This is a genomic window from Siphonobacter sp. SORGH_AS_0500, assembly GCF_002838835.1.
Classification (GTDB): domain Bacteria; phylum Bacteroidota; class Bacteroidia; order Cytophagales; family Spirosomataceae; genus Siphonobacter.
In genome coordinates this window covers 115,344-173,014 of sequence record NZ_NHPP01000005.1, presented here as the reverse complement: position 1 = coordinate 173,014, position 57,671 = coordinate 115,344, and the positions used below count along the sequence as shown (strand labels likewise).

The following is a 57,671-nucleotide window of genomic DNA, read 5'->3' as shown; positions in this document are numbered from 1 at the left end:
TACGAAGACGTTTGGAAATCAGACCTTATACGGTTTAGGCGTACCCGCGGCCAATGGAAATGCTGCCATTCCTGGCTTCGACCGGACCGCTCAACGCTTTAACTACCGGGTAAATACGGCGGGTGTGGTCAATCCCTCCGGTAATCCTTACCAGATTCAATTGGGAGCCCGTTACAGTTTCTAGGCATTTCTACTTTCGATAGAAAAAACCCGGTAACCTCAACGTTACCGGGTTTTGCTGTTCAGGGTCTACGCTTTGGGTAACTTTACGAAAAACTGGGTGCCCTGATTCTCAATACTGTTAAACCAGATTTGTCCTCCGTGAGCCATTACGATTTGTCGGCAAATGGCGAGGCCTAAGCCAAAAGGCTGCTCCCCTGAGGTGCCCGCTCGTTTGGCGGTGGTGAAGAACTCGAAAATATGCTTCTGTAAAGATTCAGGAATGCCAATACCCCGATCCTGCACGGAAATGATAACGTCATGCGGGAGCTCCTCAACCGTTATGTGAATGGTTTCACCCACGTCACTAAACTTAATGGCATTTCCCAGCAAGTTCCCGATCACCCGAAATACTTTTTCCCGGTCAGCCCGAATGGTTACCTCCGGTGTGTTCAGGGAAATGATCTGCTGTTTATCGTCTGCTTTATGACGCAGCATATTAACGCTGGAACTTAATAGCTCACGAAGCTGAACCTCTTCTTTCTGAATATCCTGATTCGCGTTGACGTTCACCTGTAACAATTGGCTAATCAGGCTGGTGGCATTCATGGAGGCGGTCTGAATCAGGTTAAGTAATTCAAGTTGCTCTTCGGTGTAATGTCCATCATACAGTAAGAGCTGAGTGGCGGAATGTACGGCTCCAATAGGGTTTCGAAGATCGTGTGCCACAATTTTCATCATCTGCTGGTTCTGCTGCTGACTTTCTTCCAGGGCTTTCACGGTATCTATCATTACCGTATTTTGCCGGGCAATTTCTTCATTAAGTAAGGTTAGCTCAGCAACGTTACGCTGGGCATTTTTCCAGTTTCGGTAGACTAAAAAAGCAATACTCAGAATCGTTAAGGTAACCAGAAGGATGATGGCGAGCGATAATTCCTGTAATCGATCCCGTTGTTTGTTCAGAGCAAGCTCATAATCCCGCTCGGTCTGGGCCATGCTTTGGCTGATGTCTAGTCTTAATCCTTTGCGTTCCTCCCGCTCATTTTCATCGCTGTAACCGATATAACTCATCAGATGGTGAGCGGCGGTCTCGTAATTTTTCTGTTCATACTGATACCGACCGCTAATTTTCTGATATTCAAAACTGACCTCACGGCTGGGGTAACGCGACAGTGACTCCGCTAGTTTTTGAAGTTCCTTATGAACCTTGGGGTAGGCTTTATTTTTAAGGTACAGTTCAATTAAACTAAGCTGTGACAATTGAGCGTTCTCAATGTCTGAACCTAGCCTGTAATTAGTATCAATGCAGGCTATAAACATTGTTTCGGCTCGGCTGTAATCTTTTTTAGCCATATAGGCATCTGCCTGATTACTCATCACCACTACCTTGGCCAGCGACATGAACTGCTGCTGGTTGGGGTAATTTTTTTCTTCCTGCTGGATATATGCCAACGCCCGGTCATAGTAATAGAGAGCACTGTCCAGATCACCCAACTGGCGATAACTCAAACCGATATTATCCAGACTGCCCTGTTTCTCTACAAAGGTTAACTCAAAACCTGCATCCGGCTGGCAATTCTGTAATTCCTCGAATTCCTTTTTGTAGTACTCAATCGCCTGATGGTACTTTTTGTCCCCATAGGAAACCATAGCGATACGCCTGGAATATTTACTCAACTCACAGGTTTCACCCGCTTCAATCAATACCAGTTTTCCCTCAAAATAGTACGGATACACTTCCGAATACCGTCGTTGCTGAAGTAAGTCATCACCTTTAAAAAGTAAAGCGTCGGCATAGTCTCTGGGGTATTTTTTCTGAACGTCAGGTGATTTAAATAAAGAAAGCAGCTCATCCGTAGCTTTTCTAGCCTGTTTGGAATAGTTAGAATCTTTTTGATACAGTTGACGTAAAATTTTCAGATGTTTGATTCGATCTCCTGCACCTGGCTGGGGTAGCGTTTGCATTAATGAATCAAGCAAATGAATGGAATAGGGCACGCCTTTTTGACGGGCCAGACTATCTACCTGATCAAACCAGGCCTGCCACTGTTTCGGGTGATCCACCCGATCCGTAGAGGTCCATTGGCAACTGAAAAAGATAAGTGCAGGCAAACAAATCAGGCAAATACTAAGATAATGTCGCAAGGCAGAAAGGGCATACCACCTTTGATTATCAATGTTCATTAGATATTTTCACGTAAGTACCGAGTTTATAAAGGAGAGCTATTCAACACAAGTATGGGAAATCTTTCACTGTTTTTTACCTAAAATAAGCGTTAAACAACACGGTTTGTCAAATGATAGCCTATATAAATAAATATTTAAACTTATTATAAGTATAAACTATGTAAACCTCATTCTGTTTTTAGAGTACTATCAACATTAATCAAATAAAAACCCCCATGAAGATCTACGTTCTTCATGGGGGTTTTTAGTAGTATAATTTATAGAGATTACTTCAGGTGAGCACGCAGCATCCAGGCGATTTTTTCGTGGGTTTCCATCACGCCCGTTACCCAGTCGGAGGTACCTGCGTCTTTATGAGCTTCATCGAATTCCTTGATGTTACCCCGGATGAATTCGATAATGCTTTCATGATCCGCCAGCAATTTCGCGATCAGGCTACGACTATCGTTACCACCTCCATCTTTTTCGGTGAGGTGGGTAAGGTCGAGGAAGTTTTTCAGCGTACCGGGAGCATAATGTCCTAATTGACGAATACGCTCAGCTACCTCATCTACGATTTCGGCAGACTGTTTATATAATTCTTCGAAATATAAATGCACAGAATGGAAGTCTATGCCTTCCAGATTCCAGTGAGCATTCAGGGTTTTAGTATAAAGGACAAATTCGTCAGCTAATAATTTGTCAAGCTGATGGGCAACGACAGCACGATTTTCAGCAGAAATACCAAGGATGTTTTCCATAACTATTATGAGTAATTGAAGATTTGATAAGAACCAGTGTTAGGTTACATCATTAATCACAAAATAACCATGCTAGAACCTACTAGGTAATGTCATTTTTTATAATTCGTACTAAGATTTAATCTGCATTAATTTAAACAAGTCGAGTAGTTAAAAACAACATTCGAACCGCAAATCAGGAGAGATGAGGATTCTTACTTGACTCTGGAGGACAGGCTTAAAGGTGTAAAGGCAGGTGAGAACCTGCCTTATCGTAGCAACGAGATAGAAACTCGCACTATTGTTTCAGTAGTTATGGGCTACTTAGTAGGGTGGGGGGCGATGAGTTGAATCTGTACATAGCCGCCACCATCTAGCTTATGCCTTTCTTGAATCCATTGGCATCTCCCGCCGGATCGAACTCATAGATGAACGCTTCGGCGTTAATCGGAGCGATAGAGGTATAATATTTGCCGTTATAAACCAACGGCGACCGCACCATACCTACCGGACTCAGGGGGGAGTTCATAAGGGTAACTTTCTGATTTTTTAAATCAAGCTTCACCACCTGAGCAATGTTTTTGTATCGATCACGAATGGAAGTCATCATTTCCTCAAATTGCACGGTTCCGAAAGCGATGCCATTGCTCACGTAATTAAGACCCATCAGGCAGGCTTGCTTGCCCAGCGGAGTTGTTACATCGAAAAAGTAATCCTTATCAAAATCAGATTCCCCTTTTTTAATACGAACGATTCCTGATTTTCCACCCAGACCCGTCCAGAATTTCCCTGCACTCACCACAAAATAATGGTTGCCGTCTTCGTCTTTATCCAACGTGGATAGGTAATCATACCCAATTCCACCAGCAGTAGCTTTGGTTTGAATAACCTTCATGTTGTTCATGGAAGGATAGTCATAAACCAGTGCCCGAACGCCATCCACGACGAAAGATTTGCCCGCGTTATCGTAGAAGTAACCACCGAGAATGAACTTACCATTGTCAACGTAACCTTTACCGGGGAAAAACTCTACCCCTGGTTTACTAGCATCGAAAGGGACCTGAAGGGTGCCCTTGCTGGTTACTCTGAAGTCGGCGATATTGATCAGTGCCCAGCCGATTTTTCCGTTGTTTCCCGAGTCCATGGCACCCAGTACCAGCAAGGTGTTATCGTCTACAATGTTGAGCGACTGGAAGTAGTTGGGGACAATACCATCAGTTAACAGATAGGCTTTTTGCTGAATGCTGCCATCTTTACCCATTTCGTACTGAATGAATTTCTTTTCGGGAAGATTCATCAGATACACATATTGCTTATGCCAGAGATAGCGGGAACCATTGGCCTCCAGGCCTTTGCCTTTAAAGGACAGCGACCCTTCCATCAGCGAAGGCGTGGCGGCTACGTATTGCAAATCCTGAGTCCAGCTAGCAATGGTAAAATGCTGAGGGCCCTCGGCGGTAACATTTTCTTCTTTTTTACAGGAAAAGAGATAAACGGCCAGGCCTACCGAAAGCAGTAAGACGGATAGAAACGAGGTTTTTCGAAAACGGGTGATCATGGATTTTTGAATTATTGAAACTTACTTACTGATGAAATATCTGATTTTGAGGCTAATAAACCGGCCCGGCTTTTGGAGTAGATAATTGTCGTATACCTGTCGATCACCCAGATTCCGGCAATCAAGACCCAGCGTATACCGTCGGCTGGGCGTGGTATAATTCACTCCGGCATCCTGAACAAATTGCGTGGGAATTACCTTTTTGGTAGCCCTGGCACCCAGACTGGGCCACCCTAAAAAGTATTGAGGTACGTAATGGGTACTCACGTAAACCGATAGCGAAGAGCCTTTCTGGAGAAAATCCCGTTTGGTAATCTCCGCTTCGGCATTGGCCAGCAGATAAGGGGTGTTTCGAAGCCGATCATTATAGACGATGTTGCGGGCTCCGGTAGAGGTGTATTTCAGTTTGTTCCGCAGATCCTGATACGTGACGTTAGCCGTTAATGATAGCCATTGGTTGTATCTATATCGAGCTTCTGTTTCAATCCCCGCACTCTGAATGCGATTGAGGTTTTCGTAACGAGCGGTGCCAAAAAGATCAGCTTCTCCCAGCCAGATTAAATCGCGGGTAAATCGGTAAAACAAGCCTGTGGACCAGTCTAGCTGGTGTAACTTCCATCGATACTGTTTCTGTAAAGAAGTGTTGACATTGAAACTGCGTTCAGGCTTGAGGTTAACGGCATTCAAAATGGTGTTACCATCTCCCAGTAATTCTGCGGCTTCGGGTAGGCGAGTGGCATTTTCAGTGGAAGCCTTTAGTAAGGTGGTAGGGGTAAGAAAAGTGCGGGCGGCCAGGCCAAAGCTCCAGGTCTGGTTATGCTGGTAATTAGCGATGAGTTGTTTCTGGCTGGAACCTTGGTAATCATAAAGATTTGTACGGGCAGAATAGTGATAATGCTTCGCAAAAAGGGTCAGACTTTTGTCGGCTTTCGTTGAAGTAAGCTCATACGACAAAGCGGAGATTTGCTTGTTCAAATGCTGAGGCTCGCGAAAAGGAATAGTCCATTCTGCCGTAGCCAGAGCATCCATACCGGTGCGTCGAGTAGATTGTCCGGTATAATTGAAACGAAGTGTATGATGGGCTGCCAGTGAATAAGTAGCATTGAGGGTAACCAGAGCCGTGCGATCATTGAAGGTATATCGGGACTTTTGTGAACGAATGCCTCCGAGTTCTCCATTTACATTCGAAGCAATTACCTTTCCCAGCCAGTTATACTTCTGGGAACTGGTATCAATGGTCATGCCGGTAAGCCGATTAAAAAGGGCGGAAGCTTTAACGGAAAGACCCTGGGTTAGAAAATTTTTCTTGGCGAAAGTCAACCCAGGCATCAGGAAAGATTCTTTATACCGAACCTTACCGTAGACAAATGCCATCGTACGACCCGTCTGAATGCCTTTTTCCAGATTGGAACCCGTAAGGCTTAACAGAAGCTGATCGGCCCATTTAACCTGAGTAAACCCTACTTCGAACCGAGCGTTGATGGATTGAAAATCGTCATTGAATCGCCTTAATTTCCCAACATTGGGTAAGGGCCGACCGTCATCGCCTGCGATTTCGATGGTCGGTCCCCAGACTTTGTAGGTATTGGCTGAAGACGAGTACGAAGCCTGACCGACCCAGGTAAAACCACTTGAAGGATGACGATAACGGCCATTTAGGGCAGCCTGATGGGTGCGAAAGGAACCTATACTATACGAGGCATCCAGGTATTGATTGACATCCTGCCGACGGATGATATTCACTGCCCCACCTAAAGCATCACTCCCCAATTCGATAGGGGTAACGCCTTTGTAGACTTCGATCCGATCAACTAGGTTAATGGGAAGGTTATTAATCCGGTAAGAAGATCCGAAGCTTTCCATGGGTATCCCATCCAGGAAAAACTTAACCGCCTTACCCGAAAGTCCATGAATGGAATAGGTAAAATCCGAACCCGTGCCGCCCGTTTCCCGAACCTGAAGCCCCATGGTTTGATCCAACAGGCGATTCATTGCAATGGTGCGGTTTTGAACACGAACGGCATCGATGGCCTCCACCGAAAAGCCTTGCTGCACCACGCGTTTCATTTCTGACTTACCACTAACGGTTACGTTCTTTAAGTCCTGAGCCTGCTCGCTGAGTATAAGTTGAAGCGTATCCGTTCTTGGAAATTTGAGTACCTGCTGATAAGCTCGATACCCCACACCAGAAGCGTGAAGGGTGTACGTTCCTGATGGAATAGAAGGGAAAGAAAACAAACCCTGATCATCCGTTCGGGTACTTCGCTGAAGTTCCTGAAGACGAATATGAAGACCAGATAAGGGCTGTCCCGATGCCGATTGAACCCGCCCCCAAATCATTCGGGGTTGGCTGGATTGCGTCCATCCCAAAGAAGATAAGGACAAAAGAATCCCAATCAGCAAGAATTTTTTAACTTGCATTGCTTTACTAGTTGCCAAACGGTAAAAGCTAACCCTGTTTTACGGGGTTACCCGGTCGTGTAGCTCGAACTACACGACCTTTTTTATAAATGAAAACGGTCAATCAGTCGTAAACTAAACGGACGGGGAATTTCATCATTGAGTTCGTCCGTCGTGGCCGTAATCAGGTTAAATACATTGTCTGTCATGGCGAGGAAAGTCTGTCCTTTTCTTAGATAAAATTCCTGCCGATGGGTACTAGCTTCCTGTTCCAGCCAGAAGTGACGAGCCTTGCTCACCTCGGATTCCGCTGTGATGGAAACGGCTCCGCTAAATTCAATCAGAGGAGAGTCCTGAAAAATACTTTCCCGAATTTCACAGCGACTGCCGGGTTCTACGACAACCTTCAATCCTTCCAGTTGGATCGTCTGAGCGGTCAACTGCTGATTGTGAATGATGACCGCATTACTTTCAATAAAACCCACATATCCCATCAGAATCAAGATACTCGCCGCGATTACTGCTTTTGTAAAGGCACCTAACGATTGATAAGCAGGGGTAAATAGCGTCAGACGAGGGGGATTATCGAAGATTTTTGCCAAAGTCGTTTCCGAATTTCGGTTTCTTCTGTAGCAGAACGAATGTATGATTCCGGTACATCGACAAAGGCATGTTCTTCCCGAAGCCAGTCTTCAACGGCCTGCTGTTCAGCAAAGGTTGCCAACCCTTGATAGTATCTTTTCAGCAAATCGGGAGTTACGTGCATACGTGCCTTTTTTGAATAGTTGCACGAGACGAAGATTCCCCCCTATGGAAAAGAAAATATTTTTAATCATCAGCATGCTTACTTGTGGAGGTAATCGGCGAGCTGCTTGCGAAGAAAGTGTAACGCTCGGGTCAGGTAATTTTCAATTGTTTTTTCAGAAAGAGAAAGCTCTGCTGCAATCTGGCGATTACTAAGGCCCTGGTTCCGGCTTAACTCAAAAACCCGACGCGACTGGTGGGGCAACTGAACGGTCAACTCCTCCAGTCGGCGACTAAGTTCATTAGATAGTACCTGATTTTCGGTGGTCATGTCTTCGGCGGGTAACGTCTGAAGGAGCTGGTTTTGGTGTTTTTGGCGAAGGGCTTCCTGGCGGTAATGCTCCGCAATTTTCAGTTTTACGCACCGGAAAAGGTAATGTTCCAGAGGACCATTAATGATTAAGGTATCCTTTCGTTCCCAAAGAGATTTAAAAATATCCTGAACAATCTCCTCTGCCTGATCTGAATTCTGAGTGTAGTAACGGGCCAGATCGTACATCTTTTTCCAATAGCGATTATAAATCTGCTCAAACTGGCAGATGTCGCTAAAGCATACGGATGGATGGATGGAGTTCGCCAAGAGGAATGAATTTTCGTCAAAGCTAGATACTATTTAGAAAGATTACAAATAGTGAGATTATTATTATAGAATCGACGGAAAGCAGGCATGGGAATGAATGGCTTACTGGAGCCATTTAGCAGGTGTTCGCGTTAGGAAAACTACACAGCCCAGCCATCCACTTATGCTGTAACTATTACTAAGAAATGCAGAGGTAATACCCATTAGTCCGCGTTTCCAACGCAGATTCGTGATAAAAGCATTTATAACACTGAGCGTCGCAGACGCTTTTCTCAGGTATCTGCGACATAGTAGCCTACAAAAAGTAATAGTGATTACTCTCCCGCCCTGTCATCCAGAGCGAAGCGAAGGACCTTATTCTCGTTGCGACCTTAGGTTGGTTTTAGGGCAGCACCTCTGGAGCGATATTCCAGCATTGCCCTATTCTCCAGCAGGTCTCTTACTTCAGTCGAGAGGCCAGAAGGAAAGGTTCGTTTAAAACCCAAACCTATCATTCAGAGTGAAACCTAGAGACTTAAGGGTCTTCCCGTTCTCAATCGGTGATCGTTTTAAATAAAATGAGGGAAGGGCCAATCCTGTTACAGGATCAACCCTTCCCTTATTACTCAATACTGAGGTTAAACCTCATTCGAAAGACCCCATTAATAGCCTTTACTGTTTACGTTCAGATCCCACTGATCGGTCCATCGGATGACAGGCTGATCGTTTTCAAAGGATATGGGTAACCATAGGTATCGACTGTCTTTTAAATCCTGCGGATTCCATCGGTCAGCCATGAATAGAAAAGCGTCGGGTTTGCCATGAATCGGTTGTACATACGTAGACTGCCCACCGAACGTCGTCTTTGCGGAAGGTCCCTGCATCGGATCGCCCACTAGTTTCCAGGGACCATAGATGGAAGAGGCTTCGTGGACGCTTGCTGCATTCGGTGCCCATCCGGTGCATCCGCTGGTGATGAGGTAATACCGATTATTTCGCTTGAAAATAGCCGGAGCTTCCCGGTGTGCACTGAACAACAGAGAATCCTGCGTAGTGGCACCCAGATAGTCGTCGGTTAGTTTTACCACTCGCAAATCATAGTTATCCTGCGAAGAATACATATGATAAGCCGAACCATCCTCATCCACGAACAGCGTCATATCCCTCGACATGTTTCCATTGGGACGGAAACTGGATAGGAATCGGTACGGCCCCGTAGGTTTTTCACTAACGGCAACACCGGCCCGGGCGGCATCGTATCCCTTTCCAGCCAGTTCCAGGTGAAACCACATGACGTACTGCTTCGTTTTAGGGTTATAAATGACCTTGGGTCTTTCCATGAGGCAACCCACGGTAATATCACTCGAAGGATCGGTAGACTGACTCAAAGCTAATCCTTCGTTTTTCCAGTGGGAAAGGTCTTTCGATGAATAGACATTTACCCCTTCTGATGCCGTTTTCCCGCGTTTTTCACCAAACCAGTAATAAGTGCCTTTGGAAAACAGCAGTCCACCGCCGTGAGCGTTGATGACTTCTCCACGATTGTCAAGCCAACGCTCGCCTGGTTTGATCACCAACTGCTTGGTTTGGGCCTGAGCCCTTCCCAGAAGGGTAAGTCCAAGCATCATCGTTAGTGCGAGTAATCTGTTGTGTACCATAGAAATTACAAGTGTTTAGGATACGAGTAAAGGTGCACGGCTTTCGTTTTGAATCCCTGCTGATCCTGTACATAGTTAACTACTACGCCAACCGTTACTTTAGTGGTGGCGGTTAGTTTGAACGTAACCCTCGGTTTATCGAATGTAGCAAATAAGACGGATGTACTGGTTGCGATGTCGGCATAGTCGGGCAAGGTGCTGGCATTAGGAGCTACGACTACGTACGATACATCTTTCGTTCCCTGCCAAACCCAGGGGGAGGGGTCAAAAGCATAGGTCCCGGCGGGTAATGTGATGGTCTGGTAAAGTTTTCCATTTTTGATAAGCGGAGAACCCCAACCTGATTCCATATCCATGGTTGGTCCATCACCATCCTTAGAAAAGCCACCTACGCCGTTATGGCTCAGGGCTCCGCTGCTGGCTACCCAATCGGCCAGCGTACCCCAACGTCCTCCCGGATCCATGGCTGAGGTAACAAACGGATTACCTGGGTTTTTGATGTACTTGCTGGTAACTTCCACTGCTGGTCCAATTACCAAAGCATCTACATCCACAAGCACAATGGTTTTACTGGCAGTTGCACTCAGTCCGAACGGTGTAGGATTCGCCAGACCAACGGCCAGAGCCAATATTTTACCCGAATAATTTGCCTTTTTCAACTCATTGATATTCAGCGTCAGGTAAAAAGTCTTGGAAACACTGTCCCCAGCAACCCGAATGCTCTTCGGTAAGGTGTACATGGAGGCAGGCATGAGAATCGTATTGGCATCCAGCGTTTTGTTGGTAATGAGTTGCTGGATGGTATCCGTGTCTACCTTCAAGTCAACCGAGTAGCTGGTACGGTTGATTCCCGAAAGACTGACACCGAGAATAACATTGAGTTTCTGCTGCTCCGTATTCAGGGTATAATTGAAGGTAGATGAATCCGTTCCAACCGGAACTACATAATTGATGTTGACTCCGCCGGATTGATTTACTGCCTGAGGCATGTAAATTTTTGAAATCCCATAGTCATAGAGGTTCTCTTTTTCACAGGAGCTGATCATGCCCACCAGAAATAAAAGCACCCCGAGGCGAATGAAGGATAGTAGTTTCATACGTTATTCGATGAATGGCTCCAGGCGTATTACCAGCCCGGATTTTGATTCAAGACACCACTAGATTTATTGATCTCGACTTGAGGAATGGGGTACAGATACATTTTGCTGGCATCGAATACCCGGTTTTCAACGACGATAGTATTATACGTAAAGGTTCCGCCCGTTTTACTTACCGCCACCCCTTTAACAGGGCTATTGAGAACCGAACCAGCCTGTTTCCAGCGAAGCAGATCCCAGTAACGATGATTTTCAAAGGCTAATTCCACCTGACGCTCCCGGCGAACAGCGGAACGAAAATCTGAAGTGCTGGTAACCGTTACATCAGGCATACCTACTCCTGAACGACTCCGCACCTGATTGAGAGCCTGGCGGGCCGTTAAGGTATATCCGTTGGTATTGTCCGGGCCGTAGGCTTCATTCATGGCTTCCGCGTACATGAGCAGCACATCTGCATACCTGAAGACAGGCCAGTTGTGAACAACGGTCTGGCCTTGTACCAAATTCAGACCATCGGCCAGAAACTTCTTGAGGTAGTAGCCCGTGCGACTCGCGTTGGTTTTTCGCATATCGTCGGTTCCCCCGGCTGACTGGTCAATGGTTCGGCCATTCCAGCTACTATTGTTCGTAACGACGGTAAGTGCCAGGCGGGGATCGCGATTGGCATACGGATTGAGAGAGTCAGGCTTGCCTTTGTATTCGTAGGCGTTCACCAGGTCCTGCGTAGGTGTAATGCCACTAGCACCCCCAGCGGTAGCAATCGGATAATTCTTCCGCTCCAGATCGCTATTGGCGGGGTAACGAATCGCCCAGATGGTTTCTTTACTGGTCAGGGTGTTATTTCTCAGGAAATAATCCCGGTAGCTATTATCCAGACCATACTGACCCGCTCCAGCGGCAAAAACCAGCACATCATTGGCCGCTGCTGCCGCTGCTTTCCACTTGGATACGTCACCCGACGAATTGTGCAGTGGGCTAGCCGCGTACAGTAACGTACGAGCTTTGAGAGCCAGGGCCATGCCTTTGCTAACCCGTCCATCATTGTTGGTGAAAGAAGACGTTTTCCAGTTAACCTGCAAGCTGTCTTTGTAGCGATCCAGGTCATTGACAATGAATGAAACTACTTCGTCATAACTAGCTCTGGGCAGGTTCATATTATCCTGCAAACCCAGCGTACGCGTCACCAGAGGAACGCCACCGTAGCGTTTGATTAGCTCAGCGTAATACCAGGCTCTGAGCACCCGTGCTTCAGCCCGGTACCAGCCGATGTTCAGGACATCGTTCTGGTAATTGGTTTTGCCATTCACCGAAATGGTATCACGGTTGATCGCTAGGCGAGCTTTGTAGTCTGCGGAGTTTTCCAGGAAAAAGTTTGCGGCCCGAATACCGGAGTAATAACTAGAATAGTAATTATCCGGATTGGATAAGGCATTCCAACTGCCATTATTAAAGAGCAAAGCAAGCGAACTTCCCGGAGAGGTTTGTACGGCCTCATCAGAAACTGGAGCAAACAAATTGTTATCGAGAATGGCAAACTCATTCCGCAAATAAGTATACGGAGCGTTGGCGTAGGAGAACAGTGTCGAATAGTTAGACGAAAGTGTCTCCTGAGTTTGGGATGTATCGATTCGGGTATCCAGAAATTCTTTCTGGCAACCGACGAGTAGCCCCAGTACCCCTATGGAGAAAAGGATAGATAAGGTTTTCATGCGTTCCTTAGAAACTTAAAGTGATGCCAGTATTGTACGTTTTCAGACCTGCGTAGCCAGAGATGGTTTCTGGGTCGATGTTATAGTGCTTGCTCAAGTAAGACCACGTAAAAGGATTCGTGGCATTGACATAGATCCGCACGTTTTCCAGATGAATTTTATGCAACAACTGGCTGGGCAGTGTATAACCAATTTCAATATTTCTTACCCGTAGGAAACTACCGTTTTTCATCCAGAAAGTTGAATTCAAATAGTTATTCATATTGGCTTTGGTTGTAAATCTGGGATAGGTAGCCGTAGCTCTGGTATCGATACCTTGATCCGGGTAATAAGCCCAGGCCTGTCCGGCAGAAGGATATACATTGGTATTGTCAACAAATGCAACGGCCTGATCTGTATTCAACAGATTTACACTCCGATGAGCTGCACCCTGTAACAAGACGGAAAAATCGAAACTCTTGTATGAAAGTCCAGCGTCGAATGCGTACGTCCATTCGGGTAAGGAAGTATACTTCATGGGTGAGACATCATTCAGATCTACTTTTCCGTTCCCGTCAGTGTCCTTATACCGTATATCACCGGGTTGTACACTACCAAAGGTTGGCTGGGCAATTCCCGATTTAAGGGTTCCATCCGCATTGAAATCAGTTACATCGTAAAATCCAACCGCTTGCAGTCCCAGCGTCGTCTGAATTCGCTGACCCGTCAGTCGGCTGAATGCATTCACTGGAGCAACTTCACCCATTTGCTTGACCTGGTTATGGGCATACAGGGTCATGGCGTTCAAATGATACTTTACATCACCTACCTTATCTGTAAAGTTCAGGGCGAGCTCAAAGCCTTTGTTGGAAACGATTCCTAGGTTACGATAGGGTGGGTTGGCTCCAAACACACCTGGTAAGGTATAATCTACTGTCACAATACCTGTTCGCTTATTGAAGAAGCCATCTGCCGTAAGCGAAAGCTTATTCCACAACTGAAGGTCTACCCCTACGTTATAACCCGTATTACGTTCAGCACGGATCTCAGGATTGGCCGCATAGGATGGAGCAATTCCGCTATTGCCATTCAGACCATTATTACCCGTATAGTAGGTGCCGCTTCCCGTAAAGTATTGCTGGTACAGGTATCGGCCCTGATTAGACTGATCGAAGCCTGATTGGCCTGCTGATGCCCGAACCTTAAGAAAGGTAATGGCCTTATTCTGAGCCAGAAAATCTTCTTTAGATACTACCCAGCCTAATGAAAGGGCGGGATAGAACGCCCAGCGATTTCCCGGAGCATAATTATCTGAACCACTGTATCCGGCAGATAACGCAAGTAAATACTTATCATCATACGAATACTGGAATTGACCACCCAGGTTTTGGTAATGATAAAAAATGTTATTACCGGTATTCAGTCCACTCGCATTGATATTCCAATCCAGCATGTAATCACTGAGGAAATAATTGAGATCTGCCGACAAGGCATGTTTTCCTACGGAACGCTTGTACGCGGCGTTTAGCGTTATCTGTTGCCAGTTGTACTGGTTCGTGGGAGACGAGCCAATCGACGCGATATCCGTAGCCTTATCGGTTGTAGTATTCACGCCATTATTAAACCGGGCATAAGAAGCGGTCCGACCGAGGGTATTCCGCGTCCAGGTGTTGAAAGAAATGGCCTGCCCAATGGATAAACCTGGGGTAATGAAGTCCAGATTTTCCTTCAGGTTAAAGTTTGCCTGTAAGGTACGATCGTGCGTTGCAATGCGGCCCAGGGCTAACAGAGAGGCTACGGGGTTATCGGGAAACAGAGACGTTCCTGACCAGTTTTGGGTATTACCATCCCTCACCTGATAAATGTTGGAAGGATACGATGCCAGATTCCGCCACAACTTCGGACCATTATAGTTGGGATATTGACGATCTTCGATACGTCCACCCAAGTCAACTCTTGCTTCAAAGATCTTGAAGAATTTAAAATCAAGATTGGTTCGAAGGTTAAATCGCTGAATCTGAGCATTAGAAGTAGTCGCCGACGTAGGTACATTGTACAGGCCCGTTTGCTTCATGTAGTCGAGTATGACGGCATACTTAGAAACCTGATCCCCACCGGTAAACGACAGATTGGCATTTTGGTACCGACCATACTTCTTCAACGTTTCCGCATACCAGTCTACCGAAGGGGCTGTCCCGTTCTGATAAGCCTGAAGTTGGGCATCGGTATACTTGGGTGACCACACGAACGTATTATTATTCAGGGCATAGTTGTCATTGCTTATGGCCTGATTATAAAGACGAGCGTAATCGTAGGATCCGTACGGCTTGTTGATCCGCAAAGCCTGCTGCAAACCAGTAACAAGGTTGAACTGAATCTGAGGTTTGCTAATCGTTCCCCGCTTGGTCACAATCCACAGAACCCCATTCGCTCCTTTCATACCAAAGGCAGCCAGCGAAGCGGGATCTTTCAATACCGTGATGCTTTCAATTTCGCTGGGAGACAGGTACTGGAAATAAGAGGAGGTAGTAATGAATCCGTCTACGCAGATAACCAGATCAGAATTATCATAGGTACCCAGTCCGCGAATGTTAAGAGTCGCAGCATCATACCCTGGCTCGCCAGAGTTCTGGCGTACAATTAAACCCTGTAAGCGACCATAGAGGGCATTAGTCACATTAGGCACGGGAGTCTTGGCAATCGTTGTTCCAGAAATGGAAGAAGAGACTAACGGCCCTGTGGATGAGGTAAGAAATGGATTAGACTGGCTCATGCCCGGAGCAAAGAGCGGTGTTGCCTTAAGACTATCTAATTGCTGTGAGTTTGCGTTTAAACATGTACTCCCAAGCACTAATGCGAATAGCCAGGCGGTCCGTTTATTGACGTATAGGTGGTTTTTCATCTAGAGTAAATACGTTAATCAGGCCTAATACCCTGGATTTTGAACAATGATGGCTTTGTTAACCTCCGTTTGAGGGAAGGGATTCAGATACTGGCGGGGAGCCCAGAAACCCTGGTATTCGATTTTGCTTTGGTAATTGGTATTGCCCGTCATCTTGGCACCGTTTCCATTATTGAAAGCAAAGGTTCGGATGGAGCCACCAATGATACCTGATCCGATGTTTTCGAGTTTCCAGTGTTTAATATCCTGAAGACGGTAATTTTCCGCGAAGAATTCTGCCGCCCATTCGCGTTGGATGATCTTCCGTAAAGCGGCCTGATTGGTTACCGTAACGGCGGGTAAACCGGCACGCTGGTGAACTTTATTGAGTCGTTCCAGAGCTTTCGCGGTCTGGCCTGATTCGTTATAGGCTTCAGCCGCACTTAAATACAGGGAAGCAACCCGGAAAATAGGAAACTCAAACCAGCCTCTGGAACCAGCCTTGTAATAAAACTTGGTTGATCGGGCACAACCTGTCATTTCCCATTGGAAGGTATTCTGATTGCTCCAGGAGTTATCGCCAGGATTGTTCCAGGCATCCATTTGCCAGGGTTGAAAACAGGCTTTAAAACGGGCTTCCATTTCCTTCATTTTGCTCAGGTAGTCTGAGAAAGGTAAGGGATCGCTGCCTAGCGTTGGCCAGCTCTGGTCGGTTCCATCCTGCTTGTAATAGGCTTCCAATTGGGTAGTCATCAAGGCGTTTCCATAAGCCTGCCAGTTGTGCAGGTTGTAGAACGTATTCATTTGCCAGCTTTCGTTCGACTTATAGGCCAGAATTACTTCCGCATTGCCGGGGGTAGAAGTAGCGGTGCCATAGTCATCCAGGGGATTACCTGTATTAAGAAGACGGAAGCCACCGTTGTTTTCAGCCTCTGCCAGGGCAGCTTCGGCAGCCTGAGCAGCGGTTGTCCAGCGTGAAGGGTCATTATTACCCAGGCAAATCAATGCGTTGTTTACGCCGAAATCCAGATAAGGCGTTCCGGTATTGAACAAAGGTCTTGCTGCGTACATTAAGGCTTTGGCTTTGATCGATAGAGCCGCCGCTTTTGTCATTCGGCCCGAAAAGGTGTCTGGCCACTTGGCGGGCAACACCGCCGCTGCCTGATCACACCAGGAGACAACAGAATCGAGCACGGCTTTGACAGAACTCCGGGGAACGGCCAGATCTTCAGCGGCCTGGAAACTTCTGGAAACTAATGGTACACCACCCCAAATGGTTAACATTTGGCCGTAGCGGTACGCCAAGAGGGCCTTCATTTCGGCTTTTACCACTGCTTTATCCGCCGCAGACATATCCCGAACCTTATCGATGTTTTCTTTGACGAGACAAGCCTGGCGAATGGTCGTATAGTTGTAATTAAAGCCATCCATATCCTGACTGCTGCCATTGGCATTCATCCCGGTGATGATGATTCCCTGTGAAATGGTCCAGCCAAAACCGTAGTTAAGACCTCCCGTCAGGTTTTCGTGAATCATGGAATTCCAGAAACCCTGATAAGGTAAGCCCTGAGAAAGGTTCTTCTGGTAGGCTTCTGCAATAGCCGACTGTGCCTTAACGGTCGTGGAAAAGACGGAGTCAACCGTGGTAGCACTTGAAATAGGTAGCTGCAGAAAGTCGTCCTGACAGGCACTAAAAAGCAAGCCAAACAGGGCTAATACGATGATATTGAGTTTCATATGCTTCTGAAATGAACTTAGAATTGGATACTTGCTCCGATATTGAAAGTGCGAGTCAACGGGTAGAGGTATCCCATGGAGTTTTTGCCCGTATCAGCCTGTTCGGGATCAATTCCATTGATGAGGTGGGAACCCCACGTAAAGAGGTTGTTGCCATTTACATACAAGCGTACCCCCTGCAAATGCGTGGCTTTCAGGAAAGAGTTATTCTGCTGGAACGTATAGCCGACTTCAAGGTTTTTCAAGCGAGTGAAATCATTTGACTTGAGCCAGAAATCACTCAACTGGTTGTTATTAGACTGACCGCCACTGAAAGAGATAGTAGGGTAATAAATGGGCTGTCCTGCGGCATATTTTTCAGGAGTCCAGCGTCCATCATAGGCATATTGCATCACTGCACCTACGTTTTTGGCGAAAGGCGTGCTGAGGATATACCCATACTGAGGGAAAGACCCCTGTTTTGTACCAATGAACAGAGCGTTGATATCAAAACCTTTGTAGGAAAGACCTACGGAAAAGTTATACGCTACCCGTGGCAGGTTAGAATAGCCGATGGGCACCAGATCCTGATTGTTGAGGATACCATCGCCGTTAATGTCACGGAATTTGATATCTCCCAGTTTTGCCTGATTACCGCCAAACGTATTGTAGGGACGATTGCTGAGTTCTTCCTGCGTGTTGTAGAAGCCATCCGTCCGCAGCCCTTTATACTGGCCGATGGAATACCCAGTCGAGTTCATCCAGGGGTAAGGGTAGGGAGCTTCCGCCCGATAGTCAATTCGGTTACGAGCATAGGAGAAGGTTCCTCTGACAAAGTACTGAACGGCTCCTACTTTATCGTTCCATTCGCCGAAGAGTTCATAGCCGCGGTTACTAACCCGTCCTACGTTAGCCGGAGGTACGTTCCAGTCAGGCACACCGTAGGTACCGGGAATCGTTCCCAGGGATACCAGAATGTTGTTCCGATTTTCCCAGAATAAGGCCGTGTTTACGGTCAGACGATCCTTCAGGAACCGGAATTCAGCAGCCAAGTTCGTTTTCCGGGCACGTTCCCAGGTAATGGCCGGATTTCCTAAGGCCGTTTCCTGAGCCCCGCTGAAGTAGGGGTTGGCACTGGACCCATCGCTTCTGCCGAAGTAATAACCCCGACCGTTGTAAGCCCAGGTGTTAGGCAGGTATAAGTAACGACGGCCACCTAACTGGTCGTTACCTACTTCTCCGTACGAACCCCGGAATTTTACCCAGGTAACTAGATCGTTTTTAGGGAAAAACGATTCGTTGGACAGAATCCAACCGGGCGAAACGGAGGGGAAGTAACCGAATCGTCTACCTGGAGCAAACTGCTCACTACCATTGAAGCCCATATTAAACTCAAACAGGTAGCGTTCTTTGAAATTATACGTAACCCGTCCGACCAGACCCATCAGACCAGAAGGGGTGTTGTAACCTTGTCCATTGGCCGTAAACCGCTGAGCGTTTCCAAGGATCAAACCCGTAACCGTATGATCTCCAAAACTGTGATTGTAATCAATCGCCGCTTCCAGATACAGTTTATTCCAGGACCCATTACCCACGTTATCCGCCGTAGATGTAGGACTGATCTGTCCACCGATGAAAATTAGATTGGCTGGATCCGATGGGTTTCGCATGGCACTGAACTGCGGGACGCTAACCGTTTTGGCAAATCCTTTCGTGTAGCTATCATCATACGCAACGGATACCCGCGAACTCAGACCTGGCGTAATGTAACCCATCGTATGTTTGACTACGAAGTTACTGGTCAGGGTGGTGGTATACATGGTACGGGTTCCCGCCGTAAGGAGTTGAGTAAGAGGCGTATATCCTCCCCCTCCCTTACTGCCAACGGGATTGGTTGGATCGCCGGGTAATCCTACGAAGCCCGTTACCAAACGTCCGTCTACGATACCCGGACCAGAGAAGGGGCTGTTTTCCAGAATACTCTGAATGATGTTCTGATAGCGGTTTCCAAAGTCTCCAGAAGAGTTACCCGCTCCGGGTACTTTGGCAATGGAAGTCTGACCGGCCATGTTGAACGATACCTGGAAATTCTTGAAGACGTCTATATCGACATTAGACCGGAAGTTGTACCGATTGAAATAAGGGTTGGTATTCGATCCTCCGTATTTTGTGTTGTTCAGAATACCTGCCTGCTGGAAATTCCCCAGCGAGACGAAGTACTTTACCCGGTTGGTGCCGCCCGATACGTTCAGGTTATACTGTTGCTGCCGACCTACGCCGCCGAATTGCTCCTTGTAATAGTTATTGCTCGTGTAGTACAGAGCCGGACTATTCAGCAGAGCTTGTTTCTGGTCAGCCGTGAGGTTCATGGCATTTACCTCGGCGGGGGTATAATCCCGGTTATTCTGAAACTTCCAGAGTTCGTCGTTCGAGAACAGAAGCTGGTTGTAACTGTTATCACCCGAAGCCTGAGCATTTCGAACGGCTTCGTTGCGAAGCAATCCAAACTCATAAGAATTGAGCGTTTCGAATAGGGAAGAGGCTCTGGTAAAGGCCTGATTCGTTGAGAAACTAAATTGAGGACGATTGGCCCGACCACGTTTAGTAGTAACGATGATTACCCCGTTTGCCCCCCTAATCCCGAATACAGCCGTAGCAGAAGCATCCTTGAGCACACTGATGTTATCAATTTCGTTGGGATCCATGGCGTTCAGTACCGTATACGGCTGTTCGGTAGGCTGTTGAATCCCGTCGATTACGATGAGTGGATCGGATCCGTTTAGTGTAGATATCCCCCGAATCCGAATGGTCGTGGCATTTTGTCCAGGCTCACCACTATTCTGGATACCGCTAATACCAGCCGCCCGTCCAATCAACATGTTGGTAATGTTGGCTACTGGAGTTTGCAGCAGGGCTTTGCTATCGACAACGCTGATTTCGCCCGTCACGGTCGGAAGTTTCTGCTGACCGAAACCGACAACGACGACTTCATTCAGTGCTTTATGATCAGACTCCAGTTGAATGGTAAGATTGGTCTTGTTGCCAATGGCTACCGCCTGCGATTGAAAACCAATGTAGGAAATGACCAGAACCGGATCTTTAACGTTATCGGGTATACGTAAACTAAACCGACCGTTGCCGTCAGTTGTAGTACCCAGATTCGCCATCCCTTTTACAGAGATGGTTGCCCCGGCCAATGCGGTCCCTTTTTCGTCTTGTACCGTACCGGAGATGATAGTGACGACCTGCGAGGGTGATAGGGGCGGAGCAGGATTTTCATAGGCATGTAAAGGCAGGTGCATTGCCGAAACCTGCCGGTTTCCAGGCAATGCACCTGACAAAAGCGTTACTCCGGTAAAAAGTAGCCCTTTTAGTGGTAAACGTTTTTGAAACATAATTCTCATTGTTTCGGACCTTGATTCTTGAGTGAACGGCCTAGGGGGGAATAAAAAAAATTGGAATAGTTCAAAAGTAGAGGAGTGAGGGCAGAGCAGGGGCGTTTTTTTCGTCAAAAAGAAGGTCCGATTTAGTCAATAGTCCCTATACTGACCAAGTACCATTTCTTTTTTCTGCTGAAAGGTTTTAAACCACTGCTTTTACCCTCAAATTTCATGATTCTGTGCATTAGGGTAATATAATCTAATTCTAAACAGGGTTGAGGCGGCGTATCTTTTACTTAATTCGCTGTCTGCTTCGACTTGAGGTTTTTGAGTATAAAAACACAGATTTACGCCTGTAGCTTTAGGAGACTACCTAAAATTAAACGTGTTCTGGTTGGATCTATCAGGGCTTTTGCTTACCCATCTGGACTATCACTTAAGGATAGTGTCTTTACTGTGTTTGCCCAGCGATAGCCTACCCTATTAACGTCCTGTGCCTGGAGTAGCAAGAATGGAAGTCTATCAGTAAGACTGCACTGGCTAAATAGAAATCTGCTGATTGACGGAAATGAGGATTCAGCAACAAGGGAGACTCAACGTGATGTAGTATGTTTCTAAAAGTATAAAGATGGAAAGGAAATATAGCCTAAACTTTGGAAGGCCTTATGTACCGTTGGAACTAATGAAGGGATTATTTTTTTGAAGCTTAATAATGAAGCCAGCGAGCATACGGATCACTTATCTACTATCATACATTTAAAAATTATGACTCTGTCACTTGAAGTACTTAACGAAGTCATTCGTAACCGTCGCAGTATTTTTCCTCCGAGCTATACCAGCGAAGAAATTTCCATTCAGGAAATTGAAATGATTCTGGAAAACGCCAATTACGCTCCAACGCACCGATTGACTGAACCCTGGCGATTTACTATTTTCAGAGGTAATGGACTCTATAAACTAGCGGATTTTTTAGGGGAAACCTATCGTAGTCAGACGACGCCTGAAAGTTTTTCGGAAGCGAAATACGAGGGTACTCGCCAGAAAGCGTTGCGTTCAGCTGCTGTGATTGCCATCAATATGGAGTTACATCCCGAAAAAGTACCGGAATGGGAAGAGCTGGCTGCCGTAGCTTGTGCCGTTCAAAACATGTGGCTGACCGCTTCGGCCATGAGAATTGGTTCATACTGGAGCACACCCGGAAATCTGGATAAGCTCGGGGCCTTTTTGGAACTCAAGCCTAATGAAAAATGCGTAGGGCTATTTTACATGGGACGATTTGATGGAATCACGAAACCTGCCGTTCGAAAACCCATTATCGATAAACTGACCTGGATTGAAGATTAACAATTTTCTGAGCGGGTGTTTTTTATGGTAGACCTGCTCAGTAAATGTATTAACCTGCAAGAAAGGCTCTAAAGTTTACAATCGTCGGACCTTCATGCGACTTACGAAACCTTTACCGATAGAATCTGGCAGCAAGGGTTAGTGTCTAACTTCCCAAAAGTTTTAAATTTTTGGGAAGTTAGATAAAGGTACGTAAGCCCTTCGTTTTGCTTGAACTAGTAGATTCCACAAAAGTATCAGGCCTCCATTGATCGTTGCCAGTCAGAATACGTTCAGGTGTATACGTCTTTGCTTCTTCAGCCGTCAGCGTTTTTGCCCATTTAACGCGGTTCGTTACTTCCGTGCCCCGACTTTCATACTCGGCGTATAAAACGGTTTTCTCATTTTCCGCATTCTCCCAATTGTTCCAACCTTCGGGTACGATGTGTGCACCCATTTTCGTGCGAATGAAAACCGTCTTTGCCCAGGGTCTCCAGGGTCGGCCCAGATATACTTTTTTCGCCGCTGGATCGGAGATTAATTCGCAGTCCAGAAATACAAATCCATAGGTTTGATAAGCTGGCGTCGCAGCGGCAGTGATGTATGAATCTGAGAGGCTTTTAATACGGCAGGTTTGAAAAACGGCAATTGATTTGCCAAAAATGAAGTCAGTAGTGCCTTCGATGTAGCAATTCTGGTAATACTGTCGACTGCCTTCACGAGCCGCGTATAGCGTATCCTGATTACCCATTAAAATACAATTTCTGCAAACAAAGCGGTCGCCTTCGACGTGTAAGGCAACCGCCTGACCGACGCGTCCGGCAGTATTTCGAATCGTCAGGTTCTCCAGAATAATGTCGGGAGCGTCCACAAGAACAGTGTAAGAAGTATACGTGCTGAACTTAGCGTTGCCCGTTGCGTCTTTACCCTTTGGATAATCTTTTCCCGAAAAATCATCGCCCGTAATAATCACTCCTTCTCTACTTTCTCCCTTGATGTGAATAGTAGGTTTCCAGGATGGAATGACCAGCTTTTCTGGGTAAATGCCGTTTTTTACCAGCAAAGTAACCCGTACCTGCATATGATCTCGGAAGGAGTTCACGCCTTCCTGAATCGTTTTGAAATCGCCGCTGCCGTCCTGAGCTATGGTGTAGGTGATGGCCTGGATGGGACTTTTTTGCTGAGCTGCCAGACTCAGCGTTACCAGCATGAAATAACCAAAGAGCAAAATTCTTTTCATCGTAAGTAGTAGGGAACGGATAAATCCGCTCGCCGGATTTAAGTGAGTCGATTCTGTTTTTCGGGTTTGTATAAGTGCTCTTTCCTAGATCTGACACCCAACACGAAGGTGACCAATGCTTCTGAAGGCTTCGAGCCCTCAGATGGGTAACGGAGAGGTAACCAAAGGAAAGGGCACATCAATGCACAGTATTAGGTTCAGTGATAGGAAGACCTGTTTTTCCACTACGAACCTTACTCCCAGCAAATATTAGTTTGATTGATTTTCAGAGGCAACCGAAGAAATGGCTCAGGACTTTAGGGGTATTGGCTCGCCTTGGACTTATAGGTGATTGAATAATAAGGTGTCATGGATAGTCTTAAAAGTTTTAGACTGGTCTTTAGAGGTTGTCTGACAAGGACATTTTCAATAAAAAGGAAGAGAGTAAGTAGGCTTTCGTACGGATGCAAACACCGTTGGAGGCGTTCGTTTACACCCCGATCTGTCATCCAGAGCGGAGCGAAGAACCTTATGATCTTTGGCGGCTTTACTTGGTTGCTCCCCCGGATTTCATCCGGGGCTACCTATATTAAACCCCGCTGGGGTTGTTGTTCACATAGTCTTACGAAAGATAACCCCGGAGGGGTTAAACACGAGTAGCCCCGGTCTGGATGGACCCGGATGAAATCCGGGGACACTGCGGGAGGGATATCGAAATACAAATTAAGGTAGAGACGCGACTTTATCGCGTCTTGCTGGGGAATGGGAGTATATGGAATGTAGCCTTTATTGCCTCTTACCCCAGACGCGATAAAGTCGCGTCTCTACTAAAAGAGGATGTTACTTTAAAACGCTCTTCGTTCAACTATTAGCCCTCGTTTCCAAGCCGGATTGGAAAGAAGAGCGTCTATAACACTGAACGTCGCAGACGCTTTTCTCAGGCATCCGCGACACAGTCGCGGACGAGCATAGCCTAAAGGTTGAAATTCTGAAAGCAGTTAATGATTCATTTCTTCAAAACCAACGGTAACCCTGAAACCATGAAGATAGCTTCTGACGCTTTCTCCGCTACGTATTGATTCGCCCAGCCTTGTAAATCAGTGAACTGGCGACCTAGAGCCGTTTCGGCGTGTAAGCCCATCCCAATTTCATTGGATATGATGATCAGCGTTGCAGGAATTTGTAACAGAGCATCAATCTCAGCTTTGAAAGCAGCTAAGGTTGATTCAAGGTTGCTGTCATGGTCCATGAATAAATTGGTTAACCATAAGGTAACGCAATCAATTACCACGACCCGATGAGCCAGGGGCAGTCCGGCAAGATTTTTCTCGGCTTCCAGACTGGTCCATTCAGGACCGCGTTCCTGCTGGTGTCGCTGGACCCGTTCGGCAAATTCCTCATCCCAAATTTTAGCCGTGGCTACGTAAACGGGATTTTCTGACCAAGCCTTAGCCCGCAACTGGGCGTAACGGCTCTTGCCGCTGCGGGCTCCTCCCGAGATATAAAGGATCATTCGGCAGATTTAAAACGTTTGTAAAGGAATAGTTGCCATTTCTCCTCGGCCACTCCCGCCTGATCCATCTCGGCCCGGGCCAGAGTAAAAAACAGATCGGACAAACGATTAATATAGGCTGGAATGGCCTCGTGAACCTCATCCGTTTTAATCAGGGAAACCAGTCGACGTTCGCCCCGACGCATTTGCGTACGAATCATGTGGCATAGGGCCGACACTTCATTCCCGCCGGGTAACAGGAAGTAATCCGAAGGAGAAGTCATCGCAGCCTCCAGTTCATCAATCCAGTTTTCGCAGAATTCGGCTCCGTCTACGGGCATGGGATTCTTGTTTTCTTTTTTCGCGTCCGAAGGGCGAGCCAGATGCGACATCATGTCCATCATGTCCTTCTGAATCTTATGAAGGTTGCTTTGCCAGGCATGTTCATTGCCCAGTTTCACCCGTAACAAACCAATAGTTGAGTTTACTTCATCCAACGTTCCAATGCATTCCACGCGAACATTGTCTTTATCAACCCGGCTGCCGCCAAAGAGTCCCGTCGTGCCTTTATCGCCTTTTTTTGTGTAAATCTTCATTGTCAGTGCGGTATGAATACCGATTGGAAAGTTCCTGTAATAAATCGTGAATAGAAGTAACGAAGGTTTGTTCATCAATAAACCATCCTTCGTCGGTAACTTGAACGGAATGTCTGGCCGATGCCTGAATTTGATACCCTTCGCGTGATAAGGCCCTTCGCGTCCAGAAGTAAGCGGCTGAATTACCCTGTAAACCCAAGGCTGGTCCCGTTGGAGCCGGATACATTTGAAACGTTCCGGTGGTACGGTCAAACGCAAAACCAGAAGCAGCGAACGTTCGCTCGAAGGACCCGTTGAGGACTAAATCTTCGGGAACGCCGTGCTCAAATTCTCCTTTAGCTCCCAAAAGCCATAATTCATCCGCTGCCTGAAGGGCCAGGTCCAGTTCGTGCGTAGAGAGCAAAATAGCTTTCCGGGTTTGTCGGGCCAGTTCGTGTAACAACCGCATCAGTTCCACGCGGCTGGGTAAATCGAGATGAGCCGTGGGTTCATCCAGTAAAATCAAATCCGTGTCCTGAGCCAGAGCACGAGCCAGCATTACTTTTTGACGCTCGCCATCGCTTAACTGAGGTAAGCGTCTGTTTATGAACGACTGAGTGCCTGTTAGTGCCAGAGCCCATTGAACTCGCTCCTGGTCCGCTGAAGTTAAGCTTCCGAGCCAGTTGGTATAAGGCGTCCGGCCCAGAGCGACCAGTTCACCAACGGTTAAATGACCCGCTTCGACCCGTTCGGTCAGGACCAGACTTAATTTTTTAGCCAGTTCAGTCGGCGGAATATGAGGAAGTCGTTTATCTCCTAGATATACGTCCCCCTCTAAGGCATTTTGTAAGCCCGAAAGGGTTCGCATGAGCGTGGATTTTCCGGCTCCATTGGGCCCGAGTAAACACACGAGTTGCCCTGCCTTGAGCTGAACGGATAAGGGTCCCGCCACCCGATGATTGCCATAACCGATGCTTAAGTGACGGGTATGTAATAACAGGTTTGCACTCATGAGAAAGAAGCTCTGAGGTTATGACGACTAACAATCATCCAAATCACGACCGGAGCCCCAAGCAAAGAAGTAACAACATTGATCGGTAAAACCGACTGGGTGCCGGGTAACTGAGCAATGCTATCGCAAACCAGCATTAAGATACTACCGATTAATCCACTGGCCGGGATGAGAATGCGGTGATTGGAAGTGCCCAGCAACGAGCGAGTTAAGTGTGGTACGGCAATCCCAACAAAGCCGATAGGTCCGCAAAAGGCTGTGATACTTCCTGTAAGAATGCTGGTACTGGCCAGAATGATGGTGCGGGCTCGGCCTACGGTTAAGCCCATACTACGGGCATACGCTTCGCCGAGTAATAAACTATTCAAAGCCTTGGACGAAGCAAAGGCGAGTATTAATCCGAAAATCACCACGGTAGAAAGCACAAGCAGATGATAATCTACCACACCGCCCAGCGAGCCAAACGTCCAGAGCAGGTATTCCTGCAATTGTTCGGGTTGACTGAAATATTGCCAGATGCTAATGATGGAAATCGTGATGGTTCCCACCATCACTCCAACAATGAGCAAGACGACATGATCACGTATCCGTCCGGCAATTGACAAGACTAGTAATAACACCATTGCCGAACCCAAGGAGGCCATGAATACAATCAGCCAACTGCCTGAAATCCCTAACTGACGAATGGCATATAAACTCGTTACACTTCCACTACCTAACATAATAGCTGCCACCCCCAGCCCAGCCCCGGCGGTAATGCCCAGTTCCGAAGGCCCCGCGAGTGGGTTTCGGAATAAGGTTTGCATTTGTAACCCACTTACCGACAGTCCCCAGCCCACCAATACGGCGGTAAGGGCTTTAGGCAAACGAATTTTTTCAATAATGAAAAGCCAGGCCGTTTGTTCAGATTGTTGGGTAAAGAGAATACGGGCCACTTCCCTGGCTGGAATCGATACCGAACCAAGCGTAAGGTTTACTACGAAACACCCCACGCTCAGCAGAATCAGCAGGCTGAATAACAGCGGTCGGGTCATTGCAGTTTTTTGTAGTAATACAGCTCGTAATCGTGTAAAAGCTCCGGGTGCAGAATCTTAATCAGGTCGGATAAAATCAGATGCGGATTAACCGCTCCTGACTCCCAGTAATCATTCGATCCACGAGCATTGGTCCGTTTGCTATAGTTATAGAGTTGACCCGTTTTGAAAGCCTTGAAATCTCCGTAACGGCTATCTTTATCAAGAATGTCTTTCTTCGTATCGCGACCGCTAATGCCGACATTCAACCAGTAATCCGCTTTCAAACCAATGGGATAAACGGCTTCAAAATTGAGAGGTAAGCTTCCCGTTGCCTTGACTTTGTCCCAGTGATAGGTAGTGCCCGCGTCCCGAAAAAACTGAGCCATATAGCTATCTCCGTTCGGAACATACCAGGCATCTTTATAACTCGTACCCGTGATAATGCTGGGCTTGTTTTTCAGGTTTTTTGTCAGGCCCGCCAGGCGTTTATATTCCTTTTCAACCTCAGCGAATTTCTGATTAACCAATGCTTCTTTATTCAGCAAAGCCGCCATCAGTTTTACCCATTCTGCCCGTCCCAGCGGCGTATTTTCTACCCATTCGGAGTTGATTAACACCGGCACGCCTGCTGCGTTCAGGGTCTGGTACCGATCCATGCGGGCATTAGGTTGCCCTACGGTCATCACCAGATCGGGTTTTAATGCTACCAGAACCTCTTCGTTAAGCGTCTGATCTTTACCGACCTGCGTAATTTTCTTTTCATTAATCCGTTCAATGACTTTGGGTGATGATACGTATTTCAAATCGCCCAGTCCAATTAATACGTCTTCTGCCGAGAGAAAACTCAGCAAACCAATGTGGAGTGAAGACATCCCGACCATGGTTCGGAGGGGAATTTCAATAATCTGCCGATCTGCATACCCTTTGGGCCGGGGCGTACCGCGTTGCAAGAGGATGTAACGAGCGGTATCCGTGGATTTTTCAAAGGGGCTGAGAATATCGACTACCTTATAGTTGGGTCGGTATTGAATGCGGAAGCCTCTGGCGTGGCTAAGTTTTACTTTTTCGGGAAAGTAATCCTGTTTAACTGAAATGTCGCCTTGTTCAGAGACGGAAGAAGTAGTACTGCATTGCGTAAAGCCTGCCATGCAGCCCAGGCTGATGAGCAAACCGAAAGCCCACCGGGTCATTGTTTTCCGGCTGGAAAAAATAGAATAATGCATCATGGTTCGTACCAGCTTTTCATCCGAAAGCTGTCGGGGGTTAACCATCAAGGCAGGTCTTCTGACTCATTCCCTCCCAAACTCCTTCCCAAGCTAGGCTCAGTGGATGTGTGTTTGGAAGTTTTGTGTGTAGGGTTTTGAGTTTTGGGTTTTGAGTTAGTCTGGCCTTTGGCAGAATCAACACAAAACTCTATACTCAAAACTCATTCAACTCAACTGGAATTTACAGCAGCGGAGACTGTTTCGGGTTTACACCGAATTCCCTTTTAAATACCTTCCTTATGCAGGAGGCATACCTTCATGTATGAATGAAGGGGCAAATCTACGAAGAATTAACGGGTGGGAAAGGCTTCAACGGAAAGAAGTCCTGTCAGAGCAGAGGTGATGAAAGTAACTCGCTCATTTACTGGACCTTTGGATAATTCCAGTAACTCATACCCGCAGGTTTTGTAAACGCTGGCGATGGCCTGATAGAGCTCCTGTGCTTCCTGAAAACTTTGCCAGCGTTCGTCGTCGTTTACGTAAATTTCCAGCCAGGGCGGCGTCATAACTACCTGGTTATGATACCGATAACGCCGAGCAGCTTTCAGGAAATCTTTGGAGACCGGTAAGCCGCCAACTTCCAGGTAAGCAATGATATCGGGAATGCCGCGATCAAAAAAGGTTAGCTCGGAAGGACTGTTTTCGAAATCCGTAATCATGGCCTCCAGAGCCAGCCGGGCAAAGCCTTCCAGATTTTTCCAGGGAACTAAGTCAGATTGAAGCTCCACTTGCTGGCGAATTAACCGACGGGAAACTTCTTCGGAAGTGGCATACCCCTGTTTTTGCAAAGCGTCAATTAAGGTAGTTTTCCCCGCCCCCGGTCCTCCAGAAATCACAATTCGATGCCTCATTTTTCTAAAACTAAAGGATAGTACATGTCGATAAAATCTTGTGTACCCGTTATTTCATAGCTATAACCCACATTTAGGGCACAAAGCCATGAACATGTAATATTTTTTTCTCCAGAGTCAGACAGAGCTATTTCACCCTCGCAATCAGGCTGAATTTGCTTCCCGAAAGCAATAGGTAACCGTTCTATTCGAAGGGTTCTGCGGTGGTGCTGGTCTGGGGTAAGCTCGTATTGCTAATCAAATGTTATCCAATTTTTCGATTTCTTTCTTCACTTCTTCCAGCAGTTGCTGCTCGGTAGGTAAATAGAGTTGGTATTTACTGGTAATGATGGTTTTGTTACTTTCAGGCAAAGATATTTTGACCATTGCATCATTTTTATCGGTGCAAAGCAAAATGCCGATGGTGGGGTTTTCAAATTCCTGTTTTTCGTAGCGGTCATAATAATTTACGTACATCTGCAATTGCCCTAAATCCTGATGCGTGAGTTTTTGAGTCTTTATTTCAATCACTACGAAACATTGCAATAAGCGGTTGTAAAATACCAAATCCACAAAATACTCATCCCCGTCGATATGGATTCTTTTTTGCCGGGCTACAAAAGCAAAGCCATTACCCAGTTCTAAAATAAAATCCTGCAAGTGGGTAATGATAGCCGTTTCCAGGTCTTTTTCGTAATACGATGCTTCTCTTTTAAGCCCTAAAAACTCCAGAACCATTGGGTCTTTAATGATCTCTTTGGCATCGGTGGGTTGTTTTTCATTTCGGGCTACGGCCAAAACGGCCTGTACGTCATTGCTCAACAAAAGTCGCTCAAATAACTGACTGTTGATCTGGCGTTCGAGTTGCCTTGCCGTCCAATTGTTTTTTTCAGCTTCTGCTATATAAAATTCTCTTTTGTCTTGATTATCAATACGAATAAGTAATCTGTAATGAGTCCAACTGAATTGCGAACGCAGTGCGTTCGTAATTGGGAACGTACGGTAAAACTGCCGATTCATCTCTAACTGTCGCACCGAAAATCCGGTCCCAAATTGGGGTTGAAAAGTATCGGATATGGATTTTATCAAAAAGGTCCCGTAAGTAGCCCGGTCTTCGCCCTGCTGCTCTTCCTCAACTATTACTTTTCCAATATGCCAGTACATCAGCACTCGCTCAAAGTCCACACTGCGTATGGCTTTTTGCTGGGCATTGGCAATAATGGACTGAATTTGGGATAGGATATTTTTATTCAAATGCATGGGATGGCTTGTTAAAACTTTCGCTTTGGCAATTGGCCAAATTAGTCAAAGGAGCTAAAAAAACAATGGTCGTTTTTATGCAGACTTTATAGGGCATCAACGATTCCGTAGCTTATGGACGAAGAATGGAATAGCACTTTCACCTGCTCCTGGGGATGCTCAAGCATTTTTTTCTGGAAGTTACTGGATGTAATTTGCGGACGAATGAGCTGACGTCGGTTTCATTTCTTGATTGCAAAACATCTTTATAATTCATTATGAAAAAAGTTATTATCTGTCTGGCCAGTGCCTGTTTATTATCAACAGCGGCGATGGCTCAGGATATGAAGTTACCTTCTGCAAGCCCTAAAATCAGCCTGACCCAACAATTTGCTACGTCTAAAATCGAGCTGGAATATTCTCGTCCTTCGATGAGAGGTCGTAAAGTATTCGGTGAAATGATCCCTTACGGTAAAAGCTGGAGAACCGGAGCCAATGCTTTGACGAAAATCACGTTTGGTGAGGACGTTATCTTCGGCGGTCAGAAAGTGGCGGCGGGTGCGTATAGCTTATACACCATTCCCGGAAAAGACAGTTGGACGGTTATTTTGAACAGTGGGCTTCAAAGCAAGGGCGAGCAGTTTTTTGATGCGGCGAAAGACGTAGCAAAAGTTACCGTTAAGCCCGTTGTTTCCAAAGAAAATTACGAAACGTTTACGATTGATTTAAATGACATTACCAGCTCGTCTTTAACGCTGAATATTCGTTGGGAAAATGTAAAAGTCCCCGTGAAGATTGTGGCGGATAACCAGGAGAAAATCGTTGCTTACCTGGAAAAGGAACTAAAAGGAAGTAATCCTCCCTACCAGGCCGCAGCGGGTTATTTCAATGAAGTGAATTACAAGCTGGAAGATGCCATCACCTACGCGGACAAAACGCTGGCAGTAAACCCTAACGCCTTCTGGATTCATTCCCTGAAAGCTCAAATCTACTCCAAATTAGGAAAGAAAAAAGAAGCTATTGAATCGGCTCAGAAAGCAGCAACAATGACGAAAGGTACTGATTTTGAGTTTGAATATGCTCATAAATTGGATCAGTTGAAAAAAGGAGCCAAGTAATACTGCTTGCAGCAGAATTGAATACAAATGCAAGGGAGGTTTTCTGCCCCATAGAAAGCCTTCCTTATATTGTTTTTAGTCGGATTTGGTGTGGAAAGACTCTGCTTTTGTCGAGAGCCATTACTTTCAGTATGTATCATCATCTTTTCGTAGAGACGCAATCAAGTCGCGTCTAGCTTTCCATACCATGACTGGTGTCTCACCAACCACGACATAAACAACAACCCCGGAGGGGTTAAACACGGATAACCCCAGCGGGGTTCAATTACGAATAGCCCCGGATGAAATCCGGGGAAGCAATTTCCCCAAGATCAAATAAGGCCGCAAAAAGTCATAAGCTCCTTCGCTTTGCTCGCAAACAGTGGTTGGTGTCTCACCAACCACGGCATAAGGATAGGATTCAACGATTCTAAACAGTTTCTTAAATCTGCCTAAAAATTATCTAGGTAAGCCAAAAACATAACGTTTATCTTATTTAAGGTTTAATTGTAAATACTTAGATAACGATGACTAAACGTAAAACCCCTGATTTATATAATCTACAGTTTACCAGTATCGTTTAATGAATTGAAGATTCAAATTGTTACTATTTATAAGAAACAATCTAATTCATATAGTAAATAATTATGTCTTTATCAATAGCGTAAATTACTTAGTGTATTTTGTTTGCCAGTGAGTTTATTACCATTCAATGGTTGCTTCCTAAGTCTAATTGATTGGGAATAAGAAGGTAAGCTAGCCTCTCCAGAGTTCTTACGATCATTCTACATAAAATTGCTTAATTTTAAGGCTATTTTTTCTCGGACTTACTTCGGTCATTGCCGAAAGTCTTCGTTTAGATGATACGGATAAGTAATAAAAAATATCAATGAGGGCAGGGAAGGACGCATAACGTTCACGAGCTTACTTGCCTTGATTATTCTGTTGCTCTTGCCTTTAATAATGCGGGCGGAAGAGCCCCATTCAGGTCGGGTGCTAAATTATTCGCTTAAAGACGGCTTGTCGCTAGGAGTGGTAAACAGTATTCTACAGGATAATCAGGGGCAGATGTGGTTTGCTACCAGCGATGGTCTGAATCGATTCAATGGAACGTCTTTTCAGGTTTTCAGGCATTCTTCTGCTCAGACCAATACGATTGCCGGGAATTACATCAAAAGCATTTTTAAAGATCGTCACGGAACCCTCTGGATTTCTTCGAGGGACGGTTTGAACGAGTTTATTGAAACGGAAGGGCAATTCAGGCGTTACCATCCTCAGCCCGAAGCAGGGGAGAAGAGCAGTGATATTAGTGACATCTCGCAGGCCAAAGACGGGAATCTATGGCTTTCGCTGAATGGATCGGGTTTTGCCTCTTTTCACGTCAACGATCATCGATTTACCTATTATACTCAGAAAACCTTAGCAGGACTTTCGACGAATGCGATCTTAAACGTATTTGAAGATTCGAAAGGGTTACTTTGGTTGGGCACTCGCGAGGGGGGCATTGATTTGTACCAGATTGACGCTCAGCGAAAATTGAAGAAAGCGTACCTTGATTATAGTCAGGTTCCTAAAGCCCGGGTTCACCGAATTTTTGAAGATCATCAGCAGAATATCTGGATTGCTACGGCCAAAGGGCTGGTGTTATTCAAACGCAATGAGTCCCGATTTTATAAGCTCAATTTACCCACCGACTCGGGCAGCGAAATTTTTCTCTCTTTCGTAGAAACCCGGCAGCATCAGCTTCTGATTGGCGTGCAGGAAGGCGGTTTATACCGAATTGATTTAAGCCAGTCCCGACGGCCCGAAGCGTTGCGGCTGGAACGGGTAAAGGCTTCAAACCAGTCACCCATCACCGGGCGTTCGGTACAGTCGCTTTTCATTGACCGGGATGAAAATGTATGGGTAGGTACTTACGGTGATGGTGTCTATCTAATCGGACATGAGCCTGAAAAATTTGCCCTGCATACCCAGCGAACCAGTCCGGCCAAAGGTGAAAATTTCATGCGTTTTTATGGCATGTGTCAGGACAAGGAGGGGAAACTATGGCTGGGAACAGACGGGGACGGTATTTTTAAAAGTAACCCCAATGGTGAAATAATTAAACATTACGTGCCTGGAAATCAGGCGGGTGATTTAAAAGATGGGGCGGTGATTGCTGCCCATCGGGATCGGGAAAATAACCTCTGGTTTGGTACATACTCCAAAGGACTCTTCCGGTATCATCCTCAATCCGATTCTTTTCAGCAATATGCTCATCAGGCTGACAATCCCGGTAGTCTGGAAAAAACGACGTGCGGGTAATTTATCAGGATCGGCAGAAACAACTCTGGGTGGGCACGAATGGCGGAGGGCTAAGCTTGCTCAACCAGAAAACAGGTCAGTTTCAGCATTTTAAACCTTCTAACAGTAGCATTAATGCCAACGATGTCAGGGCTATTGTGGAAGATGCAAAAGGAAATCTCTGGATTGGAACCTATGGGGGCGGGTTGAATTACCTGGATGTTCAGACGAAGCAATTCAAGGCCTTTTTCAATCAATCCACCAATTCGTATTTTATCTCAAACCGCATCGTCATTTCGCTGGCCCTTGATGCGTCGGGCCGGTTATGGATTGGGACCGAAGGCGATGGGTTACTAGTCTATGACGTGATCAATCACAAGATGGATTGGTTCAATGATACCAATGGTCTGCCGAGCAATGTTATTAATTCCATTCAAATAGACGCAGCTCAGGTAGCCTGGGTGAGTACCAACAAAGGCCTTTCCAGTGTTCGGCTGAAAGACCGTAGGATACAGAATTTTGATCAGCAGAATAACCTGCAAAGGGGACAATTTAATCCCGGATCGAGCCTTTATGATGCCCAGAAAGATCTGATGTTTTTTGGAGGAACGGAAGGCTGGAATTCCTTCCAGCCCGGTCGCATTAAACCTTCGGGTTACCATCCCAAAGCCATGATTACGGGACTTCAGGTGTTTGACAAACAGGGTGGAAAAGGGAGCACACCGATGGAGGAATATGCGGGTAAACAATCCATCGTATTAGACCCTTCCCAAGCCGTCTTCACGATTCAGTTTTCTTCACTCAATTACGCCTATCCTGAAAACACGCGTTTCGCTTATCAACTGGAAGGACTGGACAAAGACTGGTATTATACCGATCAGGAACGCTCAGTTACGTACCGTTACTTGCCCGCAGGCAATTATGTTTTCAAGGTTAAAGTAGCCAATCAGGATGGGGTCTGGTTTGAGGATTACGTAAGCCTTCCCATTCAGATTCTGCCGCCTTGGTATCAATCCTGGTGGGCTTATGCGGGCTATGCTTTAGGTTTGGTGCTAGTTTTGTACGGGTATCAGCGGTATCGGTTGAAACAGACGAGATTGACCTACGAAGTGCAATTGGCTCAGTTAGAAGCCCGGAAAGAGAAGGAGCTGCACGAAAAAAGACTTTCGTTTTTTACCTACATTTCGCACGAATGCCGAACGCCTTTAACCCTGATTATTAACCCCGTAAAAGAACTTTTGGCCAATCGGCCGGAGGGAAAGGAGCAGTCGCACCTCACGCTGATTTACCGCAATGCCCGCCGTCTGCTGAGTATGATGGATCAGTTGTTACTCTTTCAGAAAGTAGAACTGGAAACGGATCAACTGAAACTTTCGTCGGTGAATCTCTACGAAATGGGTAATGAAGTTTTTCAGTGTTTTCTGCATCAGGCCGAGATGCACCAGATCACGTATACCTACACCTGCGAAAACGAAAATCTGGAAATTCCCTGCGACCGCGAGAAACTGGAAATCGCCTTATTTAATCTGATTTCCAATGCTTTAAAATTTACACCAGCGGGGGGCTCTGTCCAGGTAGTGATCCGGGAAAAAGAAAAACAGGTGATCCTAAGCATAGAAGATTCAGGCATAGGCATTGATCAGCAGTCGGGTGCGGATATTTTTCAGCTTTTTCAACAGCAAAAAACAGAAAGCAGAGCCAGCAAAGCCGGGTTTGGGATTGGGTTATACCTGACTAAAAATTACGTTGAAAAACACGGCGGTACGATTACCTATCAGTCGGAGAAAGGCAAGGGTACTTCATTTTTTATTACGCTTCGTAAGAAAGAAGTGGCTCCGCTTAGTCCCGTTTCCCAAAACCAGCCTTCGGTATTTTTGGAAGAACTTTCGGGAGCGGAAAACCTCGAATGGCTTCCGGCTCCGCTCATCCCGGCTAAAGGGATGATTTCTGAACTCGCTCAGGAAAAAGATACGCTAGTACTGGTGGACGATGAAGAAGACATCCGAACGTATTTGCGTCAGTTACTCGAAGATCAGTATCGCATTATTGAATGTGGCAGTGGAGAGGAGGCCCTTGCGGCGGCTCATCAATACCAACCCGATCTGATCATTAGTGATGTAATGATGGCCGGAATGTCCGGTTTGGAATTATGCCATCAGCTTAAATCAGAAGCGAGTTTGAGCCATATTCCTCTGATCCTGTTAACGGCAAGCTCGCGGCAGGAAATTGAACTGCAAAGCATGGAAGAGCGGGCCGATGCTTTCCTGCGAAAGCCTTTCGAGCCTAGTCTATTGTTAGCTCAGATTGCCTCCATTCTGAAAAACCGGAAGGACTTACGAAGTTTCTTTTATAATGAAATCACGCTTCAATCCAGTTCTTTCAAAGTCTCGCCAGAGTATAAAGAATTCCTTCAGGATTGCATCCAGATTGTAGAACGACACGTGATGGATTCAGGCTTTAATACAAAAGTGCTGTCCGCTGAAATTGGCTTGAGTCAGTCCACGTTGTACAATCGAATCAAATCCATTTCCGGAAAATCCATTAATGAATTCATTCGTTTTATCCGCCTGAGAAAAGCGGCTCAATTGCTGCTAAGTACGGATATTACCATTGCCGAAGCGGCCTATCAGGTTGGTATGAATGATGCAAAATATTTCCGGGAACAGTTTCATAAACTTTTCGGGATGAACCCTTCAGAATACGTCAAAAAATACCGAAAAGCCTTCCACGAAAACCAGACACTCGGCCAGCAATTCTTCAAAGGGTAAGGCCTGAAATGGGGGAGTAAATCACCGAAATGGTCAATTTTTTATGGGAAATGACCCTTTTTAATGAATTACCCCCCATCAAATGTGAGATTGTCCCCCTATGGTGCTGTTCAAATAATCCTAGTTTTGTTCGGTTAAATTATAGAACGAATCCCACTCCGTTTTTCTCCATTTCCATGAGATGAAGAAGTACAACCTGTGCTGATCCCAGCCACAGCAGAGAAACTACGGCCTGTTGATTCCTATTTTATCCTAATCATTAGTTCTATTTTAAATCCGTTTATGGAAAAACTTTTTCTTGAAAAATGGGTGCTGCCTCAACCCTTCAGAGGCGTGCTGAGTAATCCAGTGAAGCAGTTATTGCTCCTGCTCCTGATCGGCATTAGCTCCGTTCAGAGTTTTGCTCAGACTACTCAGATTCGTGGAGTAATTAGCTCGTCCGACGGGCAGCCTTTACCTGGTGCCACAGTAGTAGTCAAAGGCACTACCCAGGGTACAACAACCGATAATGAGGGTAAGTATACGCTGAATGTACCTGCGAACGCCACTACAATCGTGGTTAGTTATGTAGGATACATCAGTCAGGAAGTGGGGATCGCCAATCGCAGTCAGGTTGACGTTTCTCTAACCGCTAATAACGAGACATTGAATGAAGTGGTGGTCGTAGGTTACGGCACGCAGAAAAAAGCAACCTTAACCGGATCGGTTTCGGAAGTAAAAGGAGCGGACATTGTGAAAAGTCCCCAGCCTAACCTTTCGAATTCACTGGCGGGTCGTTTCTCGGGTTTCGTAGCCAACAACCGGGGTGGCGAGCCGGGTTATGACGGATCAAGCTATAAAATTCGTGGTTTTGCCACAACGGGTAACAGCGACGTACTGATCGTAGTAGATGGAATTCCCGGTCAGGTAGGCGGTCTGGATCGTCTGGACCCGAACGATGTCGAAAGTATTTCCATCTTGAAAGATGCTTCGGCGGCGGTTTACGGTTCGCGGGCAGCTAACGGGGTTATTCTGGTAACGACCAAACGCGGAACCACGGGTAAGCCTGTGATTTCCTACAGTTTCAATCAGGGCTTTTCGTCGCCTACGCGTTTGCCTAAAATGGCCGATGCCGCGACTTTCGCCACGATTATGAACGAGATTGATTACTATAACAATCCGTCGGGAGGCATGAATCAGTTTTATTCAGCCGAGCAAATTGAAAAATTCCGTAACGGTTCAGATCCGATCAATTACCCCAATACCAACTGGCAAAAGGTGGCTTTGAAGCCTGTTGCTCCCCAAAATCAGCAAAGCCTGTCCATTAATGGCGGTACGGAAAACGTGAAGTATTACGTTTCGCTGGGTACAATTTATCAGGATGCTTTATACCGCAATGGAGCAACGAAGTACAAGCAGTATAACTTCCGTTCAAACATTGACGCGAACGTTACGAAAGATTTCAAAGTAAGTCTGATGCTTTCAGGTCGTCAGGAAGATCGGAAATTCCCCGTTTCTTCGGCGGGCAATACCTTCCGCTCCATTTACCGGGCTTACCCAACGGTGATTGATCAATACCCTAATGGATATTATTCAACGGGTGTGGAAAACAGTAACCCTGCCGTGCTGGGTACAGCTATGGGTGGAACTACGAATAACCCCACGTCGATTTTCAACGGTATTTTACGGGCAAGTTATAACCTCCCCTTCGTAGAAGGACTGTCGCTGGAAGGCTTCTATTCAGCGGACAAATCGTTCAATTTCTCCCGTACGTTCAGCATTCCTTACACGTTGTATAATTACAACAGTACGAGCAATACTTATCAGCCCGTCGTGGCGGGTGGTTCGGCAGGCAAACCTTCCCTGACTCAGTCGCAAACGAACATTACCAACTTAACCCAGCACATTCGTTTGAACTACGTGCGTCAACTGGGCAAACACAATGTAAACGCGTTTGTGGCTTATGAGCAAAACCGCCGCAACGACATTCTGATGGGAGCCAGCCGGATTAACTTCCCCACGGCTTCTACGCCCGAACTTTCGCAGGGGGGTGCTGCCGCTACCGACAAGAATAACTCGGGAAGCAGCGTAAACTTTACCCGTAAGAGTTACATCGGTCGTGTGGCTTATAACTTCGACGAGAAATACCTGGCTGAAGTGCAGGCCCGGGTGGACGGTTCGTCCAATTTCCCCGTAGGAAAGCAGTACGGCTTCTTCCCCTCGGTATCTGCTGGTTACCGGATTTCTCAGGAAGACTGGTTCAGGAACAGCGTAAATTTCATTGACGACTTGAAAATTCGTGCGTCATACGGAACGCTGGGTAATGATAACGTAGCTCAGTTCCAATATTACAACAACTACAGTTTCAATAACCAATATGTAACGGGTGCCAATATCATCACCACGGGTATTGATTTAACGAAACTGGCGAACCCTCAGATTACCTGGGAGACGGCGAAAAAACTGGATATTGGTATTAACGCAACGTTCCTGAAAAACTTTAGTCTGGAATTCATTTACTTCAATCAGCAGCGTTCGGACATTCTGGCGGCTCGTAATGGTTCTATTCCAGGGGTTACGGGTATCGTAAACCCTTACGGTTCAGATCGATTATTGCCTGATCAAAACTTCGGTAGAGTCAATAGCAGCGGGGTTGAGGGTTCGTTAACCTACAGCCACTCGGGTCCCTTCCGTTATAGCATTTCAGGTAATGCCACGTATGCGAAAAGCAAAATCATAAACATGGACGAAGCTCCCGGCTTACTGCCGTATCAACGTCAGACGGGTGGGCCCTTGAATACGGAGTTATTATACCGTTACCTCGGCATTTTCCGTACCCAGGCCGATCTGGATCGTTACCCACACCTGTCAGGAGCACAGTTGGGTGATTTAATCATCGAAGATTACAACGGCGATGGAAAAATCACGGCAGATGATCAGGTTCGTACAAAATACGGTAACGTACCTTTATTAACGTTCGGTCTGGTGCTGAACGGCGGCTACAAAGCTTTTGATCTTTCGATGGTATTCTCGGGTCAAACGATGGTTCGTCAGTTCGTCTTACCCGAATCAGGTCAGGTGGGTAACTTCTACAGTAGCTGGGCAAATAACCGCTGGAGCCCCAATAACCCCGACGGCAGCTATCCTCGTGCTGATTCCCGGGCTTCTTCTTCGATCAACGGGGGCTTGTATCCCAGCACGTTCTGGTTCAACGATGCATCGTTCGTTCGTTTGAAAAACGTCGAGTTAGGGTATACGCTTCCGCAGGACGTATTGTCTAAAATCAAAATTTCATCGCTCCGCGTGTACGCCAGTGCCTTTAACCTCTTCACGATCACGAAAGTGAAGGATTATGACCCCGAGGGAGATAACCGTAGCGGACAATTCTATCCTCAACAGCGAATCGTGAATCTGGGTGTTAACATTAAGTTCTAATTGAGATTGATCATGAAAAATATAAAATCAACCAAACTGTTAGCGGCATTACTGGCTCTGGGGTCGATGGTAAGCTCGTGTAAGCAGGATTTTCTAAGTATCGTTCCTACGGATCGGGTTTCGGATGCGGCTATTCTATCGGATTCTGTGCTTTTTGAAGCCTATGTGGTGAATCGTTACATGGGGGTTCGCCTGACTGATAAGGAAGCCGAAGGAACGCCTCCGGGTTTTGGTCGGGGGTTCGAGTACGCCATGTGGTCGTCGCTGACGGATGAATCCATCTATAATAACGATGATAATACCTGGCTCATTCAGCGGGGACAAATCGCTCCTGAAAACACGGGTATTGCCGGAACGTTCTGGAGCCGGAGTTACCGCAGTATTCGGGAAATTAACTACGCTCTGGCGAACATTGAGCAGTTACCGATGTCGGCAGCTCGTAAACGTCAGATCAAAGCCGAACTTCGTTTCATCCGGGCTTTCCGCTATCATGATCTGATTCGTAACTATGGTAAGGCCGTACTGGTAGGCGACAAAGTTTTCCAGATCAGCGATGACCTGACCAGTCAGGAGTTGTTTAATCGCTCTTCCATTAAAGCAGGTATTGATTATGCCGTTGCCGAGCTGGATGCCGCTGCCGCTGACTTACCCTTGTCAAATGGCGGAAGCTGGGCTTTAGGTCGGGCTACCAAAGGTGCCGCTCTGGCCCTTAAGTCACGATTACTTTTATACGGAGCTAGTCCCTTGTATGAAAATGCCGCCACCTGGGCTTCGGCTGCTTCGGCTGCCAAAGCGGTAATGGACTTAGGCAAGTATAGTTTATACACCGGAGGCTACGGTAACCTGTTTTTAACGAACGATAACTCGGAAATTATTTTCAGCCGGGTATACGCTCAGGGAGCCCGCCACGTGTGTCTGGAAATTTCGAATGGTCCGAATAGTTACAATGCCTGGGGTGGTAACGTGCCTTTGCAAAACCTGGTGGATGACTATGAAATGATGGACGGAACCCGTATTACGGATGCCAATACGAGCTATAATCCTAGCCGTCCGTATGCCAACCGCGATCCACGTTTTTATGCGACGATTCTCTATAACGACGCTCCTTACCGCAACAGCACGGTTCAGACGTTCACCCCTGGCGGAAAAGACAGCAAGGATGGCCCATCCAACTGGAATACGTCTAAGACGGGTTATTACCTGAAGAAATTCATGAATGATAACCTGCCGATTGATAACCCCTGGGACGTTGCCGGAACGCAGACCTGGATTTACTTCCGTTATGCCGAAATCCTGCTTAATTACGCCGAAGCACAAAACGAAGCCAGCGGCCCAGATGCCTCGGTTTACGCAGCCGTTAATGCCGTCCGTCAGCGGACGGGCGTAGGCATGCCTGCTTTACCAACGGGGCTGACGCAGGCTCAGATGCGGGAGCGAATTCGCAATGAACGCCGGATCGAATTAGCTTTCGAAGAGCATCGTTTCTATGACGTTCGTCGCTGGAAGACGGCTTCAACCGTAGAGAATGTTCCTGCTTACGGCATTGACATCAATAAGAGCGGTACGAATTATACCTACAGTAAGAAAGTAGCCTTAACCGGTCGTGCTTTTACCGACAAGCAATACTGGTTACCCATTCCACGGGCTGAAATTCAGGCTTCCAATAACAAACTGGAGCAAAATCCCGGGTATTAATCTTTCTTTGTCCCGGTGGAGGTAACTTCACCGGGATTTTTTCATCAAACCTTTCTTCTCATCCCCTTATGAAACGTATTGTTATACCTATCCTCGGATTATTTTTAAGCGGTAACGTCGCTTTTGCTCAGCAGGAAAAGTCTATTCGCATCCAGATTGATCCCGACCAGCGTTATCAGGTGGTGGAGCACTTCGGAGCTTCGGATGCCTGGTCTGGACAATTCATAGGGAACTGGCCTGAGACTCAGAAAGAAGCCATTGCTGATTTACTTTTTTCAACGGAAACTACGGCTACGGGTCAACCTAAGGGCATTGGTCTTTCGCTCTGGCGATTCAACATCGGAGCCGGAACTGCCGAGCAGGGAAAAGAAAGCGGTATCCGGGACGAATGGCGTAGGGCCGAAGGCTTCTTACAGGATGATGGAAGCTACAACTGGAACAAACAACAGGGGCAACTCTGGTTGCTGGAAGCGGCTAAGAAACGCGGCGTTCAGTCCTTTCTGGCTTTCACCAACAGTCCGCCGGTTCAGTTAACCAAAAATCATAAGGGCTTTGCTACTAACAAGCAGCCTAATTTAGATTCTGCCAACTTCGATAAGTTCGCCGATTTTCTAGCCGAAACCATCAAAGGAGTGAAAAAGAAAACGGGGGTTCTTTTTCAATACGTAAGTCCCGTGAATGAACCGCAGTGGGACTGGAGCGACGGAGGACAGGAAGGAACACCTTTCTTTAATACGGATATTGCGGGCATTACCCGATCATTAAGTAAGGCTTTGCTGAAGGCCAAACTGCCTACAAAAATCTCCATCGCTGAGGCCGGACAGATTGATTACCTGTACTCGGAGCATAACCGAAAAGGACGCCAGAACCAGATCGCGGATTTTTTTACGAAAGGCTCAGCCAATTACGTGGGTAACCTGCCGAATCTGGTTCCTGCCATTTCAGGGCATAGTTACTTCACAACTTCGCCTTATGCTAAGGCTGTCGAGAAAAGAAAACAGTTGGCTGCGGCACTTAAACCCGGCGTGGGTTACTGGATGTCAGAGTATTGTATTCTGGGGGATAACGAAGGAGAACTCAATGCCCAGGGCCGTGATTTAGGAATCACTCCGGCTTTATACATCGCCAAAGTGATCCATAATGATCTGGTAAACGCTCAGGCCTCGGCCTGGCACTGGTGGTTGGCATTAAGCTGTTACGATTACAAAGATGGATTAGTCTACGTGGATCGGAATGAGAAAGAAGGTAAGTATTACGACTCCAAAATGCTTTGGGCATTAGGTCAATACAGCCGTTTCATCCGTCCTCAGGCCACTCGAATCAAAGCATCGACGGAAACGAATCAGGAGGAGGTGCTGGTTTCGGCTTATAAAAACAAGAATGGTAAAGTCGTTCTGGTGGTCATTAATCCTTCCAACGAAGCATTTAAACTACAGCTTGATAAGCCTGCCTCACTGAAGTTTTCGAAAAGTTATACTACTTCTCCATCGCAGGATATGGCTGTGGCGAAGGTTTCCTCGTCGGACTTGTCTATCGCTCCCCAAAGTATAGTTACTTTAGTGACTGAGTAAAAAGTGAATGCGTAAAAAAGGCTCGGAATTTCAAAATCCCGAGCCTTTTTCTTTATACATCAATCGCATCGTAAACCACTACTTTGTCCCAGAGGGCACTGCAATCTTTGATGAATTGCTGGTGAATGGGGTGCGTCTGGTAGCTGGCCTGATCTTTCTCGTTTTCAAAAAACATAAGTTCAGAAACCGCCCAGCTTTGGTCTACTACATCGCGTTTTTCCGTATTTGCCACGATTCCAATGCGTAATTCCTTAATCGCTTCAATCTTTCTCAAGGTTTTCAAACCCGCAATGATCTTATCACGATCAGCGACGGAACCTGGGTTTTTAAGCCAGAAGAAAACGTGGTGAACGAGGGGATATTTGGCTTTCTCCGTATGAACGGGGGCGGCCATCGTTACGGCAGTTCCAGCGGCCAAGGTAAGAGAACTAGCAAGAAAGGTACGACGCGTGTTTTTCATCAAATGGAGAATTAGAGTAAATGAAACCGAAATTCAGAATGGAAATGACGGTGTCAACAAAGATTGAATCATTACTAATCATAGCTTCCCGAATAAGCTATTGAGAAAAAGCTATTTAATGAATGAGCAATCTATTCATTAAAAGGGGAAAATCCACTTACATGAAGAGGTTTTCGCAAGCACCAAGTCTTCCGGTCAACCGCTCAGCTAGAGCGGGCTAGGTTTGGTTCACGAAGCCAGATGGGTTTTAAAAACAAGCAACTAGTTTACGGCCCGCTTACCAACCCATGCATTTGAAGACACCAAGGATGTTATCTGCGGTCTGCTGAGGGATGACAGATACGAATGACTCATGCTCCGAATAAAGCCGGTATTGCGTTAGTCTTTTCGTTAAAAAAGCGACCAGGATGGGTTGATTTTCTCGTTCCGATAAGTCATAGGATACGTTTCCTTTACAATCCATCTTATCCATCATTTTAAGCGAATACTGACTCCCTCCTTCAAAAACGAAATAGGCTTTATCCGTTGATTTGATGCAACCATGAGCAGCTAACTTCAAATACCATATGTATTCGTTTTTATTCTTCCTGATCGTAAGATAAATGGGGTTCTGATCCTGATCAAAGATTTGAAAGTCAGCTAGTTTAATATATCCGCTGGCAACGGTTCTGACAAACTCATTACAAAAATTTTTAGGCACGGGGGAAGCGGAAGCAGATACTTGTGCAGAAGCGTTTCCAAATGCCCAAAGAAGGCACAAGGACAGTACTAATTTTTTCATTAGAAGTGGCGGCAAATACTTAGTGGGTTACAAAAATAAATAGTGACTTTAATATTCAAGACCTTAAAGTCACTATTTATCCGTTAAAAAAAGACGGCTTAGACGTATTTATAGATTATTTATTTTGCTAGTTCATCAATAGTTAAAAAATTAATATATTTTTTTATTCATATTGAAATGATTGTAAAAATATACATACAATCAAATATCAATTAATTTTTGATATACTCATAAGTATATGTACTTCAATCAATCGAGTTTAACTAATGTAAATGAAGCGACGTGAAACCCGTCCATAAAGTGAACCGAACCGCTGATGGGAATAATTCCTGTTCCTAAAGCAAGCTTAACCGTTGAGTTAGCCGCCAGTCTGATCATGTGATTTCCGCTAGTATTTAATCGAGAACTCAAACCCATAGTGGAATACTGACGTGCAATGTTATTATTGATAACAATATGCGTAAAAAAATGACCTGTTGATGAGCTAGGCGTAATAGAATAGGTAATCTGATAAATACCTCCTTTGGTTACTTTAATTGAGGTTTTATCCTCAAGAATCTGGATGTCTTTTGAATACATTAAGGAATCAAAGGCAATAGGAGTTATGGCAAAGTTAGAGCCTGTCAATGTAATACTTTCAGGGTTAACTCTTAAGCCTGAAAAGTAACTGGGGGTGGTTATTTCAGATTGACGAACCAGTTTTTCCCAGGCATTCTCATGGTACGCATAGAAACCTGGTTCGTGGTCGGTTTGGTAAATCATTAGACCCGCAACGGCCGGATTTTTACCGGGACTTCCCGGACGGTTCGCGTAACTTACTCGCGGAATGAGAAGCCCCTTATCAATGGAGCTGATTTCAAACTGAGCACTAGGATCTGGATACGAGGTTCCTATACTCATTTGGGCTAACACTGAATACGAAAACAGAGTTAGCAGAAAGGCGTAGAAGTGTTTCATGGAAGGTGTGGTAGGAGGTAGGATAAATGAGCCTGATCACTAATAGAATCAGGTTTTAAAAAGCCAGAAGCTAGTTTTTAGAACATAGATTTGTTCCTCTTAAATAGAAGAAAAAGGAGAATTAACCTATGGTAATAAAAAAGCCAATGCTGCGAAGCCAGCAGCTTTGGTAATAGTAGAGGATACATAGAAGAATTAAGTTTTAAGGTAATGGGCTAAAAATTTTCCAATACTAGGTACTTATTAAATAAACACAAAATTATTGATGGGCTATGCGTACCAGAAAGGGAATAAATCAACTTAATCTTTTAAATTGAAATGAATTTATTTGACGGTTTTAAACGGTAATAAGCCTGTATTACAACCATTTATTTACACATTAATGGGGAGAATAGCATAGTGTGGTGAGCATCATTAGAAGTCAACTTTGTAGTAAAACAGCGGTAAAAAGCCCAGTTGATACTGCCGCTTTAAATAACTCTCTGAAGGAGCTGCTCCGGGGATTGGGACGAAGGTAACACCCAGCACATTTTTTCTGCTGCTGATGTTGATGAGATCAATGCCGAGCTCATGATTAAGCCCTAAGGCGTTTTTTCGGAAACCTAATTTCAGATCCATTCGAAAGTAATTGGGAAATTGCTGGGTATTACGCAAAGCATCCTGAAAAACGACCTCACGTTGCAAAAGTGAAGCCTCTACATTCAGCGGTCCATAACGTCGGCCTCCGGCCCAGGTTACTTTTCCGCCTGCCAGTAACGTCGTACGTTTGCGTTTGCCCACGGGCCATTCGCCGCCCGCCAGGGCATTAAGGGCAAAGCGACCGTTATAATCTGTATTTCGCCAGACCTGATCATTCGCCCGGTATTTTGAATCGTATAGCGAAGCCGTAAACAGTGCGTAATAATTCTTACTAAACTGCTTTTCAAGGGTTAACTCAACGCCGACATTGTAACCCACGCCCGTATTTTCGAGAGAATCCGGGAAGGCTCTGCTAAAAGTAGAGCCCTGATTGAGTAAAGAAAACGAAGAAGTCGAAAGAACGGAAACCGGAATCTTAGCCAATCGCTGGTAATAGGTTTCGGCTTTCAGGTGCCAGGTTTCACTCAGGCGACGATTATACCCTAATACCCAATGCTGATTGCGGGTTAGCCCCATATGTTCGTTATAACGTGAATATTGATTCCCCAGCGGTTTTTGAATAAAGTAAGTATAACTCGCCTGCGTCTGATGGTGCATGCCATAGGCTAAACTCAGCGATTCTTTATCATTGAAGGTATACTGAAGTCCCGCTCTGGGATCAAGCCCTTTGGAATTGGAATTTAACGTATAAACTAAAGCGTTTATTCCGGCGGTAACGGTTAATCGTTCGCTGGCTTTCACTTTTACCTGAGCAAAGGGCTGCACAAGCCAGGCCGAGGTAGCATAATCCCAGCGTCGTTCCCAGTAAGAAACTGGAAAACGTGGCTGTTCCCGTAAAATGCTATCAACGTCACTGTAACCAAACCGATCCAGAAAGACACCCGTTTTAAGGGTAGTTGAGGAAGTTAATTTTTTAGTTAAGATTGAATTAATGGAACTACGGGCATCTTTGAAATCATACCCCATGCTGTAGTGCTTCCCTATCATCTGTCCAGAGGCCGTGTAATCAATCAGGTCGTGATTAGCCCAGCTTCGCAGGCGACTGTGCGAAAAGATGGTTCGCAGATAGGTCGTTGCATTAATCGGGAAGTCGTGTTTCACGCCGATGGTATAACTCGATGAACGGAAGTACTGATCACGGTCTTTGTCGGCGTATAAATCTTCCTGCAAATCCTCATTCTTCGAAACGACAATGTTAATAGCACTAGTGCCTCCTATCCCAAACACCGAGAACGTTCCGGCTTTAGCCGTTGGGAAATTGAGTTTGAAGGTTAAATCCTGATAGTTAGGTACGGCAGAAGTGCCAATCTGAATACCTAATTTCTGAAAAACATCAAGTGTAGAATAACGATAGGCTACCAGAAAGGAAGAACGATTTTTCCGGGAAATAGGCCCTTCCAGCACTCCCTCCAAACCCAAAAGACCTGCTTGAAGTGTTCCTTCTGTTTTTTCATTATTACCCGAGCGAAGGCTCAGGTCAAAGACACCCGCCAAGGCATTGCCGTATTCAGCGGGAAAGGCTCCGGTAAAAAATTCAGAATTTCCCAGGGTTTTACTATTCAGCATGGTAACCGAACCGCCCTGGCTGCCCGGAATGACAAAATGGCTGGGATTAGGAATGTTAACGCCTTCCAGCCGCCAAAGCAAGCCCTGAGGAGAGTTACCCCGAATGACAATATCATTACGCGAGTCGTCAGAACCCTGTACGCCCGCGAAGTTGGAAGCCATCCGGGCGGGATCATCCCGGCTGGCGGCATAACGCCCCGTTTCTTCCACTGAAAAAGGTTGAGAGCTGAGTAAGGCCATCTCATTTTTGGGCGTGGTTCGGCCACTTACCCGTACTTCCCGCAATTGTTGGGTATTACTTTCCAGCTCAATGGCCAAAACAGTTTCTTTGCCGCTGACTACAATCAAGTTGCTGATTTGTTTGGCGTTATAGCCCACGCAGGAAACCCGAAAAGAGCGACGGCCAACGGGTATATTGGTCAATTTGAAGTATCCTTCCGGGTCGGTAATGACACCAGCCCCCGAGCTGGAGTCCTGCATGACTCGAAAGCTTGCTCCGGGCAAGGCGGATTTGGTTTCGGCGTCTACCACGCGACCACGTACGGTTTGCGTTAGATTTTGGGCAAACGTAGCATGGGTAAAGAGTAGAAAAAATAAGTAAATATATTTCATAGGCGAAGCCAGAAAATGCAGTTGGAGTGATGCTAATTTTCCTGCAAGAAATACAAACTTCAGGAGAAAAGTTATATGATCTTCCTTATAGAATTTTTTCTATAAGAAAATGTCCAATCGGTTAAAGGATCTTCTAAAATTGATAATCGTCGGAATCTGATGCGAGTCCTGGCTTCTGAAATCATCACCAGTTGAGAGTCGAAAGGTAAGAGGAGAGACGTTTGCGTTACTAACGCGAAATAATAGGTAGTAGGAATACAAACACCTGCCGAACGAAGGGAGTGAAAGCATAACAGGAACCCCTTTGTCTTTGATAAACAAGATTCGGTATTCACCTCTGCAATTCCGTAGAAATACTAAAGATTTCAATTCTTTTGGGATTATTGTGTCCCGCTGGCCCGATATTCGTTGCATCATTTCTACTAAACCTCTTGAAACATGTTCAGTCGATTTTCACTTTTTTGTTTCTTTACGTTAGTTAGTTGGCAAAGCTTACGAGCTCAGGTCATGAGCGATTCGCTTCAAATTGAAGGAAATTACCGAACCTTTTACTTCAATAAACCTGCCGCCACCGAAAAACCTCAAAATCTGGTGTTCGTCATGCACGGATCAGGAGGAAATGGTCGCGACATGATGCGTTCGACCGAGGCGATGGAAAAAGAAGCAAAAGCTTCCCACACCTTAGTGGTCTATCCCAGCGGCTATAAACGCTACTGGAACGAATGCCGTAAAGCGTCTCCGGCTCTGGCCAATAAGGAAGACGTGAACGAGCAGGCGTTCTTTGCGGGCATGATCGACTATTTCCAAAAAAAATACGGAGTTAATCCCAAGCGTGTTTTTGCGGTTGGCACTTCAGGAGGTGGACACATGGCTTACAAACTGGCTTTAACCATGCCTGAACAATTTCGGGCGGTTACGGCCATTATCGCCAATTTACCCGATACGGATAACATGGACTGCGTACCGGCGGGTAAGGCAGTCCCGATTATGATTATCAACGGGACAGAAGATAATGTAAACCCTTACCAGGGCGGGGTCGTTGACTTGGGCCCAACTATGAACATGGGACGAGTACGTTCCACCGAGCGATCCTTGGCTTACTGGGCTGATTTGGCGGGTTATCAGGGAAAACCCAAGCTGGAAAAACTTCCCGATACGGACCCAAACGATGGCCGAACGATTGAAAAATATTCGTATCAGGCCCGAAATAAACCAGATGTGATTTTATTGAAAGTAATTGGCGGGAAACACGATTACCCCCATGACATTGATGTACACGTAGAAGCCCTTCGTTTTTTTCTACGTCAGAACTAAGGAGGTTGATTCAAAGGGTACGCACATGAATGTAAAAATCTGGATTCTTTACGGCTGGTTTACTATGCTTGCAACGTCTGGTTTGGCTCAGTCCATTCATCCCGATATTCTGGAAAAACCCTGGGCGGCTCACTGGATTTCTCCCGCCAATATTTCTCCTCAGGGTTACGGGGTCTACCTGTTTCGGAAAACGCTTCGGTTACCCACCCGGCCCGAGCAATATATAATTCATATTTCTGCGGATAACCGTTACAAGCTTTATGTAAACGGTAATCTGGCTTCCATGGGGCCCATTCGGGGCGATTTGCAGCACTGGCATTACCAAACGCTGGATATTTCAGGTCTTCTGAAAGACGGAGATAACCTCATTGCGGCGGAGGTTTGGAATGAAGGAGAATTTCGACCCGAGGCCCAGATTTCGCTTCGAACGGGATTGATTATTCAGGGGAACACTGCGAGCGAGGCCGGAATTAACACGAACGAAACCTGGAAAACGTTTCAGCAGACAGATTATCAGCCCATTCCAGTAAAAATGCAGGCGTATTACGTAGCGGGTCCGGGCGAATTTGTAAAGATGAATTCAGCCCTTAGAAACTGGCGAAACGCTGATTTTGATGACAGCCGCTGGGCTGCTGCCCGATTACTCATGCCCGGTGTGCCTAAAGATGTGAAAGGCGGTTTTGGGACGGTCAGTGGCTGGATGTTAACCCCGGCGACCATTCCCGAAATGGAACTCAAGCTGCAGCGTTTTGCTCAGGTTCGTCGGGCGGCTGGTGTCAGAATTCCCGAAGGTTACCCGGCGAAAGCCTCCGCCTTAACCATTCCTGCCCACTCTACTGCAACGTTGTTGTTTGATCAGGGGGAGTTGACCAATGCTTATCCCGTTCTTTCTTTTCAGGGTGGAAAAGATGCTTCGATCACCTTGCACTATACTGAAGCTCTGTATTCGAAATTTCCCGTCAAAGGGAATCGTAATGAGGTAGAGGGGAAAGTGATCATAGGAAGGAAAGATAGTTTAATAGCGGATGGAAGTCCGGCACAACGCTTTACTACCCTTCAGTGGCGGACTTTTCGTTACGTCGAAGTGAAGGTCATTACCAAAGATGAACCGCTCATTCTGGAGGATTTTAGCAGTGTGTTTACGGGTTACCCGTTTCCCTATCAGGCCCATTTTGAAAGTGACCAGCCTGAATTATCGCAGATTATCAAAGTAGGATGGCACACCGCCCGCCTTTGTGCGGTAGAAACGTATATGGATTGTCCGTATTATGAGCAGTTACAATACATCGGCGACGCCCGCATTCAGGCTTTGATTTCGCTTTATAATACAGGTGATGACCGACTAGTAAAGCAGGCTCTTAGTCAAATGGATCAATCCCGACAGCCGGAGGGAGTTACCCTCAGTCGCCATCCTTCTTACACGCCTCAGTACATTCCTACCTTCTCCTTGTGGTATATCGGGATGCTGCATGATTACTGGAAATATGGGAACGATCAGGCTTTTATCAAAGCTAAACTGAACGGCGTACGCCAGATTCTTGCCTATTTCCAGCAGTATCAACAGCCAGACGGTTCATTAATGGGTCTGCCTTATTGGGTGTTTACGGATTGGGTAACGGCCAGCGACTGGAATGATGGCGTCGCTCCGAAAAGCAAGGATGGGAGCTCCTGTGTGGTGGATTTACAGTTACTATGGGCTTATCAGGCAGCGGCTGAGCTGGAAAGGGAATTAGGTTATGAGGAAATCAGTCGTCGGTATGTTAAGCAGGCTGAAGTATTAAAAGCGTCTGTTAAGCAAAAATATTGGGAGCCTCGACGGAAGCTTTTTGCGGATCGAATGGAAAAAGACCGATTTTCCCAGCATAGTAATGCACTGGCGATTTTGACTGGGGTTGTAACGGGAGCGGAAGCAAAAGACCTGGCTCAACGCCTGTTACAGGACCATAACCTAGCTTCTGCCTCCATCTATTTCAAGTACTATTTGCATCAAGCCTGTATTCGGGCTGGCTTGGGGAATGAGTATCTGCAATGGTTGGGAAAATGGCGTGAAAACCTGTCCATGGGACTAACAACCTGGGCCGAAATGTCAGATATTAACGAGTCTCGCTCGGATTGTCATGCCTGGGGCTCCAGTCCTAATATTGAGTTATATCGAACGGTTTTAGGCATTGATAGCCAGTCTCCGGGATTTAGTGAAGTAAAAATTGAGCCTCATTTGGGTAACCTGAAAAAAGCATCGGGGACCATCCCGCATTCCCAAGGCCCCATTACGGTGTCTTACGAACTACAGGAGTCGGAATGGCAGATGATTATTCAGACTTCTATCAAAGGAGAATTCATCTGGAAAGGAAAGAGTTACCGTCTAAAACCAGGAAGTAATACGTTCCATATAAAAGAATAAGTTAACCAAAGGGACAAAGTGACAGCCTGTCACTTTGGTTTTGTTAGTGAGGTAACCTGTAATCAAGAATCAGTAGGATTTTAATTCTCAAGTAAAAGTTTATTACTTAATAAGTAAAGGTATGAATTTCAGTTGTTTGATAGCGATTTATGAAAAGCTTTGAAAGGTAGAAAAGCTTTATGAAAATCAAAGAATGATGGAGCTTACTTCCATTGATGAACCCGGCTTTAATTCTGTTGTGTTACTTTAGTAGTTCTATTTTCTACACTCCTTTATGCCTGATTTTCGCTTGAAAACAAGCCTAGGCGTTTCATAGTTTTGTTTTTGAACGTAGATCACGCCCTTAAAAAAATGACTAAACCTATCCTGACTCTATTGGCTGCCGCCGTAGCCCTGGCTTCCTGTTCAGAAAAAAAGCCTTCGCACGAAGGTTCTGCCGATAGTACGTTGGCCCCCGTTGAAACCAAGGAGCCTAACTCAGCTTACAAACCGGCTTTTGAAGGACAAACGCGTATTGCGGGGGTCAAAACTTCAACCCCTTACGAATCAAAAGCCATTAGTGATGGCCTGAAAAATCCCTGGGGCATTACCAGCCTGCCCGATGGTCGACTCATCATTACTGAGAAATCAGGGACGATGCGTATTGCCAAAGTGACGGGTGAACTGAGCGAACCTATTACGGGGATTCCAACCGTTAACCCTGATGGCCAGGGTGGTTTGCTGGGGATTCGGGTAGACCCCGATTTTGAGCAAAATCGCATGATTTACTGGGTGTTTTCTGAAAAACGCCCTGACGGTAATCTGACGGCTGTAGCGAAAGGAAAGCTTTCGGCTGACGAGAAAAAGATTGAAGGAGCAACGGTTATCTACCGGGCTACCCCCGCCTACAAAGGCGATTTACACTATGGAGGACGCATTCTGATTGACAAAGATGGAAATCTCGTGGTCAGTACTGGTGAGCGTTCAGATACCGTTACGCGTCCGCAGGCTCAATTCCTGAATTCAAGTCTGGGGAAAGTCCTGAAAATTACTAAAGACGGGAAAGCCGTGGCTGGAAACCCCTTCGAAGGAAAAGCGGATGCTAAACCTGAGATTTATTCATACGGTCACCGTAACGTACAGGGGCTGGCATTCCATCCGGTTACAGGTGATCTTTGGGAAACCGAATTCGGTCCTCGGGGTGGCGACGAATTGAACCGCATCGAGCCGGGTAAAAACTACGGCTGGCCTACAATCACGTACGGGATCGAGTACGCCGGACCCAAAGTAGGCGAAGGTATCCAGCAGAAAGAAGGACTCGAACAGCCCGTTTATTACTGGGACCCCGTCGTTTCTCCCAGTGGAATTACCTTCTATACGGGTGACGCTATTCCCGAGTGGAAGAATAATCTTTTCATCAGCGGATTGAGCAGTACACACATTGCCCGACTGGTGATTGAAAATAACAAAGTGGTTGGTGAAGAACGCCTCCTTGAGAAAGAAGGCCAGCGGTTCCGGGACATTACCCAAGGTAAAGACGGAGCTTTGTACGCGATTACGGATCAGGGGAAACTGTATCGAATCTCTAAAAAGTAGTCTGAGTATTTTTCGATAACACAAAAAGGAGCATTTGGAAAGAGTGCTCCTTTTCTATTATTGAAAATTAAATCCTATATTAATGAGTGCTACATCAAGAGGTAATCATGAGAAGCAGCTTGCATTTTCTTAGGCTATTTATGTAAAAAATTCATTTAAAATAAAAAATTATATAGTTGAGTTTAAATTTAATATGGTTATTTAAGTACTTATTGCTAATTATGGACAGCCTTGATAGGGGAACCTACCTGAGCTGGTTCATATTTTTAGCATTTTATGCAACACGATCAACCTTATTAAAGTACAGTGTCTGAATACATGGAAAATATATATGAAGACCTTCCGACCTATGCCTTTTTGCAGGGCGGGGGGGAAATGGGAGAGTTAATTCGAACCTATGACTGGTCCAGTTGTCCGTTGCAGACGCCCGATCAGTGGCCTTCCAGTCTTAAAACGATTATCCCGCTCATTTTACATGCCAAAGTCCCCATGTTTGTGTGGTGGGGTAATGAACTTATTCAATTTTATAATGATGCCTACCGGGATCTGCTGGTTGCTGGTGGTCGGCATCCCCATTTTCTTGGGAAAAGTGCTTATCAGTGCTGGCCTGAATCCTGGGGGATTATTAAGCCTCTGATTGATCAGGTGTTGGAGGGTGAGGGGGTATATATGGAAAATCTCCTCATACCACATTATCGATACGGCACTTTACTCGATTCCTATTGGACCTTCGGTTATAGTCCAATCTATGATGAGGAAAATCATCCTGTAGGAGTATTGGTTAACTGCACCGAAACTACGCAAACCGTGGTAAGCCAGCAGCAATTGGAAATCAGTGAAGCATTTTCTCAACAGATATTTCATAGTTCGCCAGTTGCCAAATGCGTATTTATGGGCGAAAATATGGTCATTCAGATGGTGAATGATAGCATGTTAACGCTTCTGGGCCGGGATCGATCCATTATCGGGAAAACATTCATGGAAGTCGTGCCTGAGCTGACGGTTACCCCCCTTATGGGTCGATTGCGGCAGGTTTTGGCAACAGGAGAAACGTATATTCAACCCGAAGAAAAACAGGAACTGATTCGGTTTGGGCAACCCTATACCGGTTATTACCACTATACCTGCTCCGTACTCAAAAATGAAATCGGAGAACATACGGGTGTAATTGTTGCGGTCATTGAAATAACTGACCAGGTTCGGATCCGGCAACAGGTGGAAGAACGTGAGGCTCAATACCGTGACCTTTCCGAACATCTGGAGCAGGTGGTGAAATTCCGCACGGAAGAACTGGAGGCAAGCAATGAGGAATTGGTAAGTTCTAACGAAGAGTTGCAGGACTTGAATAAGCAATTGCAACTGGCAAATGACCGGTTACAGCAATTTGCTTATGTGGCTAGCCATGATTTACAGGAACCCCTTCGAAAAATTCAGACCTTTAGTTCTTTACTCAGTCAGAAGTACGAGCAGCAATTCGATGAATCGGGACTGATGATGCTTTCGAGGATGTATAAGGCTGGAGAGCAGATGTCAACCTTAATTAATGATCTGCTTGCTTATTCGCGGCTAATATCTCCTTCCGATGAGTTTAACACCATTTCGTTGCAGCAAATCATCGCCTCAGTCCTGGAAACGCTGGAACTCACCATTGAACAGTCTGGTGCCATCATCAGTATTGAACCTTTGCCCACGGTCAGAGGAGACGCGATGCAACTGGGACAGCTCTTTCAGAATTTGATTTCGAATGCTCTGAAATTCACCAAAAAAGACCAGATGCCCCGTATTAGTATTGCGGCTGAATTAGTACTGGAAAAGGATTTTCCAAAATCCCTTAAACCTACTGCTAAAGCGGAATGCTATCATCTGATACGCGTAAAAGATGAAGGGGTTGGTTTTGATTCTAAGTACGCCAGCCGAATTTTTGGGGTATTCGAACGCCTGCACACTAAACAGGAATTTGCAGGTACGGGTATTGGCCTGGCTATTTGTCAGCGTGTAGTAGAGAATCACGGTGGAGCGATTTACGCGGAGAGCGAAGTAAATAAAGGAGCTACCTTCCACGTATATCTACCAGCGTAAGCTCTTAACTGCCCTGGGTCGGCATCACCCACGACTTATATAATTGTTGCCAGACTTGCTGTAAACCTTCAAACGTAGGAGGTTTGCTGATAAAACTACTGACTCCATTGTCGTAAGCCTGTCGGATCGTAGACTCAGTCGTGGTGGTAGACAGCATGATTACGGGTATTTTAGACCAGCTGGAAGAGTTCTTGAGTTCCCGTACAAACTCCATGCCGTCCATGAAAGGCATGTTCAAGTCAGTTATAATCAGGGCAGGAGGCGTCTCCATCGTTTCCAGCATGTCAAGAGCATTTTCTCCATCCCGGGCAAAAGCCAGTTGGCAGTTCAACTTGGACTTATGCATGGCTGTTTCGAGCAAGAGGCGGTCATCATCATCATCTTCAACAACCAGAATAACAAAGGAGCTAGACATAAATTTATAAGAGCGGGGTAGTAGGGTAATAGGACCCAAAATGGGAATAGTAATTATTTACTAACTGGACAAAAATACACTTAATCTTATTAACTCTATTTTCATTTGCTAATTTTCTGACTTATGTAGACCTATATCACATCAATTAGTGATTAGCATAGATCAGATGAATGTGTAAAGTAATAAAAATGGATCAGTATTAAAACAGAGGCCTGACCGTAATTAATTCACAGGATGTATTTTACAAAAACACCGAGAGATTAGGTTTTGAACTAGTATACCTATACGCCTTTGAACTACTAACAAATAACGGTGATTCGTTATGCTATTCATTACTTATTATCGTTGATATAAAAGACTTCAAAACTTGTATCAGCCGAAACCTCCTGAATTTTCCCTACTTGTAAACTTTCAGCGAAAACCCGGTAAGGCTTGTTCTGTGTTTTCATCAATTTCAGGTATTCAGGAACCTGAAGGGGCTGCTTTACACTTTTCAATTCAGTTAAGAAGACAAGGCCAACAGGCTATCTAATAGATTTCGCAACGCTTACAATGTATTTTTTCATTGATGAACTGAATCGGCTAATCCTTAGCTTATTAGCATAGATAAAACTAAGTTTTGTGCATTCATTCTACGCTTCATCAATGAACAGAAACACGTACAAATAGGCCAGAATGGAAGCCACAAAACCAAACATAAATATGTTATAGGCAATGCGAAGAAGCTTATATTTCTTACCTAAAACCACACCCAGATAATAAATATCACGAGTCATACTGCCGTATAAAAAATCGGAATTATGCATCATGGCCGAGATCCCGTGTTCGTAATCTTTAAGACTCATGTTATAAAAGTTACCGAAGAATAGCAAATTCGCTTTTTGCTGCTCAATGTCTTCCCGGCTAAAGGTCCCCTGCGTAACGTTAGGTCGCGTTGCCAGTACGGAAAAGATGATGGTAAGGACTGCCGTTGATAAAAACAGAGCCGTAGGGGGAATCAAAGAAGGGTGATTTTCAAGACGATGCGAAAGCACCGACACCACAACTGATACCATGATTGAATTGACGGAAATCATGATGTTCGCTTTACTATCCGCAATTTCACTCAGTCGAAGGTGATTGGAAGAGGTAGTGCGGAACATCGTTTCGATGCCACGTTCGGGGTTATCTTTCTTTTTCTTTTTTTCAGGAACTTCTGTTTGCTCTTTTTTATCCTGTTTTTCCAGTAAGCGTTCAAGGTTGGCGGTTTTACCCGACTGGTAGATGC

The 57,671-nt window shown here is 45.9% G+C and carries 39 protein-coding genes, 1 pseudogene and 1 riboswitch (2 of these 41 cut by a window edge); of the genes and pseudogenes, 12 read left to right on the top strand and 28 right to left on the bottom strand.

The annotated features are described in order from the left end of the window. A pseudogene (locus BWI96_RS07530) lies at positions 1-184 on the top strand (carboxypeptidase regulatory-like domain-containing protein); it begins 3,022 nt to the left of the window's first position. Positions 185-249: 65 nt separating this feature from the next. On the opposite strand, the gene BWI96_RS07525 reads toward BWI96_RS07530, so the two are convergent. From BWI96_RS07525 to BWI96_RS07465, 13 genes are all read right to left on the bottom strand, one after another. Further along, complete coding sequence (locus tag BWI96_RS07525; protein WP_198555175.1) at positions 250-2,271, bottom strand: ATP-binding protein; 2,022 nt, start codon at positions 2,269-2,271, stop codon at positions 250-252. Positions 2,272-2,612: 341 nt separating this feature from the next. After that, complete coding sequence (locus BWI96_RS07520; protein ID WP_106636053.1) at positions 2,613-3,086, bottom strand: Dps family protein; 474 nt, start codon at positions 3,084-3,086, stop codon at positions 2,613-2,615. Positions 3,087-3,438: 352 nt separating this feature from the next. Then, on the bottom strand, positions 3,439-4,623 hold the full coding sequence (locus BWI96_RS07515) for a DUF4374 domain-containing protein (protein WP_198555174.1): 1,185 nt from the start codon (positions 4,621-4,623) through the stop codon (positions 3,439-3,441). 21 nt (positions 4,624-4,644) lie between these two features. Beyond that, positions 4,645-7,044 carry a TonB-dependent receptor gene (locus tag BWI96_RS07510; RefSeq protein WP_106636052.1) on the bottom strand — a complete coding sequence of 800 codons (2,400 nt, stop codon included), beginning with the start codon at positions 7,042-7,044 and terminating at the stop codon, positions 4,645-4,647. Between the two features lie 83 nt (positions 7,045-7,127). Next, positions 7,128-7,625 (bottom strand): hypothetical protein, encoded by a 498-nt coding sequence (locus BWI96_RS07505; protein WP_157830254.1) that lies wholly within the window; start codon positions 7,623-7,625, stop codon positions 7,128-7,130. Further along, complete coding sequence (locus tag BWI96_RS07500) at positions 7,592-7,789, bottom strand: hypothetical protein (RefSeq protein ID WP_106636050.1); 198 nt, start codon at positions 7,787-7,789, stop codon at positions 7,592-7,594. Before BWI96_RS07500 ends, BWI96_RS07505 begins: the two co-directional genes overlap by 34 nt. Positions 7,790-7,867: 78 nt before the next feature. Further along, complete coding sequence (locus BWI96_RS07495; RefSeq protein WP_157830253.1) at positions 7,868-8,407, bottom strand: RNA polymerase sigma-70 factor; 540 nt, start codon at positions 8,405-8,407, stop codon at positions 7,868-7,870. Positions 8,408-9,048: 641 nt separating this feature from the next. After that, positions 9,049-10,044, bottom strand: a complete 996-nt coding sequence (locus tag BWI96_RS07490) for a glycoside hydrolase family 43 protein (RefSeq protein ID WP_106636048.1) — start codon at positions 10,042-10,044, stop codon at positions 9,049-9,051. 5 nt (positions 10,045-10,049) lie between these two features. Continuing rightward, on the bottom strand, positions 10,050-11,141 hold the full coding sequence (locus BWI96_RS07485) for a DUF5013 domain-containing protein (RefSeq protein ID WP_106636047.1): 1,092 nt from the start codon (positions 11,139-11,141) through the stop codon (positions 10,050-10,052). Between the two features lie 29 nt (positions 11,142-11,170). Beyond that, positions 11,171-12,850, bottom strand: coding sequence for a RagB/SusD family nutrient uptake outer membrane protein (locus BWI96_RS07480; RefSeq protein WP_106636046.1), 1,680 nt, complete (start codon positions 12,848-12,850; stop codon positions 11,171-11,173). A 7-nt stretch (positions 12,851-12,857) separates the two neighbouring features. Continuing rightward, a complete protein-coding gene (locus tag BWI96_RS07475; protein ID WP_106636045.1) occupies positions 12,858-15,731 on the bottom strand; it encodes a SusC/RagA family TonB-linked outer membrane protein in 2,874 nt (957 codons plus the stop codon). Positions 15,732-15,755: 24 nt separating this feature from the next. Continuing rightward, the gene (locus tag BWI96_RS07470; protein ID WP_106636044.1) at positions 15,756-17,447 is read right to left on the bottom strand and encodes a RagB/SusD family nutrient uptake outer membrane protein; all 1,692 of its coding nucleotides are present in this window, start codon (positions 17,445-17,447) and stop codon (positions 15,756-15,758) included. A 17-nt stretch (positions 17,448-17,464) separates the two neighbouring features. Next, a complete protein-coding gene (locus BWI96_RS07465) occupies positions 17,465-20,821 on the bottom strand; it encodes a TonB-dependent receptor (RefSeq protein WP_157830252.1) in 3,357 nt (1,118 codons plus the stop codon). A gap of 750 nt (positions 20,822-21,571) precedes the next feature. Here BWI96_RS07465 and BWI96_RS07460 point away from each other — a divergent pair. Next, positions 21,572-22,150 carry a nitroreductase gene (locus tag BWI96_RS07460; protein ID WP_106636042.1) on the top strand — a complete coding sequence of 193 codons (579 nt, stop codon included), beginning with the start codon at positions 21,572-21,574 and terminating at the stop codon, positions 22,148-22,150. Between the two features lie 178 nt (positions 22,151-22,328). Here the strand turns inward: BWI96_RS07460 and BWI96_RS07455 are convergent, their stop codons facing one another. The 8 genes from BWI96_RS07455 to BWI96_RS07415 all read right to left on the bottom strand — a co-directional run bounded on the left by BWI96_RS07455 (position 22,329) and on the right by BWI96_RS07415 (position 30,798). After that, positions 22,329-23,369 (bottom strand): pectinesterase family protein, encoded by a 1,041-nt coding sequence (locus BWI96_RS07455; protein ID WP_106636041.1) that lies wholly within the window; start codon positions 23,367-23,369, stop codon positions 22,329-22,331. A 985-nt stretch (positions 23,370-24,354) separates the two neighbouring features. Beyond that, a complete protein-coding gene (locus BWI96_RS07445; protein ID WP_106636039.1) occupies positions 24,355-24,861 on the bottom strand; it encodes a bifunctional adenosylcobinamide kinase/adenosylcobinamide-phosphate guanylyltransferase in 507 nt (168 codons plus the stop codon). Next, the gene (locus BWI96_RS07440) at positions 24,858-25,436 is read right to left on the bottom strand and encodes a cob(I)yrinic acid a,c-diamide adenosyltransferase (protein ID WP_106636038.1); all 579 of its coding nucleotides are present in this window, start codon (positions 25,434-25,436) and stop codon (positions 24,858-24,860) included. Before BWI96_RS07440 ends, BWI96_RS07445 begins: the two co-directional genes overlap by 4 nt. Further along, positions 25,408-26,427: an ABC transporter ATP-binding protein gene (locus BWI96_RS07435; protein WP_106636037.1), complete on the bottom strand. Its 1,020-nt coding sequence runs from the start codon at positions 26,425-26,427 to the stop codon at positions 25,408-25,410. Before BWI96_RS07435 ends, BWI96_RS07440 begins: the two co-directional genes overlap by 29 nt. Continuing rightward, complete coding sequence (locus BWI96_RS07430; protein ID WP_106636036.1) at positions 26,424-27,461, bottom strand: iron ABC transporter permease; 1,038 nt, start codon at positions 27,459-27,461, stop codon at positions 26,424-26,426. The genes BWI96_RS07435 and BWI96_RS07430 overlap by 4 nt, the downstream gene beginning before the upstream one ends. Next, positions 27,458-28,714, bottom strand: coding sequence for an ABC transporter substrate-binding protein (locus tag BWI96_RS07425; RefSeq protein WP_232793629.1), 1,257 nt, complete (start codon positions 28,712-28,714; stop codon positions 27,458-27,460). The genes BWI96_RS07430 and BWI96_RS07425 overlap by 4 nt, the downstream gene beginning before the upstream one ends. Beyond that, a riboswitch (cobalamin riboswitch) is annotated at positions 28,700-28,981 on the bottom strand. It overlaps the preceding gene by 15 nt. 17 nt (positions 28,982-28,998) lie before the next feature. Next, positions 28,999-29,559 carry an AAA family ATPase gene (locus BWI96_RS07420; protein ID WP_106636035.1) on the bottom strand — a complete coding sequence of 187 codons (561 nt, stop codon included), beginning with the start codon at positions 29,557-29,559 and terminating at the stop codon, positions 28,999-29,001. 237 nt (positions 29,560-29,796) lie between these two features. Continuing rightward, positions 29,797-30,798 (bottom strand): YhcG family protein, encoded by a 1,002-nt coding sequence (locus BWI96_RS07415; RefSeq protein ID WP_106636034.1) that lies wholly within the window; start codon positions 30,796-30,798, stop codon positions 29,797-29,799. A gap of 257 nt (positions 30,799-31,055) precedes the next feature. Here BWI96_RS07415 and BWI96_RS07410 point away from each other — a divergent pair, with 257 nt between their 5' ends. The 6 genes from BWI96_RS07410 (at position 31,056) to BWI96_RS07390 (ending at position 43,605) form a co-directional block, all read left to right on the top strand. Next, positions 31,056-31,895, top strand: a complete 840-nt coding sequence (locus tag BWI96_RS07410; RefSeq protein WP_106636033.1) for a DUF2911 domain-containing protein — start codon at positions 31,056-31,058, stop codon at positions 31,893-31,895. A 942-nt stretch (positions 31,896-32,837) separates the two neighbouring features. Beyond that, positions 32,838-34,178, top strand: coding sequence for a two-component regulator propeller domain-containing protein (locus BWI96_RS22270; protein WP_232793628.1), 1,341 nt, complete (start codon positions 32,838-32,840; stop codon positions 34,176-34,178). Further along, entirely contained in the window at positions 34,169-36,925 is a 2,757-nt protein-coding gene (locus tag BWI96_RS07405; RefSeq protein WP_232793627.1) for an ATP-binding protein, read from the top strand. Before BWI96_RS22270 ends, BWI96_RS07405 begins: the two co-directional genes overlap by 10 nt. A gap of 282 nt (positions 36,926-37,207) precedes the next feature. After that, positions 37,208-40,339, top strand: coding sequence for a TonB-dependent receptor (locus BWI96_RS07400; RefSeq protein ID WP_106636032.1), 3,132 nt, complete (start codon positions 37,208-37,210; stop codon positions 40,337-40,339). A gap of 12 nt (positions 40,340-40,351) precedes the next feature. After that, complete coding sequence (locus BWI96_RS07395; RefSeq protein WP_106636031.1) at positions 40,352-42,034, top strand: RagB/SusD family nutrient uptake outer membrane protein; 1,683 nt, start codon at positions 40,352-40,354, stop codon at positions 42,032-42,034. Positions 42,035-42,102: 68 nt separating this feature from the next. Further along, entirely contained in the window at positions 42,103-43,605 is a 1,503-nt protein-coding gene (locus BWI96_RS07390) for a glycoside hydrolase family 30 protein (RefSeq protein WP_106636030.1), read from the top strand. Positions 43,606-43,657: 52 nt separating this feature from the next. Here BWI96_RS07390 and BWI96_RS07385 read toward each other — a convergent pair whose 3' ends face one another. From BWI96_RS07385 to BWI96_RS07370, 4 genes are all read right to left on the bottom strand, one after another. Next, positions 43,658-44,065, bottom strand: coding sequence for a Dabb family protein (locus BWI96_RS07385; RefSeq protein ID WP_106636029.1), 408 nt, complete (start codon positions 44,063-44,065; stop codon positions 43,658-43,660). A 277-nt stretch (positions 44,066-44,342) separates the two neighbouring features. Beyond that, positions 44,343-44,846, bottom strand: a complete 504-nt coding sequence (locus BWI96_RS07380) for a hypothetical protein (protein WP_106636028.1) — start codon at positions 44,844-44,846, stop codon at positions 44,343-44,345. Positions 44,847-45,095: 249 nt separating this feature from the next. Next, positions 45,096-45,803 carry a hypothetical protein gene (locus tag BWI96_RS07375; protein ID WP_106636027.1) on the bottom strand — a complete coding sequence of 236 codons (708 nt, stop codon included), beginning with the start codon at positions 45,801-45,803 and terminating at the stop codon, positions 45,096-45,098. Between the two features lie 414 nt (positions 45,804-46,217). Beyond that, entirely contained in the window at positions 46,218-48,620 is a 2,403-nt protein-coding gene (locus BWI96_RS07370) for a TonB-dependent receptor (RefSeq protein ID WP_106636026.1), read from the bottom strand. A 438-nt stretch (positions 48,621-49,058) separates the two neighbouring features. On the opposite strand from BWI96_RS07370, the gene BWI96_RS07365 reads away from it, so the two are divergent. From BWI96_RS07365 to BWI96_RS07350, 4 genes are all read left to right on the top strand, one after another. After that, complete coding sequence (locus tag BWI96_RS07365; protein WP_106636025.1) at positions 49,059-49,934, top strand: PHB depolymerase family esterase; 876 nt, start codon at positions 49,059-49,061, stop codon at positions 49,932-49,934. A gap of 25 nt (positions 49,935-49,959) precedes the next feature. Further along, the gene (locus BWI96_RS07360) at positions 49,960-52,335 is read left to right on the top strand and encodes a family 78 glycoside hydrolase catalytic domain (protein WP_106636024.1); all 2,376 of its coding nucleotides are present in this window, start codon (positions 49,960-49,962) and stop codon (positions 52,333-52,335) included. Positions 52,336-52,686: 351 nt separating this feature from the next. Next, complete coding sequence (locus BWI96_RS07355; protein WP_106636164.1) at positions 52,687-53,910, top strand: PQQ-dependent sugar dehydrogenase; 1,224 nt, start codon at positions 52,687-52,689, stop codon at positions 53,908-53,910. A 318-nt stretch (positions 53,911-54,228) separates the two neighbouring features. Further along, positions 54,229-55,989, top strand: a complete 1,761-nt coding sequence (locus tag BWI96_RS07350; RefSeq protein ID WP_106636023.1) for an ATP-binding protein — start codon at positions 54,229-54,231, stop codon at positions 55,987-55,989. Between the two features lie 4 nt (positions 55,990-55,993). On the opposite strand, the gene BWI96_RS07345 is transcribed toward BWI96_RS07350, so the two are convergent. The 3 genes from BWI96_RS07345 to BWI96_RS07340 form a co-directional block, all read right to left on the bottom strand. Then, entirely contained in the window at positions 55,994-56,404 is a 411-nt protein-coding gene (locus tag BWI96_RS07345; protein WP_106636022.1) for a response regulator, read from the bottom strand. 332 nt (positions 56,405-56,736) lie between these two features. Further along, entirely contained in the window at positions 56,737-56,901 is a 165-nt protein-coding gene (locus BWI96_RS21500; protein WP_157830251.1) for a hypothetical protein, read from the bottom strand. Positions 56,902-57,036: 135 nt separating this feature from the next. Then, positions 57,037-57,671 carry the 3' portion of a Pycsar system effector family protein gene (locus BWI96_RS07340; protein ID WP_232793626.1) on the bottom strand. It continues 535 nt past the right edge of the window, so the window shows 635 of its 1,170 coding nt (coding positions 536-1,170); its start codon lies beyond the right edge, outside the window; the stop codon is at positions 57,037-57,039.

Excerpts from the sequence above, each read along its gene's own strand:
- BWI96_RS07520 (WP_106636053.1), bottom strand. The coding sequence starts at position 3,086 with ATGGAAAACATCCTTGGTATTTCTGCTGAAAATCGTGCTGTCGTTGCC.
- BWI96_RS07425 (WP_232793629.1), bottom strand. The coding sequence starts at position 28,714 with ATGGTTAACCCCCGACAGCTTTCGGATGAAAAGCTGGTACGAACCATG.
- BWI96_RS07435 (WP_106636037.1), bottom strand. The coding sequence starts at position 26,427 with ATGAGTGCAAACCTGTTATTACATACCCGTCACTTAAGCATCGGTTAT.
- BWI96_RS07400 (WP_106636032.1), top strand. The coding sequence starts at position 37,208 with ATGGAAAAACTTTTTCTTGAAAAATGGGTGCTGCCTCAACCCTTCAGA.
- BWI96_RS07420 (WP_106636035.1), bottom strand. The coding sequence starts at position 29,559 with ATGAGGCATCGAATTGTGATTTCTGGAGGACCGGGGGCGGGGAAAACT.
- BWI96_RS07355 (WP_106636164.1), top strand. The coding sequence starts at position 52,687 with ATGACTAAACCTATCCTGACTCTATTGGCTGCCGCCGTAGCCCTGGCT.
- BWI96_RS07350 (WP_106636023.1), top strand. The coding sequence starts at position 54,229 with ATGGAAAATATATATGAAGACCTTCCGACCTATGCCTTTTTGCAGGGC.
- BWI96_RS07390 (WP_106636030.1), top strand. The coding sequence starts at position 42,103 with ATGAAACGTATTGTTATACCTATCCTCGGATTATTTTTAAGCGGTAAC.
- BWI96_RS07430 (WP_106636036.1), bottom strand. The coding sequence starts at position 27,461 with ATGACCCGACCGCTGTTATTCAGCCTGCTGATTCTGCTGAGCGTGGGG.
- BWI96_RS07370 (WP_106636026.1), bottom strand. The coding sequence starts at position 48,620 with ATGAAATATATTTACTTATTTTTTCTACTCTTTACCCATGCTACGTTT.
- BWI96_RS07415 (WP_106636034.1), bottom strand. The coding sequence starts at position 30,798 with ATGCATTTGAATAAAAATATCCTATCCCAAATTCAGTCCATTATTGCC.
- BWI96_RS07485 (WP_106636047.1), bottom strand. The coding sequence starts at position 11,141 with ATGAAACTACTATCCTTCATTCGCCTCGGGGTGCTTTTATTTCTGGTG.
- BWI96_RS07375 (WP_106636027.1), bottom strand. The coding sequence starts at position 45,803 with ATGAAACACTTCTACGCCTTTCTGCTAACTCTGTTTTCGTATTCAGTG.
- BWI96_RS07395 (WP_106636031.1), top strand. The coding sequence starts at position 40,352 with ATGAAAAATATAAAATCAACCAAACTGTTAGCGGCATTACTGGCTCTG.
- BWI96_RS07410 (WP_106636033.1), top strand. The coding sequence starts at position 31,056 with ATGAAAAAAGTTATTATCTGTCTGGCCAGTGCCTGTTTATTATCAACA.
- BWI96_RS07465 (WP_157830252.1), bottom strand. The coding sequence starts at position 20,821 with ATGTTTCAAAAACGTTTACCACTAAAAGGGCTACTTTTTACCGGAGTA.
- BWI96_RS07445 (WP_106636039.1), bottom strand. The coding sequence starts at position 24,861 with ATGATCCTTTATATCTCGGGAGGAGCCCGCAGCGGCAAGAGCCGTTAC.
- BWI96_RS07475 (WP_106636045.1), bottom strand. The coding sequence starts at position 15,731 with ATGAAAAACCACCTATACGTCAATAAACGGACCGCCTGGCTATTCGCA.
- BWI96_RS07515 (WP_198555174.1), bottom strand. The coding sequence starts at position 4,623 with ATGATCACCCGTTTTCGAAAAACCTCGTTTCTATCCGTCTTACTGCTT.
- BWI96_RS07455 (WP_106636041.1), bottom strand. The coding sequence starts at position 23,369 with ATGAAAAGAATTTTGCTCTTTGGTTATTTCATGCTGGTAACGCTGAGT.
- BWI96_RS07470 (WP_106636044.1), bottom strand. The coding sequence starts at position 17,447 with ATGAAACTCAATATCATCGTATTAGCCCTGTTTGGCTTGCTTTTTAGT.
- BWI96_RS07460 (WP_106636042.1), top strand. The coding sequence starts at position 21,572 with ATGACTCTGTCACTTGAAGTACTTAACGAAGTCATTCGTAACCGTCGC.
- BWI96_RS07480 (WP_106636046.1), bottom strand. The coding sequence starts at position 12,850 with ATGAAAACCTTATCTATCCTTTTCTCCATAGGGGTACTGGGGCTACTC.
- BWI96_RS22270 (WP_232793628.1), top strand. The coding sequence starts at position 32,838 with ATGCGGGCGGAAGAGCCCCATTCAGGTCGGGTGCTAAATTATTCGCTT.
- BWI96_RS07360 (WP_106636024.1), top strand. The coding sequence starts at position 49,960 with ATGAATGTAAAAATCTGGATTCTTTACGGCTGGTTTACTATGCTTGCA.
- BWI96_RS07345 (WP_106636022.1), bottom strand. The coding sequence starts at position 56,404 with ATGTCTAGCTCCTTTGTTATTCTGGTTGTTGAAGATGATGATGATGAC.
- BWI96_RS07500 (WP_106636050.1), bottom strand. The coding sequence starts at position 7,789 with ATGCACGTAACTCCCGATTTGCTGAAAAGATACTATCAAGGGTTGGCA.
- BWI96_RS07510 (WP_106636052.1), bottom strand. The coding sequence starts at position 7,044 with ATGCAAGTTAAAAAATTCTTGCTGATTGGGATTCTTTTGTCCTTATCT.
- BWI96_RS07440 (WP_106636038.1), bottom strand. The coding sequence starts at position 25,436 with ATGAAGATTTACACAAAAAAAGGCGATAAAGGCACGACGGGACTCTTT.
- BWI96_RS07365 (WP_106636025.1), top strand. The coding sequence starts at position 49,059 with ATGTTCAGTCGATTTTCACTTTTTTGTTTCTTTACGTTAGTTAGTTGG.
- BWI96_RS07490 (WP_106636048.1), bottom strand. The coding sequence starts at position 10,044 with ATGGTACACAACAGATTACTCGCACTAACGATGATGCTTGGACTTACC.
- BWI96_RS07385 (WP_106636029.1), bottom strand. The coding sequence starts at position 44,065 with ATGAAAAACACGCGTCGTACCTTTCTTGCTAGTTCTCTTACCTTGGCC.
- BWI96_RS07380 (WP_106636028.1), bottom strand. The coding sequence starts at position 44,846 with ATGAAAAAATTAGTACTGTCCTTGTGCCTTCTTTGGGCATTTGGAAAC.